The organism is Rhodoferax sp. (assembly GCF_034519335.1).
GTDB lineage: Bacteria > Pseudomonadota > Gammaproteobacteria > Burkholderiales > Burkholderiaceae_C > Allorhodoferax.
In genome coordinates, this window is sequence record NZ_JAXHOL010000030.1 from 115,039 (window position 1) to 164,391 (window position 49,353).

Consider the following 49,353-nt stretch of genomic DNA (forward strand, 5'->3'; position numbering starts at 1 on the left):
ATTGCGCCCTGAATCTATCGCTATGCTTTTCATAGCTACTCGCGCACACTTTCCGGGGGCTAAGGCCCTGTTTGGCTTGAAAATCAGCCGCCCCCGATGAAGCTCTTTCAGCGCGAGCAACGCAGCCTGTTCGGGGAAATCCTGGACTGGATGCTCACGCCGCTGCTGCTGCTGTGGCCGGTGAGCCTGGTGCTGACCTGGCTGGTGGCCCAGGGCATTGCGGGCAAGCCCTTTGACCGCTCGCTCGAATACAACGTGGGCGCACTGGCCCAGCTCATCACCATCCAAAGGAACCAGGCCCAGTTTGTGCTGCCGCTGCCCGCCCGAGAGCTCCTGCGTGCCGACGACGCCGACACCGTGTACTACCAGGTGCTGGGCAGCCAAGGCGAGTACCTGAGCGGCGAAAAAGAGCTGCCCCTCCCCCCTGAAGACGAACGCCTGCCCCCCGGCGAGGTGCGCATGCGGGACGTGGATTTCAAGGGCGTGGACCTCAAGGTGGCCTACATGTGGGTCAAGCTGGACCTGCCGCACGGCAAACCTGCCCTGGTGCAGGTGGCCGAAACCATGGACAAGCGCTCGGTGCTGGCCACTGAGATCGTCAAGGGCGTGATGCTCCCGCAGTTCGTCATCCTGCCCCTGGCCGTGCTGCTGGTCTGGCTGGCGCTGGTGCAGGCCATCAAGCCACTCAACAGCCTGGAAGAACGCATCCGCGCGCGCAGCCCGGACGACCTGAGCCCGCTGGACGTGGAGGCCGTGCCGCTGGAGGTGGTGCCCCTTGTGTCCTCGGTGAACGACCTGCTGATGCGCCTGAAGGACTCGATCGCCACGCAAAAACGCTTCCTGGCCGACGCCGCCCACCAGCTCAAGACCCCGCTGGCCGGGTTGCGCATGCAGGCCGACCTGGCGCAGCGCCAGGGCGCCAGCGCGGAAGACCTCAAACAATCCTTGCGCCAGATTGGCCGTTCCAGCATTCGGGCCACGCACACGGTGAACCAGCTGCTGGCGCTGGCCCGCGCCGAGAGCAGCGGCGCGGTGCTGAGCCACCAGCCCTGCGATCTGGCGCGGCTGACCATGGAAGTGGTGCGCGACTGCGTACCGCGCGCCATGGACAAGCACATTGACCTGGGGTTCGAGGGCGTGCAACCCGGCACCGAGGGCGTCAGCATCGCCGGCAACCCGACCCTGCTCAAGGAGATGGTGCGCAACCTGGTGGACAACGCCATCAACTACACGCCCAGCAGTGCCGACAAGCCCGGCGTGATCACCGCGCGTGTACTGCTGGATCCATTTAGCAAGGCACTGGTGCTGCAGGTGGAAGATTCAGGCCCAGGCATCCCCCTGGCGGAGCGGGAGCTGGTATTCCAACCGTTTTACCGCGCACTAGGGAATGAAGCCGATGGCTCAGGCCTGGGCCTGCCCATCGTGCTGGAAATTGCCCGCCAGCACCACGCCACCATTTCGGTCGAAGATGCCAAACCGAATGCAGCCATGCCTGGCGCCAGTTTCACGCTGCGCTTTCACCAGCCACCCGATGGGGGCTGAACGGCCCGCAGTGACGATCAAGAACAGTTTTTGAAAGATCTACCGGCCAAGGCGGGTTTCAGGTCGGTCAGCTTGGCACGCAACATTTCAGTCAAGGCTGGCAGTTTGAGTACGCTGGCAGTTCCCTCTTCGCGCTCCTGCACCACCTTGGCAGTGCGGATTCCCTTGGGGCCCAGCCGCGACAACTCAGCCTTGGCCGCAGCCTCGGTCTCGAAACCGCCCAGGGAGAGGCCCATTTCAAGCGCAGGGTTGCTCACGCTTTCGGACTTGATACCCATGCCATTGAGCTCCGTCCGTTTTTTGGCCAACAACTCAGCCGTAGCGTACTTGCCCATATAAACAATCCAACGGGCAGGCAGCTTGCCCTCCTCCATTTGCCAGGACCCCGAGGGCAGCGCAGATTCAAGCGCCTTGCGCAAGGCAACTGCCTGCACCTCGTCAAATGGCCCCGCCTGCAAACACTCCTTGGGCGCCAGATCAGCCTGCACCTGGGCCTCGACCCGCTTGATCTCACTGGCACTGAGCAGCTTGATGCTGTCGGGCTTGATTTGCTGCGCCATGCGTTGGGGCTCGCTCACAGGCGCCGGGGCAAAACCATAGGCCCGCAGCATGCCATGGCTCCAAGCGAAAAACAGACCATTGGCGAGCAGTAAAACCAGGACAAGCAAACGCAACATAAAGTCAGGGCACCGTGGCAGGGGGCGCAGGCCGCACACTGACCTCCGCGCTGTTAATTTTGAGCAATCCCTGGTCAGTATGCACCAGCAAGGCGCCGCTGGCATCCACACCACGGCCGGTACCGGTCACACCATCGCTGCACACCACTGTTTGCCCGTAGAGCAGGTCGCGTGCATGGAAGGCCTGGCGCAAGGGCGCAAAACCCTGCACCACAAATTGCTGGACCGCCTGCGCCAAAGGCAAGGCCACACGTGCCAGCACCGCCGGGGCCGTGGCTTCGGGCCACAGCTCCTGCAGCGCAGCAGGCGGGGTGCGCAGGTCGGTGGCGTCGCGCGGCGCGATGTTGATGCCAATACCGATCACGGCATAACGCGTATCGCCCACACTGGCGGTTTCAATCAGGATGCCGGCCAGCTTGCGCTGCCCCAGCCAAACGTCATTGGGCCACTTCAGACGCAGGTCCGGGTGCAGGCTCTCCACCACGGCCAGCCCCACCGCCAGGGACAAACCCGACCAATCAGCCGGCACCAAGGGCACGCCCAGCGAGAAGGTCAAGGTACCGCCATCGCCCTGGAGGTCGCTTTTCCAGTCACGCCCCAAACGCCCGCGGCCGGCCGTCTGGCGCTCGGCCACCAGCAGCACCGGGTCGTGCTGGCCGGCGCGGGCACGGCGCATGAGTTCGCTGTTGGTGGAATCAATCTCCGGCAGGATCTCTACGGAGAAGCTGGGCCACTGCGGGCTCACAGCCTCCCAAATGGCCTCGGCTTGCCATTGGATTGTCATGACGAGCACGCCTCCGACGCGCAGTGCCTGAACCCAGAAACGCGATGGATCCGGCTCTGCCGGTCCATAGGCGTTGCCCCCTTGAGGGGGAGGCGGCAGGAGCCGCCACGGGGGGGAGTCATTTCTTTGGGGAGAGCAGGGTGCCGCGGCAGTTCTTGCTGCCGCACCAGCAGGGGTACTCGGCCTTGAGCTTCTTGGTGTAGCGCTCATCGATGATGAGGCCGTAGTCGTAGTTCAGCTCTTCACCGGCCTTGATGTTGCGCAGCGCCTTGATGAAGACGCGGCCCTCCACCTCGTCGGCTTCGCAGTTGCCATCGCAGGAATGGTTGATCCAGCGCGAGGAGTTGCCGCCATACAGCGCGTCGATCACGTCGCCGTTTTCCAGGGAGAAGTAGAAGGTGTGGTTGGGGTCTTTGGGGTCGTGGGGGTGGCGGTCTTGCGCCTCCTGCCAGCTGATGACCTCGCCCACGTACTCGATGATGGTTTCACCCTCGGCAATGTCCTGCACCGCGAACACCCCCTTGCCATGCACCCCGGAGCGGCGGGCCTGGATACGCCGGCTGTTGGCAGGGGTGGAGGAAATCACTGGGTTTTTTGCCACGGGTCGAAAATTTGGTATGGTGAATCGTATGGGCGCGCATGTGTGCGTGCCTGCGTGTGCAAGTGCGCGCCTGCGCGCACGCGAGAACTGGATTGTAGTCAGATGAAAACATTAGTTATTGCGGAAAAGCCGTCGGTCGCCCAAGACATCGTGCGGGCACTCACGCCCACAGCAGGCAAGTTCGAGAAGCATGACGAATACTTCGAGAGCGACAGCTACGTCGTCTCCAGCGCGGTCGGCCACCTGGTAGAGATCCAGGCGCCCGAACAGTACGACGTGAAGCGCGGCAAGTGGAGCTTCGCCCACCTGCCTGTCATTCCGCCGCACTTTGACCTCAAGCCCGTGGACAAGACCAAGACGCGCCTGAACGCCGTGGTCAAACTCGCCAAGCGCAAAGACGTGGACAAGCTGGTGAACGCCTGTGACGCGGGCCGCGAGGGTGAACTCATCTTCCGCCTGATCGAGCAGTACGCCGGTGGCGCCAAACCACTGGGCAAGCCGGTGAGCCGCCTATGGCTGCAGTCCATGACGCCGCAGGCCATCCGCGACGGCTTTGAGCACCTGCGCACCAATGCACAAATGCAGCCGCTGGCCGACGCCGCGCGCTGCCGCTCCGAGGCTGACTGGCTGGTCGGCATCAACGGCACCCGTGCCATGACGGCGTTTAACAGCCGCGACGGTGGCTTCTTCCTGACCACGGTAGGCCGGGTGCAGACGCCCACACTGTCGGTGGTGGTGGAGCGTGAAGAACTGATCCGCAAGTTCGTGAGCCGCGACTACTGGGAAATTCATGCGGCATTCCATGCCGAGGCCGGCGAGTATCCCGCCAAGTGGTTCAACCCGGCACACAAGAAGGATGCGGACGACGCCGAGAAAAAGGCCGACCGCGTCTGGAGCCTGGCCGAGGCGCAGGCCATTGCCAACGCCGTGCGCGGCCAGCCCGCCACCGTGACCGAAGAGAGCAAGCCCACGACCCAGGCTTCTCCCCTGTTGTTTGACCTGACCAGCCTGCAGCGCGAAGCCAACGGCAAGTTCGGTTTTTCTGCCAAGACCACCTTGCAGATTGCCCAGAGCCTGTACGAACGTCACAAGGCCCTGACCTACCCGCGTACCGATTCGCGCGCCCTGCCCGAAGACTATGTGCCCGTGGTCAAGCAGACCTTCGAGATGCTGGCCGACAGTGGCATGCGCCACCTGGCGCCGCACGCGCTCACCGCGCTGAACAACAACTACATCAAGCCCACCAAACGCGTGTTTGACAACGCCAAGGTGTCGGATCACTTTGCCATCATCCCCACCCTGCAAGCCCCCAGCGGCTTGAGCGAGGCCGAGCAAAAGCTGTATGACCTGGTGGTGCGCCGCTTTATGGCGGTGTTCTTCCCCAGCGCGGAATACCAAGTCACCACCCGCATCACGACGGCTGCCCAGCATGCCTTCAAGACCGAAGGCAAGGTGCTGGTCAAACCGGGCTGGCTGGCCATTTATGGCAAAGAGGCTGCTGCGGAAGTGGAGGACGCCAAGGAAGGCGACAAAGGCCAGAACCTGGTGCCCGTGGCGCCCGGCGAAAAGGTCAAGGGTGACCCGGTAGACCCCAAGGGCCTCAAGACCAAGCCGCCCGCACGTTACTCCGAAGCGACCTTGCTCGGCGCCATGGAAAACGCCGGAAAGACCGTCGATGACGACGAGTTGCGCGAGGCCATGGGCGAGAAAGGGCTGGGCACCCCAGCCACCCGCTCCAGCATCATCGAAGGCTTGATCGCCGAGAAATACATGCTGCGCGAAGGCCGCGAGCTGATTCCCACCGCCAAGTCCTTCCAGCTCATGACGCTCTTGCGGGGCTTGGACGTGCAAGAGTTGACCAAGGCAGAGCTCACCGGTGAATGGGAATACAAGCTGGCCCAGATGGAACAGGGCAAGCTCAGCCGCGAGAACTTCATGGCCGAAATTGCCGCCATGACCGAGCGCATGGTCAAGAAGGCCAAGGAATACGACCGCGACACCATCCCCGGCGACTACGCCACGCTGCAAGCGCGCTGCCCCAACTGCGGCGGCATCGTCAAGGAAAACTACCGCCGCTTCACCTGCACGGGCCAGAGTGGCACCGAGGACGGCTGCGGCTTCTCGTTTGGCAAATCGCCCGCCGGACGCACGTTTGAAACCGCGGAAGTGGAGCAATTCCTGCGCGACAAAAAGATTGGCCCGCTGGACGGCTTCCGCTCCAAGGCCGGTTGGCCGTTCACGGCCGAGATGGTGATCAAGTTCGACGAGGAAACCAAGAACTACAAGCTGGAGTTTGACTTTGGCGACGACAAGGCGGGCGAGGACGATGGCGAGATCATCGACTTCAGCGCCCAAACTGCGCTGGGCGCATGCCCCAAGTGCGGCGGCAACGTCTTCGAGCATGGCAAGAACTATGTGTGCGAAAAATCGGTACCCACCGATGCCCAGCCCACGCCCAGCTGCGACTTCAAGAGCGGCCAGATCATCTTGCAGCAACCCATCGAGCGCGAGCAGATGCAAAAGCTGCTGGCCACCGGCAAGACCGACCTGCTGGACAAGTTTGTCTCCATGCGCACGCGCCGTGCCTTCAAAGCCATGCTGGCCTGGGACGCCGAGGCCGGCAAGGTGAACTTCGAGTTCGCCCCCAGCAAGTTCCCGCCACGCAAAACCGCGTACAAGGCTGCCGCCAAAACCACAGGCGCTACCAAAACAGGAGCTGTCCGCGCAGCATCCACGGGGGCTACGGCCAAAAAGGCACCAGCGAAGAAGGCTGCAGCGGCCAAGGAGGCCAAACCCAAAGCCCCGCGCAAAACCACGGCAGCCAGCGGCAAACAGCCCAGCGCCGCACTGGCCGCTGTGATTGGCGCGGAGCCGATTGCCCGCCCGCAAGTGATGAAAAAGCTGTGGGACTACATCAAGGCCAACGGCCTGCAAGACGCCAAGGACAAGCGCAGCATCAACGCCGATGCCAAGCTGCTGGAAGTGTTTGGCAAGCCCCAGGTCACCATGTTCGAGTTGGCCGGTATCGCCGGCAAGCACCTGAGCTAAGCAAGCCTTAAGGCGGGGACTGCAGACTCGGCGATCTTTACAGGCACAGCCCCATGAACTTCGCCGAAACTGACGACCCCGAACACAGCCTCCACAGCGCGGCCCAGCGCACGGCAGCCGCCACCCGCAGCACCTGGGTCAGCGTGGCGGTCAACCTGGTGCTCAGCACCTTGCAAATTGTGGTGGGTGTGCTGGCCAAGTCCCAGGCGCTGATCGCTGATGGCATCCACTCGCTGTCCGATCTGGTGGCCGACGGCGTGGTGCTGCTGGCCAACCACCACAGCCAGAAAGACGCCGACGACGACCACCCCTACGGTCATCAACGGTTTGAGACCGCAGCTTCGCTGGTGCTGGGCCTGCTGCTGCTGGCCGTGGGCGTGGGCATGGTCTGGTCGGCGGTCAGCAAGCTCGAAGACACCAGCACCATCGCCGTGGTGCACCCCGTCGCCCTGTGGGTCGCCGGTGCCGCACTGGTGTCCAAAGAGCTGCTGTTTCGTTACATGCTGCGTGTGGCCAAAGCCGTCAAGTCCAGCATGTTGGTGGCCAATGCCTGGCATGCGCGCTCGGATGCGGCATCGTCATTGGTGGTGGGCCTGGGCCTGGCGGGCAATCTGCTGGGTTACCCACTGCTGGACCCGATTGCCGCGCTCATCGTAGGCCTGATGGTGGGCAAGATGGGTTGGAGCTTTGGCTGGGACGCCTTGCATGACCTGATGGACCGGGGCCTGGACGAAGCCGAGGTGCAGGCCATCCGCACCACCCTGCTGGCCACGCCCGGCGTGGCCGGTGTGCACGATGTGCGCACGCGCAAGATGGGGGATATGGTGGTGGCCGACGCCCACATTGAAGTGGACGCCACGCTCACCGTGGAGGCGGGCCACAACATCGCCGTGGCGGCCCGCGCTGCGGTGCTGCAACGCCATCGCGTGCTCAACCTCATGACCCATGTGGACCCGGCGCGCCGGCTGGATGCCGACCACCTGCCGCCGGGTTGAGTTCCAGGCTCAGTGCTTGTCGGGGTGGGTGCTGGTCAGCAGCTTGTCGGTGTAGGCAATGGCCAGTGCGCTGAACAGGAACACCACGTGGATGATGGTCTGCCACATCAGCACCTTCACGTCGTAGTTGGCGGCGTTGATGAAGGTCTTGAGCAGGTGGATGGAGCTGATGCCGATGATGGCGGTGGCCAGCTTCACCTTCAGCACGGAGGCATTCACATGGCTCAGCCACTCGGGCTGGTCAGGGTGCCCATCCAGGTCCATGCGGCTCACAAAGGTCTCGTAGCCGCCCACGATCACCATGATCAGCAGGTTGGAGATCATCACCACGTCGATCAGTGCCAGCACCACCAGCATGATGATGGTCTCGTTCAGGGACGTAATCTGCACATCGGACTTGTAGCCAATGCTGGAGATCAGCGCCTGCAACGCGGTCTGGCTACCAAAGGCGGCTTCCAGCAGGTGCACCAGCTCCACCCAGAAGTGGAAGACATACACGCCCTGGGCAGCGATCAGGCCGATATAGAGCGGCAGTTGCAGCCAGCGGCTGGCAAAAATGAAATTGGGAATGGGGCGCAGCGAAGTGCGCGCAGAAGGCTTGTTGGCGGCCATGGAGAGCTCAGTTAGGTTATCGGTCCGGGGTGGACAGGTCGCGATTGTAGGAAATCACGGTGACACCTTCCCAGCCCGTACCAGGAGCCAAGGCGACCGGCTGCGCCACGGCGGCCGGTTCCACACACACGAAGTCGCGCCAACCGCCGGCTGGCAAGTCCCCCAGCACCGCATCAGGGCCGGGATTCCACACCACCACGTCGCGGAAGCCCTTGTGCGTCAAGTGCAGGGCACCGCGCGGGCTTCGCAGCTGCAAGGGGCCGGCCACGGTTTCAAACACCTGGTCGATCGGGTCCTGCAAAGTCAACGCAGCCCCGTGAGGCAGCACACCGCCCAACACGGTCTGCGTGACGTCACCCACCGCAAAGTAGGTGTGCAAGGCCGCATGGAAGGTCAACGCGGTGCTACCGGTGTTCTGCACGGCCAGCGCCAAACGCAGCCCTTCGGGCAGCAAGCTGACAGTGAGCGTGCAAACGCAGGCATGGGGCCACAACGGATCAGCCTCCACGGCGTTGTGCAACTGCAGAGACATGCGGGGCTCCGGTGCGGCGGCCTCCATGGGCAGCAAGGTCCAGTCGCGCATGCGGGCCCAACCGTGGCGCATCAAGGGACCGCGCTCCGAGAACTGTGGAAAGATCACCGGCACCCCACCGCGCACGGCCTGCGGCCCCTTGAGTGGTGACTTGGGGCTGCAGTACAGCCGCTCTGTGCCACTGGCATCGACCCACGAGATCACTTGCGCGCCGCGCAGCAGCACGGTCACGGTATCGCCCGCCGGGCCTTGCAGGCGCACAGCGGGGGCTTCATCGATCAACAGCGTCTGGCAGTTCATGCCGCGCAGTTTATCGGGTGGTGCTGGGCTTGGAGAGGTAGCACCTGCTTCCTACGCTGCCCACTGCTGCACATAGGCCGGTGCGGGCACTGTGCACCGCGGGTCCGCCACGGGCACACCGCGCTGCTGCACCAGCGGCAGCACACCGGCCCAGGCGGCCACGACCATGTCGTCCTCGTCGTCGTTAGGGCCGCCGGTGCGCACCTTGCAGGCCGCCTCAGCCAGGCTGATGCGCATCACCGTGGTAGCGGCAAGCTCCTTGTCGTTGCCGGGGCGGGCCTCGTGTTCGCGGCCAGGGGCCAGGTGGCGCATGAAGGTGTCCAGCGCCGCCGCCTTGTCGTCCACCTTCTCAAACTGGCCATAGACCATGGCCGAGCGGTAGTTCATCGAATGGTTGAAGGCCGAGCGCGCCAGCACCAGGCCGTCGATGTGGGTCACCGTCACGCAGGCCTGCGTGCCCTGGGCCAGCAGTTTGATCAGGCGCCCGCCGTTGGATCCGTGGATGTAGAGGTGCTCCCCCTCGCGCCAGCAGGCGGTGGGAATGCAGTGCGTGCCTTTGTCGTCCACAAAGGCCACGTGGCACACATAGGCCGCGTCCAGAATGGCGTGCAGCGTGGTGGCGTCGTAGTGCGCGTTTTCGGCAATGCGGCGGACGCGGGTGCGGTCACTGGGGGCGGTGGGCTTGGTCGTGGTGGTCATGGCAAGGCAAGTGAAGTAAGGGCCACACTGTAGAACGCATATGGTTCCAAATTAAGATCCACTCTTGCTCTATTTTCTAGAGCCACGATTTTCTGGGTCACCCTGTGGACTACCAACTGCTCTTCTCCCGCTACACCGCCACTCCGGCGCACGCCCGCTGGTCGCGCCAGCGCCAGCTGCACGAATGCCTGCGCAGCGCCATTCGCAGCGGCCTGCTGGGCAGCGGCGTGCGCCTGCCCGCTACGCGCACGCTGGCCCACGACCTGGGCGTGTCGCGCAACACCGTGCTCTACGCCTACGACCAGCTCGCCACCGAAGGCTTTGTGCTGCCGGACCGGCGTGGCACCGTAGTGGCGCAGGCCGCCGCACCCCAAGCCGCGCGCCAGGCAGCGCCGTTGCGCGTGGGTTTGTCCAAGCGCGCGCTAGCCGTGCCCACGCGCGACACACCCGAGACCCCGGCCGCGTTTGCGCCCGGGGTGCCCGCGCTCAAGGAGTTTCCCGTCACGCTATGGCGCCGCCTGCTGGACCGCGCCTGGCGCGACCTGCGCACCGCCCAGCTCAACTACGCCGAGCCCACCGGCGAGCCCGCGCTGCGCGAGGCCATAGCCAACCACCTGCGCGTGGCGCGCGGCGCGCTGCTGGACGCCAGCCAGGTCATCATCACCGACGGCACCCAGAGCAGCCTGGACCTGTGCGCCCGCGCCTTTGCCGACGCAGGCGACAAGGTGTGGGTTGAGAGCCCCGGCTACCAGGGCGCGCTGGCCGCGTTCAAGGCCGCACAGCTCCAGCCCATGGGCATGGTGGTGGACCAGGAGGGCATCGCCCCCACTGCGGCCGACTGGCAACGCCACCCACCGAAGCTCATCTACGTCACCCCCTCGCACCAGTACCCCACGGGCAGCGTGCTGAGCCTGGAGCGGCGCCTGGCCCTCATTGCCAACACGCGTGCAGCGTCCGCCCTCATCATTGAAGACGACTACGACAGCGAGTTCCGCCACGACGGGCCACCACTGTCCTGCATGCAAGGGCTGGCGCCAGACGCCCCTGTGCTCTACCTGGGCACCTTCAGCAAGACCATGTTTCCTGCGCTGCGCATTGGCTTTGTGGTGGTGCCCGCAGCGCTGGTAGCGCCACTGAGCGCCATGCTGGCGCGCACCGCACCGCGCGGGCGCGCGGCCGACCAGCTGGCGCTGGCCGAGTTCATGCACAGCGGGCATTTCAGCCTGCATCTGCGGCGCATGCGCCGCCTCTACCGCCAGCGCCGCGATGCGTTGGTGGCGGCGCTAGAAGCACAGCTGGGCGATGTGGCCGATGTGTACGGCGGCTCCGCTGGCATGCACCTGGCGCTGCGCCTGCGCAACCCGCGTGCGGACGATGCCGCCATGAGCCGCGCCCTGCTGGCCCAGGGCGTGGTGGCCCCGGCGCTCAGTGCACAAGCCGTGGGCCAGCGCGTGCAGCCGTGGCGTGGCTTCTTGCTGGGCTATGCGCAGGTGCCGGTGGAGCAGATGCCCGGCCTGGTGAAGCAGTTAGCCAATGCAGTGCATCAGGCCCGTTAAATACCTTGGATATGATGGCCACGGACGGCCTTCGCGCGGGGTTGTCTGACTTACCAAAGGGAGCAATAAATATGAGATTCATGCGATACGCGGCGCTGGCCGCGGCATTGGGCATTTCGGCTTATCAAGGCGTATGGGCCCAAGACGCGGCCAACGACAAAGCACCGGTTGTGTCCAAGAAGTGGCACCTTCAGTACGACCTGGCTGCGGATGGTCGCTCCACCCAAACTTTTGAGTCGCTGAACGAAATCCTGCAATCGCGGGCTCTGGAGGGCATGAAGTCCTATTCGTTTTCCTTCAGCACCAGCATTCAAACCGGAGAGATTCTGGAGGCCTACACCCTGAAGAAGGACGGCCGCAAGATCGAAGTGCCCACCACCAACTTTCAAAAAACCACCAACCAAGGGCGCAGCGGGGCATCGCCCATGTTCTCGGACCGCACCAGTCTCTCGGTGGTGTTCCCCGATCTGGCAGTTGGCGACTCAGTGGGCATTCGGTATTCCATCGCTGACAAGGAACCCATCTTCCCCGGCCACTTCTCCATGACGCAAGGGTTTTCGGCCTACAGCGAGTACCAAGACGCACAAATCACCTTGCGCGCACCCAAAGGGCTGAAGCTCGGCATCGAATCCCACCAGGTGCAGCAATTGCCTGTGGTGGAAGACGGCGACATGCGCACCTGGCAGTGGCGCTACACCAATGCAGTACCACTACGCTGGGATGAAAGCGACGACGGCATTTGGCGCATCGACGAAAGCCCGTCCGTCGTGGTGTCCACCTTTGACAGCTACGAAGCGATTGCCAAAGCCTATGGCGACCGCGCCCTGCCCAAAGCGCTGCCGACTCCGCGCATTCGCGAGCTGATGTCGTCCATCGTGGGCGAGGAGAAAAAACCCGCCGAGCGGGCCCGCCTGCTGTACGAATGGGTCTCTCGCAACATCACCTATGGTGGCAATTGCATTGGCGTGGGTGCGGTGGTGCCGCGCGATCTGGATGTGGTGCTGGACAACAAGATGGGCGACTGCAAAGACCATGCAACCTTGCTGCAGGCCCTGCTGGCCGCTGCCGATATTCGAAGCGAGCAAGTGTTGATCAACTCTGGCGGCCTGTATGACCTGACCAAGATTCCCGTGGTGTCCCTGGTCAACCACGTGATGAACTTTTTGCCCGACCTCAACCTTTACGTGGACGCCACGGCCAAAGAAGTGCCCTTTGGCTATTTGCCCTGGGGCAGCTATGCCAAGCCTGTCCTTCATGTGGGCCGGGCCAACGCGATTGCCAAAACACCAGACCAGCAGTACGAAAAATCCGAACAACGCGTGAGCATCAAGCAGCGCATTGAGAAAGACGGCAGTGCCACAGGTGAACTGCAAGTGGCGCTGCTCGGCTTGTCCGCAGCAGACGCCCGCGCCTACATGCGCGACCTGGACAAGGATGCCGAGCGAGACTTTGTAAAACGCGCTCTGAGCGCCTATGGGTTCAAAGGCAAAGGCACTCTGTACAAGGGCAATACCGATGGTTTGTCGGACCAATACAGCTTCCGCCTGAGCTACGAGGTGTCCAATTACCTGGAGGGCGGTGCGTCGGGTGCCATGGTGTTGTCCCCGGTCATTTCCACGCCCTTGCCGGTCATGGGGTTTGCCAATGTCAAAGGCCGCATTGAACCGAACCGCCGCCACTCCTGCCACGGGTTTTCCAGCTACGAGACCTATGACATCACACTCGCCCCCGGCATCAAATTTGTGTCGCTGCCACCCGCCAGCAAGGTGCGGTCTGCCTTGTTTGACTACACCGCCAAATTCCAGCGCACCAAAACTGGGGTTCAGGTTGAGCGCTCGGTACAAGACAAAACACCGGTAAGCATTTGTTCGGCACAGATGGCCGCTGAACAGCACAAACAAGCGCTGCTCGCCGCCGAGAACCTGCGCACCCAAATCCTGTACCAACGGCAAACCCGCTGAAACCCACCATGGCCTCTTTCGAAACCGAATTCCTCGACAACTACCTGAAGTTCGGCCTGGGGGCCATGCCCAAGGCGGACATTGATGCGCTGGTGATGCACCTGCTGGACCAGCATGGCTTTGGCGGCTCCGGGCCCATGGCGCGGCTGAACAACCAGACCGTGAGCGAGCGGCTCAAGACCCCGGTAGTCAAGGTAAAAAAGCTGCGCTACGAAGCCGCGCTCAAGTTTGGTGGCCGGGTGGAAGACCAGGCCGCCGGGCGCCTGCTGGCGGCACTGGCCAACGCCTCGCTGGAGCCGCAGGGCGACAAGATCTGCCTGATCATCGAAGACACCCTGGCCAAAAACTGGCTGCAAGGCCAGCTCAAAATCCACCAGCACATCTTCGACCACCCCTTCAGCACCGAGATCATCCGCGTCTCGGCAGACGGCTTGTTTCAGGTGCTGGAGTCTTTGTTTGCCAAGAAGGAGCTGGCGGCTTTTCGCGCGGGCTACAACAAGGCCAAGGATGTGAAGGACGCGGCCGAGCGCAAGAAGCTGTTCAAGGGCATTGCCATGGACTTTGCCAAAGACGCCGCCAAGGCTGCCGGTGGCACGGTGCTGGCGGTGGTGAAGGGGCAGCTGGGGCTGTAAGCAGCACGCGGTCCTAGCCTGCCAGCGGCAGGTAGATGTCGGTCAGCAAATCCGCCGGTGCCGTGTTGCCGGGGTGGTTCAGATAGTCCTCAAACACAGGCAGGTTGGCGGCCTCGTGGCCGGACTGGACCAGCCACTGGCCATAGAGCCACTGGTAGGCCGCGCGGATGCTGGCGTAAGGCCCCCGGTAGCGCAGCACGGCGCACAGGCCGCCGCCCAGGGTGAAAGGCTGCAGCGGCGTGGCCAAGGCGCTGGTGTGGTCTGGCGGCAGGCTCAGGCCTGCGCGGCTGTGCAGCTGCGCTTCGGGCACGGCGTAGGGGTCGTCGTAGTACACGGCCATCCAGCGCGTGTCGGGCCGCATCAGGCCCTGCGCCGCCATGGACGCATGCGTCTGCCCAAAGGCCTTGCCCATGCGCATGTACGAGCCCACATGCGCCACACCCGCAAGCTGCACCGCAGGCACGTGGCGCACCTGCACCGTGTGACCCGCAGCCTGGGCCTGCGCCAGCCCCTGGCGGAACACGGAGTGGCCGCCCTCGGCCCGGTAGCGCGATGGGCTAGTGCCATACAAGCCGCTGAAGGCGCGCGTAAACGACTGCACATTGGGGTAGCCGCACTTGCGCGCCACCTGTTCAATGGGCAACGCCGTGTTGGCCAGATAACCCGTAGCGCGGTGCAGCCGCAGGCGGCGCACGGTGGCGGCAATGGTCTCGCCATACAGCGCGTTGTAGACACGGTGCCAGTGGTAGGGCGAAAGGTGCGCCACCTCGGCCAGGCGGGCCAGATCCAGCGGCTGGTCCAGGTGGTCGTGAATGTAGGCCTGCACCCGGCTCAGGCGCTCCGCGTAGTCCGTCCAGCTATGGGCTTTGTTCATGCCCTAGTGTCGCTCCAGCCCGATGGAGATGCTGATGTCGCCATGGGCGGCGTAGCGCTCGTATTCGGCCACAAAGGTCTTGGGCAGCGTGGTCTGCGCCCACACGGCGCCCCAGGCTGGGCCCACTTGGTCAAAGCTGGCGGGCACCACCGGAAAAATGGCGCGGCGCGAAGCCGGCACCACCACCCGCACCATGCCCGCAGGCACCGGCGCATCGGGCGCCACCTGCGCGCCAATCACCAGCGAATACAGGCCCGTGTTGTCGCGCCCGGCGTTGGCAAAGTGGGTGTAAACGGCCAACACATCGCCATCAAGCCGGCCGCTGATGCGGTCCAGCACACCCTCTTGCCCAAAACGCTGCCAGTGCGGTGGGATGGTCTGCATGGCCTCTTGGTTGGTGGTGCGCAGCTCGATGCCGACCACGGTAATGGCCTCGGGCTGGGCTGCAAGGTGGTGGGGAAACTCGGACGGGGCTTGGAGCGTGGACATGGTGCGATGGCCTGTGGGGATGAAGACAGGCTGCAGTCTACGAAAGCGGGCCTGACATTTCTTGCGGAGTTGCAGCTGCCGCCATTGCTATGTTTTTGGTAGCTGCTTGCGCAATATCCATGGGCCTTAGGTGCCAATTTGGCTTAATAACCCGCCAGCACCGCCTGGTTGCGCCCCCGGGCTTTGGCCTGGTACAAGGCGGCGTCGGCCTGGCGCAGCAGGTCTTGGGGCGTGACGCCAACGCCGGGCACCACGCTGGCGACGCCGCAGCTCACCGTCACCACGCCAAAAGGCGACTGGGCATGCGCAGCACCCAGCGCTTGCACGGCGTGGCAAGCGCGCTGCGCCAACAGCAGGGCGCTGGGCCCGTCGGAGGCCGGAGCCACCATCACAAACTCCTCGCCGCCGTAGCGGGCCAGCACATCGGTGGTGCGGCCCACGCTGGCCATGGCCTGCGCCACTTTGCGCAAGCACTCGTCGCCCGCTTGGTGGCCGTAGTGGTCGTTGTAGCGCTTGAACAGGTCCACATCCAGCATCACCAGCGCCAGCGGCTGGCCCAGGCGCTCCAGGCGCGCCCAGGCCTTGCGCAGCTCCTGGTCAAACTGGCGGCGGTTGGCAATGCCGGTCAGGCCGTCCACCATGCTGAGCGCCTCCAACTTTTCGTTCAGCGTTTGCAGTTCGCGCGTGCGGTCGTCCACCCGCTGGGCCAGCTCGCGCTCCGAGGCCTGCAGCGTCTCCACCAGCTTTTGTTTGGCCAGCACCAGGTCGCTTTGGGCCTTGAGCTTCTCGCGGCGCATTTGGTTAAAGCGGTCGGCCAGCGCAAAGGCCAGCAGCAGCATCTCCAGGGTGGAGCCCGCCTGCAAGCCGTCCACCGTGAGCACATTGGTGGGCAAGATGCCCAGCGCGCGCAGCAGCGTCATCAGCGAGCCCGCCATCAGCATCGCAAACGCGCCGCCAAAAAAGTACGCCGCACGCATGCGCCGAACCATGCACCAGCCCACCACGCCCAGCAGCAGCACACACGACACCACAAACAACCAAATGGTGAAGCGCGCCACCGACTGCACCGCCGTCCAATACAAAAGCGGCATGAGCGTGTGCAACACCATGCCCGCGCGCAAGCCCACATCGATGCGCGGCAGGTGCTGCGCTGTGCCCAGCATGCTGCGCATAAACGCCATAAAACACACCAGCCCCCACGAGGTGGCCATGTAGTAGTTGGGGTTGGTCCAGGTCAGGTGCTGTGGCCACAAAAACTCGGAGGCCATGCCCGTCTTTTGCCCCAGCGCCAGCACCGAGAACACCACAAAACACACATACAAGGCATAGGCCCGGTCGCGCAGCGCCACAAACAACATCAGGTTGAACAAGGCCATGGCCAGCGCCACCCCAAAGTACAAGGCCTGCACCATGTAGTCTTGCCGCTCGTGGTGCGCAAAGTCGGGCTCGGCCCACACGCGCACCGGCACGATCAGGCCAATGGTGGACTGCACCCGCAGATACAAGGTGAGCGAGCTCTGGGCCGGCACTTGCAGCGGAAACACAAAGTTGCGGTTCTCGTGCGCGCGGGTGGCAAACGGCATGTCGCCGCCGGTGGCGGTCTCTACATAGCGCCCATCGGGGCCGGGGGCGTACAGCGTCACATACGAAATGCGCGCATTCACCACATCCAGCATCTGGCGCGCAGCCTCGGGCGCGGCGTTGGCCAGCTCCAGGCGCAGCCAAAACGCAGAGCGCGTAAACCCCAGCGCCAGTGCGTCTTTGCTATCAGCGGTCCCGGTGAACTTGCCCTGGGCAAAGGCCTGCTGCGCTTGGGCCAGGGTGAGCGTGGCGCTCGGGTCTTCCAGCAGCTGCAGGTGTGTGGTGGCGTCTTGCGCACTGGTGCCCGGCGGTACCACTGGCATTGCCAGTGCCGCGCAGGCCATTGGCCACACCAGCACCAGCGCCACGCGCGCGAGCCGGTTTGCAAGCCAAAGCACCCAGTTCACTGCCATTACTCCCCTGTTTGATGTTTTTAACCGCCGGGCCAAGAGCTTACGCCCTTTCAGAAAAGCCCTGTGTGGCGGCCTGGCCGCGGGCCCGCACCGCTGGCTAATGCTGGGGCGGTGCGTACTTGCGCATCAGCTCTGGCATCTTGTCGTGCCGCAGCTTGCCCAGCCTGGCCCACAGGCGCTCGGCGCGCTCGGGGTCTTGGGCCACAAACTGGTGGCTCAACATCAGGTAATAGGCCTTGGTTTCCAGCGGAATGGCGATCTTCTCCACGTCGTGCATGGGGCGGGCCGCCAAGTAGCTGTCGCCCACTTGCTCTTGCATCGCGTAGGCCATGATGCGGCCCATCGAGAGCTTCTGAAAATTTTGCTCCGTGGTCTTGGCGTCTTCGGTCTTCAGGCCCCAGCGGCTGAGTTCGGCGCCAATGGAAAACGTAGAGTTGAACCCAATGCTGCCCTCCCCCAGACCCGATACCGTGCGCCCATCCCAGCCAAACGGTGAGCCCTTGAGCCGGTAAAACATATAGGACTGGCTGAACACCCGTGCCGATTCGTCGGGCTTGCCGTCCCGCATCGGGTAGCGGCCGTAGGGCAAGCGGTCTGGCGAATACGAGTAGGCAAAGGCCGCGTCAATCTCGCCGCTCTGCAGGCGCCTGAAACCGCGCAGCTGCGGCGCGCGCTCAAACACCACCTCCAGCCCCATCTCTTGGGCCGCCATGCGCACCAGCTCCACGATGGCACCGGGCGGGTTGGCCACGCCGGGTCCGTGGCCCATCTGGTAGGGCGCCACCTCAATGTCGGAATACGCCACGCGCAAGGTCTGCGCCCACACTGGCGCCCCAGCCCACAACATAGCCGCAGCAAACACAAGGGGAACACCGCGTTTCATGGCTGGCACCAACGTCTGATCACAAGGCCCCCAGTATTGCCCATGCCGGGCGGCTGTCAAGCACTATTAATTTGATAGCTGCTCGCGCAACATGCACGGCCCCTACAGCCTGTTTTTATTGCAAAATCCCCACACCCCCTGCAGCCGCTACTAGCCCAAACGGAGCTTTGTTGGCATCATGCTTACATAACGATACAACTCACTCAGGGAGGGTGACCCCGGAATGGCAACGCTGATTCCTTCATTAGGCGCGTGCGTCTCACGCATGACGACCGGCGAACGCCGACTGGCCGAGCGGCTGGAGCAAAAGCTGGACGACGACTACCGGCTTTGGTATGACGTGCCCATGGGCCCGCGCAACACGCACCCCGACTTTTGTGTGCTGCACCCGCGCCGCGGCATCCTGGTGCTGGAGGTGAAAGACTGGAAGGTGGGCAGCACCATCTTGCGGGCCAACAAGCAAGACTGGGAGATCATGGGCGACAGCGGGCCCAAGACGGTGATCAACCCGCTGGAGCAAGCCCGCCAATACGCCCACGCCGTGACCAACGCCCTGCAGCGCGACGCGCAGCTGGTGCAGCCCGACGGCCCGCACGCGGGCAAGCTGGTGTGCCCCTGGAGCTACGGCGTGGTGTTCCCCTTCATCACCCGCAAACAGTTTGAAGCCGCCGAGCTGCAGCACGCCATAGAGCCCCACCGCGTCATCTGCCAAGACGAAATGACGGAGGCCGTGGAGGCCGAAGACCTGCAAAGCCGGCTGTGGGACATGTTCCCCTTTGGCATGCGCGGCGCCTTGAGCCTGCCCCAGATCGACCGCGTGCGCTGGATCATGTTCCCCGAAGTGCGCGTGCAACAGGGCGCGCTGTTTGACGACCACGACCACTACAACGATGAAGGCGCCACCCTGCCCGACATCATGCGTGTGATGGACCTGCAGCAAGAACAACTGGCCCGCAGCCTGGGCGACGGGCACCGCGTCATTCACGGCGTGGCAGGCTCGGGCAAAACCATGATCTTGGGATACCGCGCGGAGTACCTGGCCAAGGCCAGCACGCAAGCCAGCAAACCCATCCTCATCCTCTGCTTTAACGAACCGCTGGGCGTGAAGCTGCACAGCGTCATGCAGGCCAAGGGCTTGGGCAGCCGGGTGCATGTGCGGCATTTTCATAAATGGTGCCGCGAGCAGCTGGTGGCCTATGGGCAAACGCTGCCGGGTCAATCTAGCAGCGAGCGGTATGCCGAAGAACTGGTGCAACGAGTCATAGCGGGCGTGGACCGCAAGCAAATCCCCAGCGGCCAATACCAAGCGGTGATGATCGACGAAGGCCACGACTTCGCACCCGAATGGCTCAAGCTGGTGACGCAGATGGTGGACCCCACCACCAACAGCCTGCTGGTGCTGTACGACGACGCGCAAAGCATTTACGAACGTGCGCGGTCTAAACAGTTCAGCTTCAAAAGCGTGGGCATACAGGCGCAGGGGCGCACCACCATCCTGAAGATCAACTACCGCAACACCCGCCAGATACTGCACACCGCCAGCCTCGTCGCCGCCGACCTATTGACTGCGGATGACAAAGACGACGACGGCATCCCATTGCTGAAGCCCGTGAGCTGCGGGCGCGAGGGGCAAGAGCCCCTCATCATCAAACTGCCCACCCTGCAGGCAGAAGCAGAAGCCATTGCCGACCACCTGGCCCAAGCCCACCAAGAGGGCTTTGCGTGGGGCGACATGGCCGTGCTGTGCGCAGACACCAAGACGCGCGACCTGTGCGCCCGCACCTTGGCGCTACGCAAGCTGCCGGTAGAGAACCGGCTGGGCTCAGGGGACTTTGACCCCACCAGCAACAAGATCAAGGTGATGACCATGAAGGTCAGCAAGGGCTTGGAGTTCCCCGTGGTGGCGCTACCCGGCGTGGGGCATATGCCTGCGGCGGGGGAAGACGAGAAGGAAGCGGCGCGGGTGTTTTATGTGGCGGCTACGAGGGCTACGCAGAGGTTGCAAGTTACAGTCAGTGGCGACAGCGGGTTTGGGGCAAGGCTAGGAACATGAAAAGGCTACAAGCATGATTACGAGCAACACGGTGCTGGCGCCACGCATTGAGAGCCGTATCCAGGTGATGCGCGGCCTGCGGGTCATGCTTGATGTGGACTTGGCTGCGCTGTATGGGGTGCAGACCAAGCGGCTCAATGAGCAGGTAAAGCGCAACCGGGACCGTTTCCCCAGTGACTTCCTATTTCAACTCACGGTTGATGAGAAAGCCGAGGTGGTCGCAAATTGCGACCACCTCCAAAATCTGAGCACGGAGCCGGGCAAGCGACCCATTGGGTTTCTGACGCATGAGGATAAAAATACACCCAAGGCCAGCAGGTTGACCAAAGGAAGGAAGGCCCCGTGAGCGCACTACTGAAAGGCGTAGACGCCATTCAGGTGATGACGATGAAGGTCAGCAAAGGCCTAGAGTTCCCTGTTGTGGCGCTACCCGGTGCGGGGCACATGCCTGCGGCGGGCGAGGGCGAGGACGAGGAGGACGCGGCGCAGGTTTTTTATGTGGCGGCTACGCGGTCTACGCAGAGGTTGGTGATGGGGGTGGGTGGGAATGGATGGTTTGTACGGAAGTTGGTGTATTTACAGCTTGGTAAATTTCGAATTACTCCACTGGCAGATGTTCGGCATCTTGCATGGTCGATAAATCGACATCAAGTAGTTTACGGATCCGCTGCGCCTGGCGATCAGTAAGATTCCCCTGATAGGTTCTAAACAGGTTCCTTGCTTCAGGCGTTTTGTCTAGTTTTCGCAATGCCTTCACCCCGTATGAAAGCGTGGGAGCGAGTAATTCGTCTCTAGCCCTACTGTGCGACTTCTTGAGTTCCGTCGATACTTGACTCACCACGTCATCTAAGCCCTCAGAAAATCCAAGTAGAAGTTGAAGATGCCAAACGGAAAATTTATCCTCAAGCCGCTCTGACTGCGCAGCCTCTTTGGCAAGAGATAGTGCGTCCTCAAGTTCACCGTCCAATTCGTGACTTAGGCTGGCGATTGCGGCATACATCGTCTTTCCCTGGGGACTCTTCTTAATTTGGTCTTCAATGACCAAATACTTATCCCAAAGCCTATCCTTCTGCGTCTCAGACAAAGTGGATTCGCTGTGAATACGTCGAAGGCATACTTCTGCGTAGGATCGCAGCGCGAATAGGGTCGGGTTGCGGTCAACTGTAGCTTTTGCCAACGTCTCTGCGAAATTGAAGTTTGGGAATTTAGATTTCAAAATGCAAGAAATCAATGGGCGCGTGACCATCTCCCTTCGTCGATCAGCTCTGCCATTCAAGGCGTTGTTGTAGGCCTCAGTGTAGTGATTTACTGCCTCCGAAAAGTCTCCATTCAACTGGGAACGAAAGCCTTCAATGTAGGCAACTAAACCCTCAGAATCTTTGTTCTCCTTGAGCCCATTGATTGCGCTCTCTACATCATCGTGCTTGTGAAGTCTGCACGCAGCAAGTCCGTAATAGCGGGTTGCCTCTGCCTTTCCAACGGCATCAAACTTTGCACGATTGACAAACGCCTCTCTCAAAAGAGGAAATGCGTTGCGAGTGTCTTTCGCGTTGTATAACCGAATGCCCGCTTCAAACTGGTGTGCAGCAGACACGTACTCAGCCATGATCTCCGGGGCTTTTCCTGTAATTCGCAAACCTGCAGAAATTGCGGCCTCAATTCGCAAATAGGTATGTGCTCCATTTGGAATCGTTCTTGGCTTGGATGCAAATTGCCGCAATGCTTCCTCTACATTCTGTATCAGTGATCGTTCGTTCAGTGAGATATTCATGCGTCGTTTTAGTAGGGGTGCAATGCGGTAAAGACCATCACCCCACTGATCGACAAGTCCACTTTCAACCAGCTTGTTTAGCGAACTAGACAACACTGCATCCGCGAAGAACTCCTGCAGCAAATCGAATGTGATGGGACTAACCATTGAAAGAGTACGCAAAATTTTGCGCTCCAATCCGTCTGGTGAAAACTGCGCCAAGTGCCAGGCAATCAGCTGGGACAATGACTCACTGAATCGGGAGCCTTTTGCTGCGGCGATATTCTCGAATGCCTCCATAGATGAGTTGGTTGCACAGGCACGTGCAATATCAACCAGTAGTTTGGGGTTTCCGCTCGCGATCTTAATTACAGCTTGATGCTGCGCAATGGTCCAAGCAGGCAAGCTAGATGGGACAAAGAATGCGCTCAATCGCTCCAGAAACCGCTCACTTTGATCCTGATCAAACCAAGGGACACGTGCAACGCCGACCGCATCATGTCGCCCACCGAAGGCATCTGCTGGGGCTGGTAGTGGGCTTACGCAGTAAACAAGAGGCTTTCGCCCGATGGGCAAGAGTTTGATCATGTCGACCAACCATTGCGGAACGTGTGATTGCATTTCGACGGCAATGTCATGAAAAACAATCAAGTACATGTTCTTCTCAGACGCAGCGACAACAAGCTCAGCCAATCCCGCTGGTGTGTCGTATTTCAAATCCCTGTTGACCTCTCGAAGAGCATCATCCGAATACTCAAGCGCCTCGCTTGCAACCCTTAGGGCAAATTGCTTCGCAAGGTTTGTGTCCACTACTGAAATTTCTATGGATACTGCGTTTTGTGCGTAACCCCGGTAAGTCTCCTTGATCATTGTTCGCCGCCCATTGCCGTTCATGCCTTGGATCCAAACGGCCGGCCGTATGTGCTGATGATCGATGCGCGCAGCAGATCTAAGTAATTCAACGCACTCAGGTCGTTCAAAAAACGGCGGTTGGCTTATTGGGTCAGCTTTTCTCAATAGATCGTCAACCCGCGCGGTCATAGCCCTATGAGAAAGCCCTGCATCGGAGAAGCGTGTAGGTTTAAACGACTGCAGATGTTCATAAACAATGCGGACCTCATCTGTCGCATCGTTCGGACAAGAAATTGGTGTGTCATCAAGTCTCAATATGACGGCATTTGCGAGCCTGGAGTGCTGTCCAAACAGCTTGGCCGCCATATCAACTTCTCGTCGTGTTCCGCTCTTTCGAATGTAATTCTTAGACCAGAAGATGACAAACCCGGTAGCGGCTTTGAGTTCTTGCTCTATTTCGTCCCACATCCACACGCCGTCTCGCCCGGTTTTGGAGTACAGGTAAATCGAATCCGCAGCAAATTCTCCCCAAATGGCCTCGGCAATGCTTCGATCTTCCTCAGTGACAGAAAAGAACACGGGATACATAGAGATCTCCTTACCTTGCTTGTAACTTCCAAGTGATTGTTGCGTTTCGCTTGGGAATTTGAATGTAATCTATTCAAACGCTGTGTCCGACGAACATTTACCAATCGCTGCCCACTTGGCAATCACTATGCTTACCCTCCATGCCGTCCAGCACGCGGTTCAGCGCCATTGCCTACCGGGGTTCATGGGCAGCCCGCCACACGGTTGCTGCCCCATGAGCGGTCCCTAGGTCCGAACAAGGGCCGCTTTGCTTTTGAGCAGACACCCGTCCAACCACCAAGAATAATCCCACTCCCCATGCACGAAATCATCTGCCCCCACTGCAGCAAAGCCTTCAAGATCGACGAGGCGGGGTATGCCGACATCCTCAAGCAGGTGCGCGATGGCGCGTTTGAGCAAGCTTTGCACGAGCGCCTCGAATTGGCCGAGCGGGAAAAGCGCGACGCGATTGCCCTGGCCAAGGCTGAGGTGACCAACACGCTGCAAAAAACTGCGTCTGCCAAAGACACCGAGATTCAAGCGCTCAAAGCCCAGCTGGACGCGGGCGAGGTGGCGCGCAAGCTGGCGGTGGCCGAGGCCTTGGGCACGGTAAGCCAGGAGCGCGATGCGCTGGCGAACCAGCTGAAGAATGAGCTGGCCCAAGCGCGCAACAGCAGCCAAGCCGCAGCCCAGTTGGCCGAGGCCAAGCTGGCCCATGCGCTGCAGGCCGAGGCCGCCAAAAAGGATGCCGAGATTCAGGCGCTGCACGCCAAGCTGCAGGCCAGCGACGTGGCGCGCCAGCTGGCCGTGAATGAAGCCGTGGGGGTGGTCGCGCAAGAGCGGGATGCGTTGAAGAATGACCTGAGCCTCATCACCGTCAAAAACCAGCTGGAAGAGAAAGCCACCAAGGAGCAATACGCCTTGCAGCTGCGCGACCGTGATGGCGAGATTGAGCGCTTGCGCGACATGAAGGCGCGGCTATCGACCAAGATGGTGGGCGAGACGCTGGAGCAGCACTGCGAGATTGAGTTCAACCGCATCCGTGCGGCGGCGTTTCAAAGGGCGCATTTTGAGAAGGACAACGACGCCCGCACCGGCAGCAAGGGCGACTATATTTTTCGCGACATGGATGAGGCGGGCACCGAGATCGTTTCCATCATGTTTGAGATGAAAAACGAAAGCGATGAAACAGCGACCAAGAAAAGGAACGAAGACTTCTTGAAAGAGCTGGACAAGGACCGCACGGAGAAGGCCTGCGAATACGCGGTGCTGGTGTCCCTGCTGGAGCCGGAGAGTGAGCTGTACAACAGCGGCATCGTTGATGTGTCGCACCGCTACCCCAAGATGTATGTGGTGCGGCCGCAGTTCTTTGTGCCGCTGATTACGCTCTTGCGCAATGCGGCGTTGAACTCGATGAAATACAAGTCCGAGCTGGCGCTGGTGCGCTCGCAGAACGTGGACATCACCAAGTTCGAAACCCAGCTGGACGAGTTCAAAACAGCGTTTGGCCGCAACTGGCGCCTGGCGTCAGAGGGCTTTGAAGAGGCCGTGAAGCGCATTGACGAAGCCATCAAGGACCTGGAAAAGACCAAGGAAGCGCTGCACAAGTCCGCCAACAACCTGCGCCTGGCCAACGACAAGGCCGACGACCTGACGATCAAGAAGCTCACACGGGGCAACCCGACGATGGCGGCAAAGTTTGCGGAGTTGCAGGGGCCGGGCGCTGACTGAGGCGGGGCTGGCGCAATTTACTCGTCAGCCACCGCCCATTCCGCCAGCTTCTGTTGCAACTCTTCTTTGCTGGGCAGATAGAGCTGGTATTCGCGGGCGTGGATGTTGGCGTCTTTAGGTAGGGTAATTTCTACCAGCGCTTCGTGCTTTTTCTTGCACAGCACGATGCCAACGGTGGCCGCCTCTGCATCGGTTTTGACGTAGCGGTCAAAGTAGTTGACGTACATCTGCATCTGGCCCAAGTCTTGGTGCGTGAGCTTGCCGAGCTTGAGGTCGATCAGCACATAGCAGCGCAGCAGGCGGTTGTAGAACACCAGGTCCACAAAGAAGTGCTCGTCGTCAAAGGTGAAACGCCTTTGACGCGCCTCAAACAGAAAGCCCTTGCCCAGTTCCAGCAAGAAGTGTTCGATCTTGTGGATGATGGCCGCCTCCAGCTCCGACTCCGAAAACCGGGCCTGCTCTGACAGGCCCAAAAACTCCAGTACCAACGGCTCTTTGAGCAGGTCACTGGCTTGGCTGACGATGTGGCCTTGCTGGGCCAGTTGGCGAATGCCGTCTGGGTCGCGACTCAGGGCCAGTCGCTCGTACAAACCACTTTGAAACTGACGGCGCAATTCTCGCAGCGTCCAATTTTGCTGTGTGGATTCGATTTCGTAGAAGCTGCGCTCATCCGTATTTTTGATGCCTAGCAAGAAAACGTAGTGGGACCAGCTGAGGGTGAAGGGGCGTTTCACATCACTCGCAATCAATAGGTCAGACAGTGTCTGGCTTATTTCGCGTGGTGCCTGCCCTTCAAAAAAGCCAGACGCTGTCTGACCAATTCGTGGGGCGTACTGCACATAGAACTGCCGCATGAGCTTGAGGTTGCTGAGCGAGAAGCCACTCCCGAACTCAGCCGTCAGGCGCTCGGACATCTGTTTGAGCATTTGCTGGCCGTATTCCGCACGTTGAGCGCCCCGCTGCTCAAACTCCACGATATGCCGCCCGATGTCGAAGTTGGTATGCACCTGCACCAGATCGACACCACGGGCAATGGTGCTGCGGGCCGATTGGATGAGTGCGCGAACACTGGCGTAGAGCGTGGACTCTGCGTCCTTGGGCGCCGAGCCCCGAGGCGTCTTGTTCATGGGAGCTCTTCAAAATGCGGCTGAGCGTTGAATGCTGTATTTTTACACAGTGTTTTCGTGCTTGGCTAGGTTTCGTTGCGCTCTGCTGCTGATGGCTGCACGCAAGGGGATTTGCGGTAGGACCATTCACCGCAATTTGTGCGGCGAATATTGAGGCTATTCACCGCAGTGAATGCGGCGTATTTTTGAAAATACGCCTCACTTTTTGAGCCGCAACGCTCAGCCGAAGGTCAAAGACTCTCGCCCTGCCCCAGCTTTGCCAGTATCTCCACCATCCGCTTCTCCCGCGTCTCCGCCCGCTTGGCGCTGGTGAGGCGGTAGTAGATGGTGAACAGCTGCTGGCGCTTCAGGGTGGCGTAGAAGGCCTGGGCGGCGGGGTCTTGCTGCAGCGCGGCCAAGAAGTCTTCGGGCATTTCCATGGTGGCGCTACCCGCGTAGGCGTTGGCCCAGCGGCCGTCGGCGCGGGCGGCCTCGACCTGCGCCAAGCCGGGGGCTTGCATTAGCCCCTCTGCAATCAGGCGCTCGGCGTGCTGCACGTTTTTCTGCGACCAGTTGGAGCGCGCGCGGCGCGGGGTCAGGCGTTGCAGAAACGCGGTGTCGTCCAAACTCTTGCGCTGCCCGTCGATCCAGCCCCAGGCGATGCAAGCCAGCACGCAGTCGTCCCACGTCACCGTGGCTTGGCCGGTGCCTTTTTTGAAGATGCGCACCCATAGCTCAGTCTCGCTAGCGTGGTGCGACTGCAGCCAGGCGTGCAGCTGCGCGGATGACTCGAACGTGTGGTGCGTTGTATCGCTCATCTATTGATAGCTGCTCGCGCATATTCCATAAGGGCTAGCGGCCAATATGGCTTAAATTCTCCGCCGCAATCTGCCGGAATCCTGCGGATATACGCGCATCCGCACTGGCCGCCACCCAGAAGCTGCGGGCCAGCGCCAAGGCTTGCGGCCACTCCGGCAGGGTGGCGGCGGTGGGTTGCAGGGGGCGGGCGGCAAAGTTGCGCGGCACGAGCTCGCCGCCGACGGGGGCGTAGAGCATGGGCAACATGTCGTAGGCGGGGGCCAGGGCCCAGTCGTCACCGTCCAGCAAGAGCGAGATGTTGCCGTAGTGCCGGTCGGTGTTGGCAATCAGCTCGCCATAGGCTTCCAGCAGGCGCAGGGTGCGCGCGTCGGCAGGGCGCAGCAGGCCGCGCTCTTGCATGCGGTTGGCGGTGGCGGCCCAGTTGTCCATGGCGCCCACGTATTCGGCGTCGTACACCATGAGCGACACCATGCCGATGCGCCCCAGGCCCTGCGGGTTGGTGGCGTTGATGGGCGCGCGGTCAAAGCGCTCCACCTCCAGAAACACGCGGCCCGCGCCGGTGTGGATGCGGCTGGCGGCGGCGGCTATGCCTGCGCCGGCCAAGGTTTGCAGGGCCAGGTGTTCGCAGACCAGCAGGTCGCGGGTGCGCTGGTCGGTGGGGGCGTCGCCCGCAGGCGAGAACTTGACCAGCACATGGCGGGCGGCTTCGCCTGAAGCGTCACCCGCTGCGCTGCCGGCCACTACCGTGCAGAACTTGGGCTGCTCGCCCCCGGCGGACGAGCCGCCCATGCTGCCTTGCATGGCGGCGTTGGCCAAGGCCGGGTAGTCGGCAGGCGATGCCACGCGGCTGGCGCGCTGCGGCAGGCTGTGAAAGCGCGCAAACGCGGCCTCGCCCACCACCAGGTTGCCGGGCAGGTCGTCGCCGCACAGGGCCAGGGCGCGCAGCACGTCGTCGTCGCTCCAGAAGCGGGGGTCGTTGCCCAGCTGCAGCTCGGGGTGGGTGCTGGCAAACGTGCGGCCCATGAAGCCCTGGGGGCGCATGTCGTCCAGAAACCAGGGCAGGCCGTCAAAGCGCTTGGAGAGGCCGTCTTCTTCGTCCACCCACACGGCCCCACTGGCCAGCGGCACCATGCGCCCGAACGGGCTGGGCTGGCCTTGCGCGTTGATGCGCATGATGGGCACGCTGCGGCCCACGTCGCGCACGGTGCGTGGCAGCACATAGCGCTGCTTGCGGGCGGCGCCCACCTTTTGCACCTCGCCCGCCTGGATCAGCGGGGCCAGCGCGCGCGACACGGTGGGCTGGCTCACCCCCAGTGCGGTTTGCAACTCGGTGCTGCTGAGCGCCCCGCCCTGGCGGCGCAGGGCTTGCAAGATGCTGGCGGAGAGGTCTGGGGCGGCGGGCATGAATGATTATATGAATAGATTTATTTTTACATAATCCATTACAAATCAATCATTTATACCGCTTCATGAATAGATATTGATGGCTATTACTTCACCGGAATCGGCAGCTCTGCGGGCACCGGCACGGCGGTGACGCTGTTTTTGGGGCTGCCGTCGATGATCTTGTCGGAGTACGACAGGTAGACCAGGGTGTTGCGCTTGACGTCCACCATGCGCACCACGCGCACATGCTTGAACAGGAAGGAGGCGCTGGCCTTGAAGACTTCGTCTTGCGTGTCGATCTTGTTTTTGAAGCTGATGGGGCCGACCTGGCGGCAGGCGACCGATGCGTCGGACGTGTCTTCGGCCAGGCCCAGCGCGCCTTTGTAGCCGCCGGTTTTGGCGTGCGACAGGTAGCAGGCCACGCCGCCGACCTCGGGGTCGTCAAACACATCGACCACCACTTTGTCGTTGGGGCTGAGCAGCTTGAAGGTGGTGCTGACGCTGCCCACGGTTTCGGCGCTGGCGGCCAGGGCGGTGCAGGTCAGCAGCAATGCGGCAAGGCGAGTTTTCATGGCAGGCTCTCGGGGTAGATGTACAAAGAGGGGAAAACGGGGTCGCCCATTGTGGCCCCAGTCGCCCATGCCCCTGGGCTGCCCAGGGGGTAGGGCATATCCATTGAACCCAGCACACCCAGGAACCCAACCATGCAACTCGGTTACACCATTCTTTATGTGCCAGACGTGCGCGCCACGCTCGCGTTTTACGAGGCGGCCTTTGGCCTGGCCACGCGCTTTTTGCACGACAGCGGCGACTACGGCGAGCTGGAGACCGGCAGCACGGCGCTGGCGTTTTCAGCCCACAGCCTGATGCAGCAACTGGGCAAGAACCCGCAGCCCGCCAACGCGCACGCGCCCAGCTTTGAAATTGCGCTGTGCACCCCCGATGTAGCCGCCGCGCTGGAGCGCGCGGTGGCCGCCGGGGCCACACCCATGCGCCCCGTGGAGGTGATGCCCTGGGGCCAGACCATTGCCTATGTGGCCGACATCAATGGCTTTTTGGTGGAGCTGTGCACGCCCATGGGCTGAGCACACCGCCAGTTCGGCACAAATTCGCTCTTCTTTTAGGAGCTGCTCGCGCAGATTCCACGGGCACTAGCTGCCATTTTTGCCCAATTGTGCAAAGAGCACCGCGCGCGTCGCCGCGTCCGCCGGGAACACATGCTCTACGCGCAGAGACGCCAGCGTGATGTCTTGCGGTGTGCCGAAGGTGGAAAACATGCTGAAGAAAGCCAGCTCGCCGTACTGGGTGGCAAACCGGGTGGTGAGCACCGGCGCCATTTGGCGCGGCCAGGCCGCCAGCACCCGCTTGCCAAGGCGCTGCTGCATGTGCTGCGCCAGCTGCTCCACGCGGGGCAGGATGTCGGGCACCACGCTGGCGTCGTCGCGCATGTGGGCCAGCAGGGCGGGGGCCACTTCGTCGAGGTTGGTGATGTGCTTGGTCATGCCCTCGGGGTGCAGCATGGCGTCGATCATGTTGATGGGCGCACCGGGTGGCAGGTCAGCCACCCAGGGCATGAGCGTGGTGGCCAGCCAGTGGGCGCCGCGGTTCATGTGCAGCACGTTCCAGGCGGCGTCCATCACCATGGCGGGCAAGGGGTCGTGCGCTTGCAGCAGCTGGGCCAGCGCCTCGCGCACCGGGGCCAGCACGGCATCGGCCAGCTCGCTGCCGCGGTAGACCGGCGCAAAGCCGGCCTGCTGCAGGGCCACGTTGCGCAAGGCAAGCGGGGCTTGCAACTCGTGCAGCCAGTTCAGCAGCAGCTCGCGGCTGGGTTGGGCGCGGCCGCTTTCCACAAAGCTCACATGCCGCTGGCTCACGCCCATGCGCAGGGCCAGTTCCAGCTGGCTCAGGCGCTTGGATTTGCGCGCGGTCTGCAGGGTGGTTTGCAGGCTGTCGGGCTGGGCGTGATGCGGATGGGTAGTGCTGGTTGGCATGCGGGCATTGAATCACAGCACTGCGCTTTCGCAATTACCTGCGACGTAATTGCGCGCATGCAGTGCCCTGCGCAAACTTCGCCCCGTCAGCGTTTGTTGCTGGCGCCACTTCTCACAAGGAACTCTCATGAACAAGGCTGTGTTGATCTTCGTACTCGTTGTTTTTGGTGCCCTGACCGGCTACACGCTGCTGCACTACGGCGGGCTGTTTGCGTGGCTGGCGTTTTACACCCGCGACCCGGCGAGCTGGCAAATTTATGCCGACTTGGTGATCGCCATGTGTTTGCTGCTGGTATTCATCAGGCGCGATGCACAGGCCAACGGCCGGCCGTTTGTGCCGTGGGCAGTGTTCTGCCTGGTGGTGGGTTCGTTCGGGCCGCTGCTGTACTTCATCACCGCCAAGAAGCGGGTAGCGGGCTGAAGCATTCCGGGGGATGGCGGCGGGGCAGTCCCGCAGGTGCAGTGTGGCGCGGGGGTTCTCTGGTAGAACCCTGTCAGGCCATGACACACAACAAAGGAGCCCCCATGTTCAGTCACGTCATCCTCGGTGTTAACGACATCGAAGCGTCCAAGCGGTTTTACGATGCCGTGTTGGGCGCCTTGGGCATCAAGCCCGGCATCCACAACCACAACGGTGTGGTGGACCGCTACTTCTACCGCACGCCCACCGGCAGCTTTGGCATTACCCAGCCGCTGAACGGCGAACCCGCCACCCACGCCAATGGCGGCACGGTGGGGTTCAACATGACGTCGCCCGAGCAGGCGGATGCATTCCATGCTGCAGGCATTGCCTTTGGCGGCACCACCTGTGAAGACCCGCCCGGCTGGCGCGAGGGCTCGGTCGGCAGGCTCTACCTGGCCTACCTGCGCGACCCGGACGGCAACAAGCTGTGCGCCCTGTACCGCCCACCCAAGGTTTGACGCTATACTTTTAGTAGCTTCTTGCGCAATATCCATGGGCGATAGCGGCTAGTTTTGCTCTTAAAGCGCTCTGCCCAGCCCTCCCGAAATGCCCCTGCCATGCAAACCCAGTTGTTGTTGCGCCGCCTTGGCGCTGGTGTGATGTTGTCTGTGTTGTCCACCCTGATTCACGGCAAGCCGCCCACCGACTACCCGCACCTGCGCGAGAACCGGGCCGCATCGGCCACGCTGGAGGTGCGCAAGGTGTTGCACGGGCAGGTGGATGGCATGTTTGTGGTGCCGCGCACGCAGCAGGTGGTGGCTGCGGCGGGCGGATATTTGTGGAAGTTCAGCCCGCAGGGCGAGCTGCTGGACACGCTGCGCGAGCCAGATGGTTTGTTTACGTCCGGCATGGCGTTCACGCCTGCGCACTACATCGACTGGGTGTTTACCGGCCAAGCGCAGCCCAAGGCGTATGGCCCTGCGGTGGACGGCAACACGCTGAGCCGCGCGGAGGTGCTGGCCGCGCTGCAGAAGGCCGATGTGGTGGAGTTTGGCAAGGATGACAACGCGGCCTGGGCCTACCTGTGGACGGCGGGCCGGGCCTGGAAGATGGACCTGGCGCGCCACCGCGCGGCGGTGGACACCTGGTGCAAGCAGCGCACGCATTCGGCCGAGGCTCTGGGTTGGAATGCCACCTGTTTTGAGGGGCTGGACCGCAGACCGCGTGCCTGGAGCGAGGTAGAACCCGGTAGCTTTGCGAAAACGGGCAAAGGCGAGCACAGCCCTCGCCGCGTGGAAGTGGCCGGTTTTGAGCGGCACAAGTACCACCTCGAAGGGGGTATAGCTGAACAGGTGTATGGCTTTACGGTGGACGCCGCGTTGAGGGCCGTCTTCGGCCTGTCAGGATCTCTGCCCCAGAGCTACTGGGTAGGCGATGCGCTCACGCGGCTGCGGGTGGGTGACGAGGTGGTGCAATTGAAGGTGTTTGTTCCGCATGACCAGGGGGATGACTACTATTGGTCCCATATGCGCTGGTGGGAGCCCGCGCAGCAGATGCCGGGGGCCAGCCCTTGGTTCAGCGTGCACAAGGAATCAGAAGAGTTACTCAAGTACTACGAAAAAGACATTGGCCTGTATGTAGTGCGCCCGCGCGGCCAGGGCGTGGTGGTCGCCAGCCAGGGCAGCGCAGTGCCCGCATGGCGCCCGGTGTTTTCCGGCCCGGCCACCGGCCGTGTGGCTGTGAGCGGCACGGTGGAATTTGCCACCGCGCCCCCCACCCATGTGTGGCTGCGCAGCCCGGCCGAGCTCAAGCGCATGCCCGACATGCCGCCCGTGGTGCCGGTGGAGGCGCTGTGGCCCACACTGCGCCAGCTGCCCCAAGCCCTGACCGTGCAATGGCGCGCGCCTGCGGCCGATGACAGCGAGCCGCTGGCCGTGCTGCGCATCACGCTGGACCCGGCCGAGATGAAGGCCGCGTTTGAACGCCTGCCCGCCGCCAAAACACCGCTGGAGCTGGTGGTGCAAGTGCCCACGCTGCACAGCCCTGCGCATGACGTGCAGGTGCTGCTGCGCAGCGGTACGACCCAAACCATACTGGCCCAAGCCCGCGCGGGCCAGGCCATACCCGCACCTTTGGGCAAAACACGCGTGGCCTACACCGTGGCGCCCCCCACGCCCCCAACACCCAAGCCCGCGCGCAGCAACGAACCCTACGTGCCGCCCGCCCACTTGCCACTGCTGCAAAGCCTGCAAACCCAGGCTGAAAAAGCCCAGCGCGACCCGGCCAAGCAACTGCAGCCGCTGCTGGCCCAAGCCACCACGCTGGCGCAGCACCCGCAACATGCACAGGCGCTGGCACCAGGCGTGACGGCCGTGGTGGCGGACCTGCTCAACCGCTTCAACGTGGGGGGCAAGTTGGATGCCTCGGCCACGCTGGTGCGGCACTACCTGGCGCAAGTGCACCCGCACACCAGCCGGTGGACGGGCGACAGCAGCCTGGCCTACAACCAGGGCGCAATTGCCAGCCAGACGTTGGCCTTTGCCATCCACTCCGCGCCCAACCGCGATTTGGTAGACGGCGTGCTGACCACGCTGATTGGCCCCAACTTTGACCCCGCCAAGCAGACCAACGGCACGCTCATGTACAACCTGGCCTGCTACTACGCGGTGCAGGGCGACACCCCGCGCCTGCTGCAAAGCGCCAGCGCCGCCCGCCGCCTGGGCAAGCCCGCCAGCCAGTTCCTCACCGACACGGACTTTGAGAAATACTGGAAGGACCTAGAGTTCTTGGCGACACTGAATGCCCAGCCTTGAACCCGACTGCCTCGCCATGCAATGCCTGCGCCACGCAGGACTGAGCCCACCCGACGGGTCTGTCGCGTTATTCATAGATATATTGTTTTTGCGAATATTCAAAAGTTTATAAATTTACGGCACGATTAAATTTATAGATTTATATTTATCGGCATTCTTGCTAATATCTATGAATGCCCTTGCAAACCACCAAACCCTCTGACTACCCGCAAGCCGTGGTGCAGCAAATTGCCCTGCTGGCGCAGAACATCGTCATTGCGCGCAAGCGGCGCAAGGAGACGCAGGCGCAGTGGGCCAAGCGGCTCGGGGTCTCGCAGCCCACCATGGCGCGCATCGAGCGGGGCGACCCATCGGTGGCCATGGCCTCGTATGTGATGTGCATGTGGCTGATCAACCCATCGGCCACGCTGGCCGACCTGATAGCCCCGCAGCAAGACCATGCGGCGCTGGAGCGCGAAATTCTGCGGGTGCAGCCTCAACGCACCGTGCCCCACACCTACGCTACCGGCCCTGCAGCCCCCCCGCCGCGGGTGGCCGAAGAAGGGCGCGCGAATGTGGCCGCCGGGCTTGCCGCCCTGATTGCGCCCCATGGCCGCGACCCCGCTGCATAGGCACCGCCGCATGAGCACGATCACGATTCAACCCGGCAGCTACCAGCCGCAAGACCAGCTCTACGTGTGGGCGCTGGTGAACCCGGCCAGCCCCGTGCTGGTGGGCACACTGCGGCTCTCGCCCCTGGTGCCGGATTGCGCGGTGTTTGGCTACGCGCCCGGGTGGTGGCACTTTCCGCTGAGCGAAGACTTGCCGCTGGTTGCGGGCCAAGACTTCAGTGTGGGCGAACGCAGCAGCGTGCCCGGCGCACTGGACGACGCACGGCCCGACCGCTGGGGCGAACGCATCATTCGGCACATGGACCGGCCGGCTCGGCTCTCGGTGCTGGAGATGCTGCTGTTTGCGGGGGATGACCGCTTTGGCGCGCTGGGGATTTCCGTGTCGGCGGAGCAGTACATTCCGCGCCGCATCGGCCCCTACCCCCAGCTGGGCGACCTGGCGCAACTGGCCCAGGCGGTGGAGGATGTGCAGCAGCAAGCGCCCATCACGCCGATGATGCGGCACTTGGTGCAGCCCGGCGTCACCCTGGGTGGCGCGCGACCCAAAGCGCTGCTGCAAACACCCGATGGCCCCTGCGTGGTGAAGTTCAGCGAGCTGGACGACCCGGTGGACACCCCGTGCATCGAACACGCCACCATGACGCTGGCCGCTGCGGCAGGCATTCGCATGGCGGCCACGGGCCTGCTGCCGCTTGCACCGCGCCATGGCAAGGCGCGCCACGCGCTCACCATCCAGCGCTTTGACCGGCAGGATGGGCTGCGGCTGCATTGCCAATCGGCCCACACGGTGTTGCGTGCGGCACGCTTGCCACTGAGCTACAGCGCGCTGGCCACCGTATTGCTGCGCCTTGGCCACCCGGACCGTCAAGCCGGCCTGCGTGAGGAGCTGTTCAGGCGCATGGTGTTCAACATCCTGATGGACAACACCGACGACCACGAACGCAACCACTGCCTGCGCCTGGGGCTGGATGGGTACTATGACCTCTCGCCCGCCTATGACGTGGTGCCCAGCCTGCAAAACCTGGGCTACCAGGCCCTGCAGGTGGGCACGCGGGGCGCCGAGTCCACACTGGACAACGCGCTGACCGAGCGGCGCGAGTTTGGCTTGTCGGCCGAGCGCGCCCACACGCTGGTGACCGAGGTGGCGCGCGTGGTGGACGGCTGGGCCCGCCACTTTGAACACCACGGCGTCTGCGCTGCCGACATGGCGCTGCTGCGCGCCAGCATAGACCGCGACGCACTGCGCCTGCAACGAAAGAGTTTTTGCTAAACATGCTCCCCACCCCTGCCACGCACCCCAGCCCCCACGCGGTACACCGCCTGCGCACCGCCCGGCTGGCGTGCAGTGCCAAGCCTTTTCTGGCGCGTGGCGGCATGAAGGCCGAGCGCTGCCCGAACTGCAGGGTGGCGCCGGTGCACTGCATCTGCGCGCTGCGCCCGCAGCTGCCCACTAGCGTGGGCGTGTGCCTGCTGATGGCCGACATTGAGCCCATCAAGCCCAGCAACACGGGCTGGCTGATTGCCGATGTGGTGGCCGACACCTGGGCCTTTGGCTGGGCGCGTACCGAGGTAGACCCGGGGTTGCTGAAACTGCTGGCGGACCCGCAGTGGCAGCCGTATGTGGTGTTTCCGGGCGAGTTTGTGGCGGAGGGGCGGGTGGTGAACACGCTGCCCGCCGCTACAGAAATGCCCTCCGGAAAAAGACCTCTGTTCATCTTGCTGGACGCCACCTGGCCCGAGGCACGCAAGATGTTCCGCAAGAGCCCGTACCTGGACCGCTTTCCGGTGCTGAGCCTGCAGTCCGAGCAGATCTCACGTTACAGCCTGCGCCGCAGCCGACGCGACGACCACTTTTGCACCAGCGAGGTGGGCGCGCTGTGCCTGGAGCTGGCCGGTGAACCCCGGGCCGCGCAGGCGCTGGAAGCGTGGCTGGATGTGTTCAGCCTGCACTACCTGCGCGCCAAAAACCAATTGCCCCCGCTGTGGGACAGCGAGGCGCACGCACGGCTGCAGGCCCTGGCCGGACCCGATACGCCGAAGCCGCAGACGCCCTGAAACGCTCCTGTTTTAGGAGCTGCTTGCGCATACTCCATATGCTCTAGAGGCCGATTAGGCTTAAAAACCGGGCTTTAGCCGACCTTGCGAAAGGTGAGGTTGATGCGGCGCCGGCCCAGCAGCGGGTGGTGGCCATCGGCCACGGGCAGCACGCCATGGAAGGCCAGGCGCGACGGGCCACCCCACACCACCACGTCCCCATGCGCCAGGCGGTAGCGTTGGGTTTTGCCGGTGCGCTGCAGGCCGCCGAACAAAAAGGTGGCGGGCAAGCCCAGCGAGAGCGACACCACCGGCGCACGCAGGTCGCGTTCATCGCGGTCCTGGTGCAGGCCGAGTTTGTTGCCGGGCAGGTACTGGTTGATGAGGCAGGAGTCGGGCACAAAGCCGGCGTAGCCGGCTTGCGCAGCGGCGCGCACCGCAAAGTCCACCAGGCCCGGCGGAATGGCAGGCCAAGGCTGGCGCGTCTGGGGGTTGCTGGCGGCGTATCGGTAGCCGCCCGGCTCGGACACCCAACCCATGCTGCCGCAGCGGCTGGTCTGGATGGACATGGTGTGGCCACCCGGCGTTTGCATGTGGCGCAGCGGTGCTTGGGCAATCACGGTCTCCGCAGCGGCCAGCATGGCCAGGTCGTCCGCCCGGCCCAGGCCGCGCAGCAGCACCGCGCCCGGTGCCATGGCGGTGCGCAGCTGGTCAGCGGCTAAAGGCAGGTCATCAAACAGGTCCACGAGGTAGGCGGGGGCAGATCTTGAATACTGTATTTTTACACAGCATCGCCTGAGCCGTCAGCCGCATGGGCCCTACAGACGGCCTTGCTGGCGCAGCACTTGGGCGCGTTCACGGATGCCGGCCTGGCCGCGCTGCAGCGCAGCCTCGCTGGTGTGCACCGAGTACGGCCCGGTGAACAGATCGTGCGGGTGCAACACCCCCGAGCCGAGTACGAAGTCGGTGTCGGCCTGCGTCTCAAATTCAATCGCGCCACCAGCGTCTTCAAACACGGCCAGGTCGCCGGTGCGCAGCGCAGCGGGCGCGGTGAGTTCGCCTTCGCCCACGGCAGCCCAGGCCACGCTGTGGCCGGCGGGTGGTTCAAAACGCCAGGTCTCCCCGGCTTTGAGGTGCACTCCCAGGTAGCTGATGTTGGACGGCGCGGCAATGGGACTGGTGTGGCCGCCATAACTGCCCAACAACACACGAGCCGGGCCCGCCTGCGGCACATCTGCAGGGTCCAGGTAGAGGCTGTGCGCCTCGGCCAATTCGAGCGCGGGCGGCATGGCCACCCAGAGCTGGAAGCCCAGCACGCGCGCGTGGTTGTCCAGCGTGCCGGTGTGCCACACACCTCCGCCCGCCATCATCCATTCCACCCCGCCCTGGGGCAACACGCCGCGGGCGCCGTGTTCACCGGTGGTGTCTTCGTAAGCGGTCTGGCCGCTGATCAGGTAGGTGAGCGTGGCAATGCCCGAATGCGGGTGCATGCCAAACCGCGGCGGTGGGCTGCCTGCGGCCACCTCAAAACGGTCCAGAAAGATAAAGGGCTTGAGCAGCTGGCCCATATCGCCGGGGCTGACCAGGCGCGTGATGGGGCCGTGGCTGCTGCCACGGGTGCGGTGAACGATGGGACGGGCCTGGGTGGGCGCGAGGGTTTGCATGCGGAAACTCCTGATGCAGAGGGGGCCGCCGTATGCGAGCCGATGCACCAAGGGTAAGGGTGGCCCGAGCACTTTGCTAGAGCACGCGCTTGGCTTTCACTGTCCCATTTTTGGGTCGAATCGGGCGGGGAGCTGCGGCTACAGACCTTGCTCCACCATGGTGAGAAGGCGCTGGCTAAACATCTCGTAGTGCGGGCCCACGGGCGTGGCCAAGGGGCCGTCGATCACCAGCATGGCCAGGCCGTGCACAGCCGACCAGGCCAGCACCTCGGCCCCCGGGCGGCGGGCGGCGGGCATGGCACCGGCTTGCACCAGCAAGTCCAGCGCATCACACAGCAGCTCGTGCGGGTTGCGGCCGCTGTCGCCAGCGGTGGGCCACTCGGGCGTGGCCTGAATGAGATTGTCGGACAGCGCAAAGGCGGTGCGAAACAGGCCCGGCTCGGCCTTGGCGTAGCGCAAGTAACCAGTGCCAACAGCGCGCACGCTGGCGCGGGCATGGTCTGCCGGTGACAGACCCGGGGGCAGGGCGGCCAGCGCGGCCTCCATGGCGCGCGCCACCCCCGACAAGGCATGGGCGCGCACGCCCAGCAGCAGGTCCTGCTGGTTGGCAAAGTGGCGGTAGGCGGCGTTGGGGGCCACCCCCACGCGGCGGGTGGCCTCGCGCAGCGTGACAGCGGCCGGACCACCCGCCCGGGCCAGCGCAATACCGGCTTCGAGCAGGGCACGGCGCAGGTCGCCATGGCGGTAGGTTTGACGGGCGGGAGGGGAGGACGCAGCGGGCATGGCACTCGAATGTGGACAGCGTCCATTATGTTTGCTATTCTTTTGTGGACAGCGTACACAAGCGACACCATCACGCTACCGATGGCCCCGCTGTCCACCAATGAGGTCCCCATGAAAGTTGAGCCTTACCTGTTTTTTAACGGCCGCTGTGACGAGGCAATCGCCTTCTACCAGGAGGCGCTGGGTGCGGAGGTGACGTTTTTGATGCGCATGAACGACGCCCCGGACCCACCACCGCCCGGCGCCATTCCGGCGAGGTTTGAGCACAAGGTGATGCACGCCAACCTGCGCATTGGCGAGCTGGCGCTGATGGTGTCGGACGGCAACAGCGATACGCAGCCCAGCTTCAAGGGCTTTTGCCTGTCGCTGAGTGTGGCCAACCCCGACGAAGCGGCACAGCGTTTTGCCGCACTACTGCCCGGCGGCAAGGTGACCATGCCGCTGGGGCCCACCTTTTGGTCCCCGGCCTTTGGCATGCTGGAAGACCGCTTTGGCGTGGGCTGGATGGTGATCGCGCCCTGAAAGGAAACCCCATGAACCAGACCTACCAGGGAAGCTGCCACTGCGGGCAGATCGCGTTTGAGGTGGAGGGCGAATTGACGGGCGCCGTCGATTGCAACTGCTCCATCTGCCAGCGCAAGGGCACGCTGATGTGGTTTGTGCCGCGCGCGCAGTTGCGGCTGACGACGCCACCCGAGGCCATGCGCAGCTACACCTTCCACAAACACGTGATCCGACACCACTTTTGTCCGACCTGCGGCATGCATCCGTTTGGCGAAGGCGTCGGGCCGGATGGCGCAGCGATGGCGGCGGTGAACATCCGCTGCCTGGAAGGTGTCGATGTTTACAACATTCCGGTACACCACCACGACGGGCGTGCACTCTGAGCCGCAGGGCGGCGACAATCGGGGCTCATCCAACCGACGGCGCTGCCAAAGACTCCCCAATGACCGATAGATACAAAGCCGAGGCGGAAGCCCGCGAAGCCGCCCTGTGCGAACCCTGCCGTGGCATCCAGCGCAACTGGCGCCGCGCCCCCGGCCATGCCGAGCTGGTGCAGGGAGAGAACCGCGAGGAAGAACGGGCCGGCCGTTTTGTGACCGTGACGCGCTACCGCTGCGACCGCTGTGGCTCCATCTGGGACTACGAAAACAACCCGGCCAACCAGAAGGCCGGCTGGTCGCTGCCGCGCCGCTGAGCACGGCAGGCCATGAAAGCGCCCCCCAGACTGCAGTCCCTCGTTGAAGAGGGCCTGATCGACACCGTGGTACGGCAACTGATGAGTGGCAAGGAGGCCATGGTGTTTGTGGTGCGCGCGGGCGATCAAACGTTGTGCGCCAAGATCTACAAAGAAGCCACGCACCGCAGCTTCCGCCAGGCAGTGGACTACACCGAGAACCGCAAGGTCAAAAACTCGCGCTCGGCCCGTGCCATGGCCAAGGGCAGCAAGTTTGGCCGACAGGAACAAGAAGCCGCCTGGCAAAGCGCCGAGGTCGACGCGTTGTACCGCCTGGCCGCAGCGGGCGTGCGTGTGCCGCAACCGATCAATTTTCACGATGGTGTGCTGCTGATGGAGCTGGTGACCGATGCGAACGGCGACGCCGCCCCGCGCCTGAACGATGTGGCGTTTACCGAAGCCCAAGCGCTGCAACACCACGCCACGCTGGTGGCCGAGGTGGTGCGCATGCTGTGTGCGGGTGTGGTGCATGGGGACTTGTCGGAGTTCAACATCCTGCTGGCCAGTGCGGACGATGTGGACTTTCCGGTGATCATCGACCTGCCCCAAGCGGTGGACGCTGCAGGCAACAACCACGCCCAGCGCATGCTGATGCGTGACGTGGCCAACCTGCGCGACTTCTTTGGGCAGTTTGCGCCCGCGCTCTTGGCCACCGACTACGGCCCCGAGATATGGAGCCTGTACCAAGGTGGCCTGCTGAGTAACGAGACACCACTGACGGGCCACTACGAGCGTGCCAACGCCGATGTGGACATGGCGGGCGTGCTGCGCGAGATTGACGACGCACGCGCCGAAGATGCCGCACGGCGTTTGCGCATGGCAGCGGGCTGAGCGAGCTCGAATGCTATGAAAGCCATAGCTGCTTGCGCATATACAACAGGGGCTAGCGGCCTTTTTCTTGTATAAACGAAAGTTCTACAGGAAACCCTCCATGCCCCATCTGGTCATTCTCTACACCGCCAACCTGGACCGCGAGACCGACATGTCGGCCCTGTGCCGCAGCATGGCCGACACCATGCTGGCGCAGCGCGATGAGAGCGGCAAGCAGGTGTTTCCCACCGGCGGTGTGCGGGTGCTGGCCTACCCGGCAGCCCACAGCGCAGTGGCCGACGGCAAGGGCGACTATGGCTTTGTGTACCTGAACCTGCGCATTGCGCGCGGGCGCAGCGCGGCACTGCAAAAGCAGATGGGCGATGCGCTCACGGCGGCGGTGGGCGCGCACTTTGCCACGCTGCTGGCGCAGAAGCCGCTGGGCATCACCCTGCAGATTGACGAAGGGCACGAGGTGTTTGACGGCAAACACAGCACGCTGCACCCGCTGTTCAACAAGGCACTGTGAGTCGCCGAATGCGCGGAGGCGAGCTGCAGGTCAAGATTGCCGACACCGGGGACGAGTTTGACGGGATCGCACGGCTGAACTACGCCACCTTCGTAGAAGAAATCCCCCAACACCAGAGCAACCCCGACCGGGCCCTGGTGGACAAGTTCCACCAGGAGAACACCTACTTCATTGCCAAGGACGGCGCGGCTATTGTGGGCATGCTGGCCTTGCGCAATCAACGGCCTTTTTCACTGGATGCCAAACTGCCGGACCTGGATGCGCACGTGCTGCCGGGGGAGTCGCTGTGCGAAATTCGGCTGCTGGCCATTGAACCCAGCCACCGGCACAGCCGGGTGCTGCGCGAGCTGTTCCGGGCCTTGTTTGCACACTGCGTGGCACAAGGGTTTGACCGCGCGCTGATCTCCGGGCGACTGGAGAACATTCCCCTGTACACCAAGCTGGGCTTTGAGCCCTTTGCCGAGCCGGTAGGCAGCGAAGGAGCGCGTTACCAACCCATGTTCATGACGCGGGCTACCGCCAACCGCCAGCTGCGCGCACTGCCGGTGCGTGCCGCCATGGAAGCCGCGCCTGTGGGGGCGCGCCATTGCTTTTTGCCCGGCCCGGTAGCCATGCACCCGGAAGTGGAAGCGGCCACACGCCTGCCGGTGTATTCGCACCGCAGCCAGCGGTATGCCTCGCTGCTGGACGAGACCAAGGAACGGCTGCGCACCCTGACCCACACGCAGGCTGTGGAGGTGCTCATGGGCACGGGGACGCTGGCCAACGATGTGGTGGCTGCGCACATTGCCCAGTTGGGGAGCAAGGGCCTGATCGTGTCGAACGGCGAGTTTGGGGAGCGGCTGCTGGCCCATGCGCAAGGCTTTGGCATTGCCCACGTGGCGCACCAGCTGCCCTGGGGCCAGGCCATCGACCCCGACGCCATTGCGCAGCGCCTGGACGATGACCGCGACATCCGTTGGCTGTGGTGTGTGCACTGCGAAACGTCGACCGGTCAGGTGAATCCGGTGAAGGAGATACAGGCGGTGTGTGATGCGCGGCAGGTGCTCACGCACTGGGACGGCATCAGCGCACTGGGGGTGCTGCCCTGCGACTGGGGCGGGGTCCGCATGGCCAGCGCCGTCAGCGGCAAGGGCCTGGGCGCACTGACCGGGCTGGCACTGGTGTTTTACAACCCGGCGCTGCTTCAGTCGCAGCCCACGGCCACAACCCGCCCCCTGCCAGCCTATCTGGACCTGCGGACCTATGCCAAGCAGCAGGGGCAACCCTACAGCGGCTCGTCACTGCTACTGGAAGCCCTGGCCAGCGCTTTGCGCCGCCCGCAGGCGCCACGCGCGGCCACCCGCGCCCTGCTGGGCGATTGGCTGGAGCCGCGCTTGCAGCAGCTGGGCTTGCCCCAGGTGGTGCAGGGTGCAGCACGTTCGCCGGGGGTGTTTACCCTGGCGCTACCAAAAGGGGTTTCGTCGCAAGCGCTGGGGGATGCCCTCTTGGAGGCAGGCCTGGAATGCAGCTACGCCAGCGGCTACCTGCTGCAACGCAATTGGCTGCAAATATGCCTGATGGGCGAGGCCAGCCAAGCCGGGCTGGCCCTGCTGTGCGAACAGCTCGCGCAGCATCTCGAATAACAGAAGAAAGCAGGCACTATGTCTCGTTTGCGCGGTTGGGGTTTGCTGTTGGCGGTGGCATTGCCATTGCTGATCTTTTTCAGCTGGTCGCGACTGGGGAGCGAGACGGCGCGTATCAATCTGGAGCGCTACGAGGATTGGGCAGTCAGTGGTACCGCAGCGCTGATGCAGCCCCTGCACGCGCACTACCTGAAGCAACGGCAACCCGCAGTCCATGGGGATCTGGAGTTGCCTGCAGTGCCGCCTAAAAGCGGCGTGAAGAGCTGGGCGCTGCAGGCCGACAGCACTTTGCTGGTGACACTGGACGCCAAGGTCGATGGGCGCGTGGTGCAGCTGCGGTATGTGCCGATTGTGCGCAGTGCCACCGGGATTTTTTACGATTGTGTGAGTGACACGTCGCCCGTACAGGTGGGGCGGATTTGCCGGGGCGAAGTGCTGAAGGCGATGACCGATGTGGCGGCCCAACTGGACGCGAATGCCCAGGTGCTGGCCACGCTGCCGCCAGTACAAACGGCATCGGGCACCACGCTGGCGGCAGGCACCCCCACGGGCAGTGTGGTGGTGGTTCCTGCGGCAGCAAAAGACCTGAATAACTGCGGCTTTCAGTGTGTGCAGCCACAAAGCTGTGTGACGCCACGCCCGCTGGCCTGCGCCAAGCTGGTAACCGAAGCCAGCAGTGGCTACCAGGATGTGCGTGCCACCCCCGACGATGTGCGCGGCAGCCAGTTCGACACCCGCAGCGCGGCCGATGCGGCCTGTGCGCAGGCGTTGGGCGCGGGGTACGGCGTAGCCCGGGCGGGTGGTCTGGGTGGCGTGTTCACGCTCACTGGCGGCAACGAATATTGGGTGCACAACGACGTACGCACCGAGCAGAACTGCTGGACACCGTGACAGTGTCGCGTTACTCCACGCCCGTACTGCGGGCGCAGAGCTTGGCCCTGTGGACCGCTGTGACCGTGTTGGCCATGGTGGCGCCCTGGCTCAGTCCGGTGACCTGGGGCCCCACCCCCGAGATGGTGCAGCGCCTGCTGTCGGTGGGCTGTGGCGCGGTGCTGCTGGTGGCGTGGGTGGGTTATGGGCCGCGAGTGAGTGCCCGCGCTTTGGCGCACACGCTGGCCTGGGGCTGGCTGCTGGCTGCGCTGCTGAGTGCGGGCGCTGGCGTGTTGCAGTACTTTGGTGCCGAGGGTCTGGTGTTTCATGGCTGGATCAGCGCCTCCACCCCGGGGCAGGCCTATGCCAACTTGCGCCAGCGCAACCAGTTTGCGTCACTTACCTCGCTCGGGCTGGTGGCCCTGCTGTACCTGGCCGCAGAGCACCTGCACCAGCCATCCCGACAACCGGCCGTGCGCCGAGTTTGCCTGTTCATGGCGCTGGTAGTGCTGGCGTTGGGCAACGCTGCCAGCAGCTCCCGCACGGGGGTGCTGCAGTGGCTGGGCCTGGTGGTGCTGGCCTGGTTGTGGGGGCGCCACGGGCGGCGCAGCGTGCTGGGGTGGGCCCTGCTGGCAGCGGGCTTGTACGTGCTGGCGACCTGGGCGCTCCCCCTGGAGCTGGAGGCTGCGACCGGACAGGTGGGCAAAGGCGCATTGCAGCGGTTTCAGGAAAGCTCGGATTGCGGCAGCCGCACCATTCTGTGGAGCAATGTGCTGGAGCTGACGGCCCACAAACCCTGGCTGGGCTGGGGCTGGGATGAACTCAAGTTTGCGCACTTCATCACGCCTTATCAGGGCGAGCGTTTTTGCGAGCTGCTGGACAACGCCCACAACCTGCCCCTGCATTTGGCCGTGGAGCTGGGTGTGCCAGCTGCGCTGCTGCTGTGCGGCGGGGCACTGGCAGCGGTGCTGTGGGCCACGCCCTGGCGCGACACCACACCGGCCCGACAAATGGCCTGGGCGGGCCTGGCCACCATGGTGCTGCACAGCCTGCTGGAGTACCCGCTGTGGTACGGGCCGTTTCAGATCGCCACGTTGTTGTGTGGGTGGCTGCTGTGGCGCACGCGGCATGGCGCGCCTGCGGCGCCCCGTGAAGCGGGCCACTTGCCACTGAGCCTGTTGGCGGCCACCGGCTTGCTGGCTGCGGCGGCCTACGTGGGCTGGGACTACTGGCGCGTGGGCCAGCTGTTCATGCCGCCAGCGCACCGGGCACAGGCCTACCGCGAACACACGCTGGCCAAGGTCAGCAACTCCTGGCTGTTCCGCGACATGGTGCGTTTTGCCCGCGTGACCACCACCAGCCCCACGCCCGAGAATGCCGCCGCGCTGTATGCCGACGCCCTGCAGACGCTGCACTACTCACCCGAGCCCCGGGTGATTGGCGCACTGCTGGAAAGCGCGCGCCTGCTGGGGCAGGAAACAGCAACTACCGAACACATCCGCCGCCAGTGGCAGACCGTGTACGGCAAGCTCCCTGCAACGGCACCTTGATTTGCTATTTATTTAGTAGCTACTTGCGCAATATCCACGCGCCTTAGAGGCTAATTTGACACTCAAGTGCGGCGGCTATTCCACCAGCCTTCCAGGCTATAGACCACCAGTGCCGCCCAGATCAGGCCAAAGCCCACGGCGCGCACCGGTTCAAACGGCTCGCCGTAGAGCCACACCCCGATCAGCAGCTGCAGCGTGGGAGAGATGTACTGCAAGATGCCCATGGTGGACATGCTGACGCGGCGCGCACCCGCCGCAAACAGCAACAGCGGAATGGCCGTGAGCGGCCCGCCCAGCAGCAGCCAGCCCACGGTGGCGGTGTCGGCCTGCACCAGGGCGCCCTGCCCATGCCAGCCCCACCACAGCAGGCAGCCCGCGGCCAAGGGGCTGAGCACCAGGGTTTCCAGCGTCAGGCCTTCGAGTGCACCCAAGGCGCCCACTTTGCGCAGCAGACCGTAGAAGCCAAAGGTGATGGCCAGCACCAGCGCCACCCAGGGCAGGCGCCCGGCCTGCACCGTGAGCCAGAGCACCCCAGCTGCCGCCACGGCCACCGCCAGCCACTGGCCGGGGCGCGGGCGCTCGTGCAGGAACACAAAGCCCAGCGCCACATTCACCAGCGGCAGGATGAAGTAGCCCAGGCTGGCGTCGAGCACATGGGCGTTTTGCACGGCCCACACATAGGTGCACCAGTTGGCGGCCAGCAGCACGGCCGAGAGCACAAAGGCGCCCAGCACCCGCGGGGCGCGCAACGCCGTACCCAGCCAGGCCCAGTGCTTGCGCACCGCCAGCACCCCCAGCAAAAACACCAGCGACCAGACGGTGCGGTGCATCACCACCTCAAAGGCGTTGACCGAGGCCAACTGTTTGAAAAAAATGGGGAACAGGCCCCAGGCCGTGTAGGCCAGGGCCGCGTAAATCACTCCGGAATGCATGCAGGTTGCTCAAGCGCTGCGCTCTTGGCGCGGGACGTTGAGCTTAACCCGCCCGCACAGGCCTTATTTGCCGCCCAGCAGTGCTGTTTTGAGACTGGCGTCTGCAGGGCGGTCGCCAAAGTAGTTGTGCATCAGGCAGGTGAAGAACTCAGGTTCGGAGATTTCAGCTGCAAGCTTGCCGTTGATGCTGATGACGGTGCCTTTGCCGGGCAATTCGTCGACGGTGAACATCTCACCAGCAATCATTTTTTTCTTGTCAGCAAAGAGCTCACCCAACTTCACAATGCCCGGAATGCACTTGCCAAACTGCTCGCGTGGCAGGTTGTCACTCATCACCTGGGACATGGTTTTGCCCAAGGTGGTGGAGTCGATTTCACGCAAGAAGCTCACTTTGAGGCGCTTGGGGCCTTTGGACATGTACACGTCGGTCGACGTGGCGGAAGGCACCGGCATGTACAGGGCCGCTGCGTAGACCTTGAACACAAACCGGGTCCGCACGCCCGCGCCATTGAGCTTCAGGGTGGAGCCACCCAACTGGATTTCACGCTCGAATGGAACACCCTCCACCGTAACGTTGGGGCCGGCGGCTGCAGCCTGGGGTGCTGCCTGCACGGTGCCTTGGGCAGTGTTTTGTGCCAAGGTGGATAGCGGCGACAGCAGCGCCCCGGCCAGCAGCAGGGCCACGGATTTATGAACCGTCAAAGTTGTCATGGCAAGACTTTCTAGGAAGAGCGGCGCAGCACCAGAAACCCGAACGCCGTGGCGGTAAGGTACATGCTGACCGAGTAAATGGCCGCCGGCAACGCCAGCTGGAAGTTGCCCAGCACCGACAGCGCCACAAAGATGGCCAGGGTGGAGTTGTGGATGCCGATCTCGAAACTCACGGCGGTGGCCACGGGTTTGTCCAGACCCGCCCAGCGCGAGAGGTAATACCCCGAGAGCAGGCTAAGCAGGTTGAAGGCCAGCACCACCGGCCCCAGGCTGGAGAAAGATTCGGTGAGCGCCGTCCACTCCTTGGCAATGGCGATGATGGAGAAGGAGGCCAGCACAATGGCGCTGAAGGCCTTCATGGGCTGGCCCATGCGCTGGGCAAAGGCTGGGCGCTGGCTGCTGACCACCATGCCAATGGCCACCGGCACCAAAATCACCCCCACCACCTCAAACACCTTGCCAAACTGCAGTGGCACGACCTGACCGGTCTGCACAAAGCTGGCAATCGCCCAGTTGGCAATCAGCGGCAGGCTGACGATGGAGAGCACGGTGTTGATGGCCGTGAGCGAGATGTTCATAGCCACGTTGCCGCCAAACAAATGGCTGAACAGGTTGGCCGACACCCCGCCGGGCGAGGCTGCCAGCAGCATCAGACCCACGGCATACACTGGCTCCACGCGCATCACCACAATCAGCAGGTAGGCCACACCGGGCAGCACCAGCATCTGGATGGCCAGCGCCAGCAGCACGGGCTTGGGGTTCTCGCGCAGGCGGCCAAAGTCACCCAGCGACAGGGACAAGCCCAGGCCAAACATGACCAGGGCCAGCGCAATCAGCAACAGCGTGGGCAGCGCCGCAGTAAAGCTCATGCCGCCACACCGGTGGGGGCCGACACGGAGCCCAGACGGCGGCGGATTTCTTCACGCACGTCGGTGCGCATATTGAAGTGAAAGGCAGTCTCGGCCACCAGGAACAAGGGGCCCACCAGCAGGCCTACCAGGTCGTCCACAAAGGCGGGCTTTTTGCCTTCGTAGTAATGGCCCAAGAACTGGATGGCCCAGCCCAGCACAAACAGGCCCACGCCCCAGCCCAGCCAGACGCTGGTGCTTTGGGCGGCAAACCACTGACTGGCCGCCAGGGAGACGGCCAACAGCATGGCCATGACGATGCCAAAGCGCGCATCCAGGCGGGCATAAAACCAGCTGGAGGCCAGCGCCACCAGCACCGCGGGGCTCAGCATCAGCGCACCCATCTGCCACTGCGGGCGCGACAGGAGGATGGTGACCGCCAGCACAATCATGGGAATGCCCACAAAGTGGGTGACCACGTTGCGGTGGTCCTGGTGGTAGGCGGCGTACTGCGTGAGGTGGTCGGTCAGGGTTTTCATGGCGGTCTCCTGCGTGCTTCTGGGTTGACGTAGCGCAATCATGGGCTTAGCCTCGGCACCACGTCTGTCGGGTAGCCGACACAAAACGCGTCATCCGTACAAACCACTAGACCCAGGCCCTGCCCGTCATGCCCGACCTGTCCCGCTACCTGCCCGTGCTGAATTCCGGGCGCTGGTTCGCCCAACTTCCGGGCGCGTTTTCGCAGGCTCTGCTGCAGATGGCCAAGCTGCGCACACTGCAAACGGGCGATGCGCTATTCCTGCGTGACAGTGCGCCTTGCGGGCTGTATGCGCTGGTAAGCGGCGCCATCCGCATTTCGGGCCAGAGCGGCCAGCGCAACGATGCACGCGAGGCCCTGCTGGTGGTGCTGACGCCGCCGCAATGGTTTGGGGAAATCTCGGTGTTTGATGGCTCCGCCCGCACCCACCACGCCCATGCGGCGGAGCCTAGCACCCTGCTGCAGGTGCCGCACGAGGAGCTACTGGCCTGGCTGCAGGCCCACCCGCAGCACTGGCGCGACCTGGCCGTGCTGATGGCCGACAAGCTGCGCATGGCCTTTGTGAGCATGGAAGAACAAACCGTGCTGAGCGCCCCGCTGCGCCTAGCGCGCCGCCTGGTGGGCATGGCCCAGGGTTATGGCCAGCGCACCGAAGACGGCAGCACCCGGCGCGTACTGGCCATCACGCAGGAAGAACTGGCGCTGATGATTGGTGTCTCGCGCCAAACTACCAACCAGATCCTCAACACCCTCAAGGCGCAACACATCGTACGCATCCAGCGCGGTGAACTTGAAATCCTGGACCTGCCGGCGCTTCGGGCGTTGTGCCAATAAATAAGCCCGCAACTTCACAGGAAGGAGCGGGCTTGTTCAGGGCTACCGCAGAACCGGCTCTGCCGGGCTGCTGGTAGCGCCCCCTGCAAGGGGGAGGGCGGCAAAGCCGCCACGGGGGTGCGCTTTA

The 49,353-nt window shown here is 63.3% G+C and carries 49 protein-coding genes and 1 pseudogene (1 of these 50 only partly in view); 27 read left to right on the forward strand and 23 right to left on the reverse strand.

Annotated features, from left to right (window positions below; all coding sequences use genetic code 11):
- Positions 1–12: the 3' end of a response regulator transcription factor gene (locus U5O12_RS13460; RefSeq protein WP_094481361.1), read on the forward strand. It extends 663 nt beyond the left edge of the window; only the last 12 of its 675 coding nucleotides appear in the window; its start codon lies off the left edge, out of view; it ends in the stop codon at positions 10–12.
- Positions 13–96: 84 nt separating this feature from the next.
- On the forward strand, positions 97–1,542 hold the full coding sequence (locus tag U5O12_RS13465; RefSeq protein ID WP_322579133.1) for a sensor histidine kinase: 1,446 nt from the start codon (positions 97–99) through the stop codon (positions 1,540–1,542).
- A gap of 17 nt (positions 1,543–1,559) precedes the next feature.
- Here the strand turns inward: U5O12_RS13465 and U5O12_RS13470 are convergent, their stop codons facing one another.
- From U5O12_RS13470 to U5O12_RS13480, 3 genes and pseudogenes are all read right to left on the reverse strand, one after another.
- Positions 1,560–2,153 carry an SPOR domain-containing protein gene (locus tag U5O12_RS13470; protein ID WP_322579134.1) on the reverse strand — a complete coding sequence of 198 codons (594 nt, stop codon included), beginning with the start codon at positions 2,151–2,153 and terminating at the stop codon, positions 1,560–1,562.
- Between the two features lie 70 nt (positions 2,154–2,223).
- A complete protein-coding gene (locus tag U5O12_RS13475) occupies positions 2,224–3,003 on the reverse strand; it encodes a biotin--[acetyl-CoA-carboxylase] ligase (protein ID WP_322579135.1) in 780 nt (259 codons plus the stop codon).
- Between the two features lie 121 nt (positions 3,004–3,124).
- Positions 3,125–3,604 (reverse strand): annotated as a pseudogene (locus tag U5O12_RS13480) (SET domain-containing protein); the annotation flags it as partial.
- A gap of 102 nt (positions 3,605–3,706) precedes the next feature.
- On the opposite strand from U5O12_RS13480, the gene U5O12_RS13485 reads away from it, so the two are divergent.
- On the forward strand, positions 3,707–6,652 hold the full coding sequence (locus tag U5O12_RS13485) for a DNA topoisomerase III (protein ID WP_322579136.1): 2,946 nt from the start codon (positions 3,707–3,709) through the stop codon (positions 6,650–6,652).
- A gap of 53 nt (positions 6,653–6,705) precedes the next feature.
- Positions 6,706–7,647, forward strand: coding sequence for a cation diffusion facilitator family transporter (locus tag U5O12_RS13490; RefSeq protein WP_322579137.1), 942 nt, complete (start codon positions 6,706–6,708; stop codon positions 7,645–7,647).
- Between the two features lie 9 nt (positions 7,648–7,656).
- Here U5O12_RS13490 and U5O12_RS13495 read toward each other — a convergent pair whose 3' ends face one another.
- The 3 genes from U5O12_RS13495 to U5O12_RS13505 are packed head-to-tail and all read right to left on the reverse strand — an operon-like array spanning position 7,657 to position 9,790.
- The gene (locus tag U5O12_RS13495; RefSeq protein WP_322579138.1) at positions 7,657–8,259 is read right to left on the reverse strand and encodes a TIGR00645 family protein; all 603 of its coding nucleotides are present in this window, start codon (positions 8,257–8,259) and stop codon (positions 7,657–7,659) included.
- 16 nt (positions 8,260–8,275) lie between these two features.
- Positions 8,276–9,091 (reverse strand): D-hexose-6-phosphate mutarotase, encoded by an 816-nt coding sequence (locus tag U5O12_RS13500; RefSeq protein ID WP_322579139.1) that lies wholly within the window; start codon positions 9,089–9,091, stop codon positions 8,276–8,278.
- A gap of 51 nt (positions 9,092–9,142) precedes the next feature.
- A complete protein-coding gene (locus U5O12_RS13505; protein ID WP_322579140.1) occupies positions 9,143–9,790 on the reverse strand; it encodes a pyridoxamine 5'-phosphate oxidase family protein in 648 nt (215 codons plus the stop codon).
- Between the two features lie 104 nt (positions 9,791–9,894).
- Here U5O12_RS13505 and U5O12_RS13510 point away from each other — a divergent pair, with 104 nt between their 5' ends.
- From U5O12_RS13510 to U5O12_RS13520, 3 genes are all read left to right on the forward strand, one after another.
- Positions 9,895–11,346: a PLP-dependent aminotransferase family protein gene (locus U5O12_RS13510; RefSeq protein WP_322579141.1), complete on the forward strand. Its 1,452-nt coding sequence runs from the start codon at positions 9,895–9,897 to the stop codon at positions 11,344–11,346.
- A 71-nt stretch (positions 11,347–11,417) separates the two neighbouring features.
- Positions 11,418–13,307, forward strand: a complete 1,890-nt coding sequence (locus U5O12_RS13515; RefSeq protein ID WP_322579142.1) for a DUF3857 domain-containing transglutaminase family protein — start codon at positions 11,418–11,420, stop codon at positions 13,305–13,307.
- Between the two features lie 8 nt (positions 13,308–13,315).
- A complete protein-coding gene (locus tag U5O12_RS13520; protein WP_322579143.1) occupies positions 13,316–13,939 on the forward strand; it encodes a hypothetical protein in 624 nt (207 codons plus the stop codon).
- 13 nt (positions 13,940–13,952) lie between these two features.
- On the opposite strand, the gene U5O12_RS13525 is transcribed toward U5O12_RS13520, so the two are convergent.
- The 4 genes from U5O12_RS13525 to U5O12_RS13540 all read right to left on the reverse strand — a co-directional run bounded on the left by U5O12_RS13525 (position 13,953) and on the right by U5O12_RS13540 (position 18,179).
- Positions 13,953–14,813: an AraC family transcriptional regulator gene (locus U5O12_RS13525; protein WP_322579144.1), complete on the reverse strand. Its 861-nt coding sequence runs from the start codon at positions 14,811–14,813 to the stop codon at positions 13,953–13,955.
- A gap of 3 nt (positions 14,814–14,816) precedes the next feature.
- Entirely contained in the window at positions 14,817–15,302 is a 486-nt protein-coding gene (locus U5O12_RS13530) for a GyrI-like domain-containing protein (RefSeq protein ID WP_322579145.1), read from the reverse strand.
- A 143-nt stretch (positions 15,303–15,445) separates the two neighbouring features.
- Positions 15,446–17,296: a diguanylate cyclase domain-containing protein gene (locus U5O12_RS13535; protein WP_322579146.1), complete on the reverse strand. Its 1,851-nt coding sequence runs from the start codon at positions 17,294–17,296 to the stop codon at positions 15,446–15,448.
- A gap of 97 nt (positions 17,297–17,393) precedes the next feature.
- Positions 17,394–18,179, reverse strand: a complete 786-nt coding sequence (locus tag U5O12_RS13540; RefSeq protein ID WP_322579147.1) for a transporter substrate-binding domain-containing protein — start codon at positions 18,177–18,179, stop codon at positions 17,394–17,396.
- A gap of 223 nt (positions 18,180–18,402) precedes the next feature.
- On the opposite strand from U5O12_RS13540, the gene U5O12_RS13545 reads away from it, so the two are divergent.
- From U5O12_RS13545 to U5O12_RS21180, 3 genes are read left to right on the forward strand one after another with little or no spacing between them, the layout of a single operon-like run.
- Complete coding sequence (locus U5O12_RS13545; RefSeq protein ID WP_322579148.1) at positions 18,403–20,232, forward strand: DEAD/DEAH box helicase; 1,830 nt, start codon at positions 18,403–18,405, stop codon at positions 20,230–20,232.
- 13 nt (positions 20,233–20,245) lie between these two features.
- Complete coding sequence (locus U5O12_RS13550) at positions 20,246–20,578, forward strand: ORF6N domain-containing protein (protein WP_322579149.1); 333 nt, start codon at positions 20,246–20,248, stop codon at positions 20,576–20,578.
- Positions 20,579–20,610: 32 nt separating this feature from the next.
- Positions 20,611–20,919: a 3'-5' exonuclease gene (locus U5O12_RS21180; protein WP_416221490.1), complete on the forward strand. Its 309-nt coding sequence runs from the start codon at positions 20,611–20,613 to the stop codon at positions 20,917–20,919.
- Here U5O12_RS21180 and U5O12_RS13560 read toward each other — a convergent pair.
- Positions 20,831–23,422: a TIR domain-containing protein gene (locus U5O12_RS13560; protein WP_322579150.1), complete on the reverse strand. Its 2,592-nt coding sequence runs from the start codon at positions 23,420–23,422 to the stop codon at positions 20,831–20,833. The genes U5O12_RS21180 and U5O12_RS13560 overlap by 89 nt on opposite strands.
- A gap of 297 nt (positions 23,423–23,719) precedes the next feature.
- On the opposite strand from U5O12_RS13560, the gene U5O12_RS13565 reads away from it, so the two are divergent.
- Positions 23,720–25,132 carry a DUF2130 domain-containing protein gene (locus U5O12_RS13565; protein ID WP_322579151.1) on the forward strand — a complete coding sequence of 471 codons (1,413 nt, stop codon included), beginning with the start codon at positions 23,720–23,722 and terminating at the stop codon, positions 25,130–25,132.
- Positions 25,133–25,149: 17 nt separating this feature from the next.
- On the opposite strand, the gene U5O12_RS13570 is transcribed toward U5O12_RS13565, so the two are convergent.
- The 4 genes from U5O12_RS13570 to U5O12_RS13585 all read right to left on the reverse strand — a co-directional run bounded on the left by U5O12_RS13570 (position 25,150) and on the right by U5O12_RS13585 (position 29,015).
- Entirely contained in the window at positions 25,150–26,259 is a 1,110-nt protein-coding gene (locus tag U5O12_RS13570) for a PDDEXK nuclease domain-containing protein (protein ID WP_322579152.1), read from the reverse strand.
- 230 nt (positions 26,260–26,489) lie between these two features.
- The gene (locus U5O12_RS13575) at positions 26,490–27,056 is read right to left on the reverse strand and encodes a YdeI/OmpD-associated family protein (protein ID WP_322579153.1); all 567 of its coding nucleotides are present in this window, start codon (positions 27,054–27,056) and stop codon (positions 26,490–26,492) included.
- Between the two features lie 34 nt (positions 27,057–27,090).
- A complete protein-coding gene (gene yjjJ, locus U5O12_RS13580; RefSeq protein WP_322579154.1) occupies positions 27,091–28,461 on the reverse strand; it encodes a type II toxin-antitoxin system HipA family toxin YjjJ in 1,371 nt (456 codons plus the stop codon).
- Positions 28,462–28,547: 86 nt separating this feature from the next.
- Positions 28,548–29,015: a CreA family protein gene (locus U5O12_RS13585; RefSeq protein WP_322579155.1), complete on the reverse strand. Its 468-nt coding sequence runs from the start codon at positions 29,013–29,015 to the stop codon at positions 28,548–28,550.
- A gap of 132 nt (positions 29,016–29,147) precedes the next feature.
- On the opposite strand from U5O12_RS13585, the gene U5O12_RS13590 reads away from it, so the two are divergent.
- The gene (locus U5O12_RS13590; protein WP_322579156.1) at positions 29,148–29,528 is read left to right on the forward strand and encodes a VOC family protein; all 381 of its coding nucleotides are present in this window, start codon (positions 29,148–29,150) and stop codon (positions 29,526–29,528) included.
- Between the two features lie 66 nt (positions 29,529–29,594).
- Here the strand turns inward: U5O12_RS13590 and U5O12_RS13595 are convergent, their stop codons facing one another.
- Complete coding sequence (locus U5O12_RS13595; RefSeq protein ID WP_322579157.1) at positions 29,595–30,434, reverse strand: helix-turn-helix transcriptional regulator; 840 nt, start codon at positions 30,432–30,434, stop codon at positions 29,595–29,597.
- 127 nt (positions 30,435–30,561) lie between these two features.
- Between U5O12_RS13595 and U5O12_RS13600 the strand changes: the two genes are divergently transcribed.
- The 6 genes from U5O12_RS13600 (at position 30,562) to U5O12_RS13625 (ending at position 36,316) form a co-directional block, all read left to right on the forward strand.
- Positions 30,562–30,855, forward strand: coding sequence for a DUF2834 domain-containing protein (locus tag U5O12_RS13600; RefSeq protein WP_322579158.1), 294 nt, complete (start codon positions 30,562–30,564; stop codon positions 30,853–30,855).
- 104 nt (positions 30,856–30,959) lie between these two features.
- Positions 30,960–31,355, forward strand: a complete 396-nt coding sequence (locus U5O12_RS13605) for a VOC family protein (RefSeq protein ID WP_322579159.1) — start codon at positions 30,960–30,962, stop codon at positions 31,353–31,355.
- A gap of 99 nt (positions 31,356–31,454) precedes the next feature.
- Complete coding sequence (locus U5O12_RS13610; protein WP_322579160.1) at positions 31,455–33,650, forward strand: TPR end-of-group domain-containing protein; 2,196 nt, start codon at positions 31,455–31,457, stop codon at positions 33,648–33,650.
- Positions 33,651–33,823: 173 nt separating this feature from the next.
- Positions 33,824–34,261, forward strand: a complete 438-nt coding sequence (locus U5O12_RS13615; protein ID WP_322579161.1) for an XRE family transcriptional regulator — start codon at positions 33,824–33,826, stop codon at positions 34,259–34,261.
- A 10-nt stretch (positions 34,262–34,271) separates the two neighbouring features.
- Positions 34,272–35,531, forward strand: a complete 1,260-nt coding sequence (locus U5O12_RS13620; RefSeq protein WP_322579162.1) for a type II toxin-antitoxin system HipA family toxin — start codon at positions 34,272–34,274, stop codon at positions 35,529–35,531.
- Positions 35,532–35,533: 2 nt separating this feature from the next.
- Positions 35,534–36,316, forward strand: a complete 783-nt coding sequence (locus U5O12_RS13625) for a tRNA-uridine aminocarboxypropyltransferase (RefSeq protein ID WP_322579163.1) — start codon at positions 35,534–35,536, stop codon at positions 36,314–36,316.
- A 74-nt stretch (positions 36,317–36,390) separates the two neighbouring features.
- On the opposite strand, the gene alkB is transcribed toward U5O12_RS13625, so the two are convergent.
- From alkB to U5O12_RS13640, 3 genes are all read right to left on the reverse strand, one after another.
- The gene (gene alkB, locus U5O12_RS13630; RefSeq protein ID WP_322579164.1) at positions 36,391–37,041 is read right to left on the reverse strand and encodes a DNA oxidative demethylase AlkB; all 651 of its coding nucleotides are present in this window, start codon (positions 37,039–37,041) and stop codon (positions 36,391–36,393) included.
- Positions 37,042–37,113: 72 nt separating this feature from the next.
- Positions 37,114–37,959 carry a pirin family protein gene (locus U5O12_RS13635; protein ID WP_322579165.1) on the reverse strand — a complete coding sequence of 282 codons (846 nt, stop codon included), beginning with the start codon at positions 37,957–37,959 and terminating at the stop codon, positions 37,114–37,116.
- Positions 37,960–38,097: 138 nt separating this feature from the next.
- A complete protein-coding gene (locus U5O12_RS13640) occupies positions 38,098–38,742 on the reverse strand; it encodes a TetR/AcrR family transcriptional regulator (protein ID WP_322579166.1) in 645 nt (214 codons plus the stop codon).
- Between the two features lie 111 nt (positions 38,743–38,853).
- Here U5O12_RS13640 and U5O12_RS13645 point away from each other — a divergent pair, with 111 nt between their 5' ends.
- From U5O12_RS13645 to U5O12_RS13680, 8 genes are all read left to right on the forward strand, one after another.
- Complete coding sequence (locus U5O12_RS13645; protein WP_322579167.1) at positions 38,854–39,264, forward strand: VOC family protein; 411 nt, start codon at positions 38,854–38,856, stop codon at positions 39,262–39,264.
- Positions 39,265–39,275: 11 nt separating this feature from the next.
- Positions 39,276–39,629 (forward strand): GFA family protein, encoded by a 354-nt coding sequence (locus U5O12_RS13650; RefSeq protein WP_322579168.1) that lies wholly within the window; start codon positions 39,276–39,278, stop codon positions 39,627–39,629.
- A 59-nt stretch (positions 39,630–39,688) separates the two neighbouring features.
- Positions 39,689–39,940, forward strand: coding sequence for a hypothetical protein (locus U5O12_RS13655; RefSeq protein WP_322579169.1), 252 nt, complete (start codon positions 39,689–39,691; stop codon positions 39,938–39,940).
- A gap of 12 nt (positions 39,941–39,952) precedes the next feature.
- Complete coding sequence (locus tag U5O12_RS13660; protein ID WP_322579170.1) at positions 39,953–40,810, forward strand: PA4780 family RIO1-like protein kinase; 858 nt, start codon at positions 39,953–39,955, stop codon at positions 40,808–40,810.
- A gap of 100 nt (positions 40,811–40,910) precedes the next feature.
- The gene (locus U5O12_RS13665) at positions 40,911–41,318 is read left to right on the forward strand and encodes a 5-carboxymethyl-2-hydroxymuconate Delta-isomerase (RefSeq protein ID WP_322579171.1); all 408 of its coding nucleotides are present in this window, start codon (positions 40,911–40,913) and stop codon (positions 41,316–41,318) included.
- 8 nt (positions 41,319–41,326) lie between these two features.
- The gene (locus tag U5O12_RS13670; protein ID WP_322579172.1) at positions 41,327–42,943 is read left to right on the forward strand and encodes an aminotransferase class V-fold PLP-dependent enzyme; all 1,617 of its coding nucleotides are present in this window, start codon (positions 41,327–41,329) and stop codon (positions 42,941–42,943) included.
- Positions 42,944–42,961: 18 nt separating this feature from the next.
- Entirely contained in the window at positions 42,962–43,834 is an 873-nt protein-coding gene (locus tag U5O12_RS13675; RefSeq protein WP_322579173.1) for a hypothetical protein, read from the forward strand.
- On the forward strand, positions 43,831–45,363 hold the full coding sequence (locus tag U5O12_RS13680; RefSeq protein WP_322579174.1) for a PglL family O-oligosaccharyltransferase: 1,533 nt from the start codon (positions 43,831–43,833) through the stop codon (positions 45,361–45,363). Before U5O12_RS13675 ends, U5O12_RS13680 begins: the two co-directional genes overlap by 4 nt.
- Before the next feature lie 62 nt (positions 45,364–45,425).
- On the opposite strand, the gene rarD is transcribed toward U5O12_RS13680, so the two are convergent.
- The 4 genes from rarD to U5O12_RS13700 form a co-directional block, all read right to left on the reverse strand.
- Positions 45,426–46,295 (reverse strand): EamA family transporter RarD, encoded by an 870-nt coding sequence (gene rarD / locus U5O12_RS13685; protein ID WP_322579175.1) that lies wholly within the window; start codon positions 46,293–46,295, stop codon positions 45,426–45,428.
- Positions 46,296–46,358: 63 nt separating this feature from the next.
- A complete protein-coding gene (locus U5O12_RS13690) occupies positions 46,359–47,006 on the reverse strand; it encodes a chalcone isomerase family protein (RefSeq protein ID WP_322579176.1) in 648 nt (215 codons plus the stop codon).
- 11 nt (positions 47,007–47,017) lie between these two features.
- Positions 47,018–47,875 (reverse strand): bile acid:sodium symporter family protein, encoded by an 858-nt coding sequence (locus U5O12_RS13695; protein ID WP_322579177.1) that lies wholly within the window; start codon positions 47,873–47,875, stop codon positions 47,018–47,020.
- Entirely contained in the window at positions 47,872–48,393 is a 522-nt protein-coding gene (locus U5O12_RS13700; protein ID WP_322579178.1) for a DUF962 domain-containing protein, read from the reverse strand. The genes U5O12_RS13695 and U5O12_RS13700 overlap by 4 nt, the downstream gene beginning before the upstream one ends.
- Positions 48,394–48,521: 128 nt before the next feature.
- Here U5O12_RS13700 and U5O12_RS13705 point away from each other — a divergent pair, with 128 nt between their 5' ends.
- Positions 48,522–49,226, forward strand: a complete 705-nt coding sequence (locus U5O12_RS13705) for a Crp/Fnr family transcriptional regulator (protein WP_322579179.1) — start codon at positions 48,522–48,524, stop codon at positions 49,224–49,226.
- Positions 49,227–49,353 lie beyond the last annotated feature (127 nt).

What these genes read in the sequence shown, in the direction of transcription:
- U5O12_RS13465 (WP_322579133.1), top strand. Translation starts at nt 97, where the DNA reads ATGAAGCTCTTTCAGCGCGAGCAACGCAGCCTGTTCGGGGAAATCCTG.
- U5O12_RS13470 (WP_322579134.1), bottom strand. Translation starts at nt 2,153, where the DNA reads ATGCTGCGGGCCTATGGTTTTGCCCCGGCGCCTGTGAGCGAGCCCCAA.
- U5O12_RS13475 (WP_322579135.1), bottom strand. Translation starts at nt 3,003, where the DNA reads ATGACAATCCAATGGCAAGCCGAGGCCATTTGGGAGGCTGTGAGCCCG.
- U5O12_RS13485 (WP_322579136.1), top strand. Translation starts at nt 3,707, where the DNA reads ATGAAAACATTAGTTATTGCGGAAAAGCCGTCGGTCGCCCAAGACATC.
- U5O12_RS13490 (WP_322579137.1), top strand. Translation starts at nt 6,706, where the DNA reads ATGAACTTCGCCGAAACTGACGACCCCGAACACAGCCTCCACAGCGCG.
- U5O12_RS13495 (WP_322579138.1), bottom strand. Translation starts at nt 8,259, where the DNA reads ATGGCCGCCAACAAGCCTTCTGCGCGCACTTCGCTGCGCCCCATTCCC.
- U5O12_RS13500 (WP_322579139.1), bottom strand. Translation starts at nt 9,091, where the DNA reads ATGAACTGCCAGACGCTGTTGATCGATGAAGCCCCCGCTGTGCGCCTG.
- U5O12_RS13505 (WP_322579140.1), bottom strand. Translation starts at nt 9,790, where the DNA reads ATGACCACCACGACCAAGCCCACCGCCCCCAGTGACCGCACCCGCGTC.
- U5O12_RS13515 (WP_322579142.1), top strand. Translation starts at nt 11,418, where the DNA reads ATGAGATTCATGCGATACGCGGCGCTGGCCGCGGCATTGGGCATTTCG.
- U5O12_RS13520 (WP_322579143.1), top strand. Translation starts at nt 13,316, where the DNA reads ATGGCCTCTTTCGAAACCGAATTCCTCGACAACTACCTGAAGTTCGGC.
- U5O12_RS13525 (WP_322579144.1), bottom strand. Translation starts at nt 14,813, where the DNA reads ATGAACAAAGCCCATAGCTGGACGGACTACGCGGAGCGCCTGAGCCGG.
- U5O12_RS13530 (WP_322579145.1), bottom strand. Translation starts at nt 15,302, where the DNA reads ATGTCCACGCTCCAAGCCCCGTCCGAGTTTCCCCACCACCTTGCAGCC.
- U5O12_RS13535 (WP_322579146.1), bottom strand. Translation starts at nt 17,296, where the DNA reads ATGGCAGTGAACTGGGTGCTTTGGCTTGCAAACCGGCTCGCGCGCGTG.
- U5O12_RS13540 (WP_322579147.1), bottom strand. Translation starts at nt 18,179, where the DNA reads ATGAAACGCGGTGTTCCCCTTGTGTTTGCTGCGGCTATGTTGTGGGCT.
- U5O12_RS13545 (WP_322579148.1), top strand. Translation starts at nt 18,403, where the DNA reads ATGGCAACGCTGATTCCTTCATTAGGCGCGTGCGTCTCACGCATGACG.
- U5O12_RS13550 (WP_322579149.1), top strand. Translation starts at nt 20,246, where the DNA reads ATGATTACGAGCAACACGGTGCTGGCGCCACGCATTGAGAGCCGTATC.
- U5O12_RS13560 (WP_322579150.1), bottom strand. Translation starts at nt 23,422, where the DNA reads ATGTATCCCGTGTTCTTTTCTGTCACTGAGGAAGATCGAAGCATTGCC.
- U5O12_RS13565 (WP_322579151.1), top strand. Translation starts at nt 23,720, where the DNA reads ATGCACGAAATCATCTGCCCCCACTGCAGCAAAGCCTTCAAGATCGAC.
- U5O12_RS13570 (WP_322579152.1), bottom strand. Translation starts at nt 26,259, where the DNA reads ATGAACAAGACGCCTCGGGGCTCGGCGCCCAAGGACGCAGAGTCCACG.
- U5O12_RS13575 (WP_322579153.1), bottom strand. Translation starts at nt 27,056, where the DNA reads ATGAGCGATACAACGCACCACACGTTCGAGTCATCCGCGCAGCTGCAC.
- yjjJ (WP_322579154.1), bottom strand. Translation starts at nt 28,461, where the DNA reads ATGCCCGCCGCCCCAGACCTCTCCGCCAGCATCTTGCAAGCCCTGCGC.
- U5O12_RS13585 (WP_322579155.1), bottom strand. Translation starts at nt 29,015, where the DNA reads ATGAAAACTCGCCTTGCCGCATTGCTGCTGACCTGCACCGCCCTGGCC.
- U5O12_RS13590 (WP_322579156.1), top strand. Translation starts at nt 29,148, where the DNA reads ATGCAACTCGGTTACACCATTCTTTATGTGCCAGACGTGCGCGCCACG.
- U5O12_RS13595 (WP_322579157.1), bottom strand. Translation starts at nt 30,434, where the DNA reads ATGCCAACCAGCACTACCCATCCGCATCACGCCCAGCCCGACAGCCTG.
- U5O12_RS13600 (WP_322579158.1), top strand. Translation starts at nt 30,562, where the DNA reads ATGAACAAGGCTGTGTTGATCTTCGTACTCGTTGTTTTTGGTGCCCTG.
- U5O12_RS13605 (WP_322579159.1), top strand. Translation starts at nt 30,960, where the DNA reads ATGTTCAGTCACGTCATCCTCGGTGTTAACGACATCGAAGCGTCCAAG.
- U5O12_RS13610 (WP_322579160.1), top strand. Translation starts at nt 31,455, where the DNA reads ATGCAAACCCAGTTGTTGTTGCGCCGCCTTGGCGCTGGTGTGATGTTG.
- U5O12_RS13615 (WP_322579161.1), top strand. Translation starts at nt 33,824, where the DNA reads ATGCCCTTGCAAACCACCAAACCCTCTGACTACCCGCAAGCCGTGGTG.
- U5O12_RS13620 (WP_322579162.1), top strand. Translation starts at nt 34,272, where the DNA reads ATGAGCACGATCACGATTCAACCCGGCAGCTACCAGCCGCAAGACCAG.
- U5O12_RS13625 (WP_322579163.1), top strand. Translation starts at nt 35,534, where the DNA reads ATGCTCCCCACCCCTGCCACGCACCCCAGCCCCCACGCGGTACACCGC.
- U5O12_RS13635 (WP_322579165.1), bottom strand. Translation starts at nt 37,959, where the DNA reads ATGCAAACCCTCGCGCCCACCCAGGCCCGTCCCATCGTTCACCGCACC.
- U5O12_RS13640 (WP_322579166.1), bottom strand. Translation starts at nt 38,742, where the DNA reads ATGCCCGCTGCGTCCTCCCCTCCCGCCCGTCAAACCTACCGCCATGGC.
- U5O12_RS13645 (WP_322579167.1), top strand. Translation starts at nt 38,854, where the DNA reads ATGAAAGTTGAGCCTTACCTGTTTTTTAACGGCCGCTGTGACGAGGCA.
- U5O12_RS13650 (WP_322579168.1), top strand. Translation starts at nt 39,276, where the DNA reads ATGAACCAGACCTACCAGGGAAGCTGCCACTGCGGGCAGATCGCGTTT.
- U5O12_RS13655 (WP_322579169.1), top strand. Translation starts at nt 39,689, where the DNA reads ATGACCGATAGATACAAAGCCGAGGCGGAAGCCCGCGAAGCCGCCCTG.
- U5O12_RS13660 (WP_322579170.1), top strand. Translation starts at nt 39,953, where the DNA reads ATGAAAGCGCCCCCCAGACTGCAGTCCCTCGTTGAAGAGGGCCTGATC.
- U5O12_RS13665 (WP_322579171.1), top strand. Translation starts at nt 40,911, where the DNA reads ATGCCCCATCTGGTCATTCTCTACACCGCCAACCTGGACCGCGAGACC.
- U5O12_RS13670 (WP_322579172.1), top strand. Translation starts at nt 41,327, where the DNA reads ATGCGCGGAGGCGAGCTGCAGGTCAAGATTGCCGACACCGGGGACGAG.
- U5O12_RS13675 (WP_322579173.1), top strand. Translation starts at nt 42,962, where the DNA reads ATGTCTCGTTTGCGCGGTTGGGGTTTGCTGTTGGCGGTGGCATTGCCA.
- rarD (WP_322579175.1), bottom strand. Translation starts at nt 46,295, where the DNA reads ATGCATTCCGGAGTGATTTACGCGGCCCTGGCCTACACGGCCTGGGGC.
- U5O12_RS13690 (WP_322579176.1), bottom strand. Translation starts at nt 47,006, where the DNA reads ATGACAACTTTGACGGTTCATAAATCCGTGGCCCTGCTGCTGGCCGGG.
- U5O12_RS13695 (WP_322579177.1), bottom strand. Translation starts at nt 47,875, where the DNA reads ATGAGCTTTACTGCGGCGCTGCCCACGCTGTTGCTGATTGCGCTGGCC.
- U5O12_RS13700 (WP_322579178.1), bottom strand. Translation starts at nt 48,393, where the DNA reads ATGAAAACCCTGACCGACCACCTCACGCAGTACGCCGCCTACCACCAG.
- U5O12_RS13705 (WP_322579179.1), top strand. Translation starts at nt 48,522, where the DNA reads ATGCCCGACCTGTCCCGCTACCTGCCCGTGCTGAATTCCGGGCGCTGG.